The 54,585-nt window shown below is 68.2% G+C and carries 48 protein-coding genes; 17 read left to right on the forward strand and 31 right to left on the reverse strand.

Annotated features, from left to right (window positions below; genetic code table 11):
* The 3 genes from ACFDTC_RS05030 to ACFDTC_RS05040 form a co-directional block, all read right to left on the reverse strand.
* A partial coding sequence (locus ACFDTC_RS05030; protein ID WP_375257780.1) for a tripartite tricarboxylate transporter permease occupies positions 1 to 290 on the reverse strand: 290 nt, incomplete at its 3' end.
* A gap of 21 nt (positions 291 to 311) precedes the next feature.
* The gene (locus ACFDTC_RS05035) at positions 312 to 749 is read right to left on the reverse strand and encodes a tripartite tricarboxylate transporter TctB family protein (protein WP_375257781.1); all 438 of its coding nucleotides are present in this window, start codon (positions 747 to 749) and stop codon (positions 312 to 314) included.
* The gene (locus ACFDTC_RS05040; RefSeq protein WP_375257782.1) at positions 746 to 1,720 is read right to left on the reverse strand and encodes a Bug family tripartite tricarboxylate transporter substrate binding protein; all 975 of its coding nucleotides are present in this window, start codon (positions 1,718 to 1,720) and stop codon (positions 746 to 748) included. Before ACFDTC_RS05040 ends, ACFDTC_RS05035 begins: the two co-directional genes overlap by 4 nt.
* A gap of 205 nt (positions 1,721 to 1,925) precedes the next feature.
* On the opposite strand from ACFDTC_RS05040, the gene ACFDTC_RS05045 reads away from it, so the two are divergent.
* Together ACFDTC_RS05045 and ACFDTC_RS05050 are read left to right on the forward strand one after the other, a co-directional pair.
* On the forward strand, positions 1,926 to 2,894 hold the full coding sequence (locus ACFDTC_RS05045; protein ID WP_375257783.1) for a hydroxymethylglutaryl-CoA lyase: 969 nt from the start codon (positions 1,926 to 1,928) through the stop codon (positions 2,892 to 2,894).
* Positions 2,891 to 4,102 carry a CaiB/BaiF CoA transferase family protein gene (locus ACFDTC_RS05050; RefSeq protein ID WP_375257784.1) on the forward strand — a complete coding sequence of 404 codons (1,212 nt, stop codon included), beginning with the start codon at positions 2,891 to 2,893 and terminating at the stop codon, positions 4,100 to 4,102. Before ACFDTC_RS05045 ends, ACFDTC_RS05050 begins: the two co-directional genes overlap by 4 nt.
* Positions 4,103 to 4,115: 13 nt before the next feature.
* Here ACFDTC_RS05050 and ACFDTC_RS05055 read toward each other — a convergent pair whose 3' ends face one another.
* The 7 genes from ACFDTC_RS05055 to ACFDTC_RS05085 all read right to left on the reverse strand — a co-directional run bounded on the left by ACFDTC_RS05055 (position 4,116) and on the right by ACFDTC_RS05085 (position 11,202).
* On the reverse strand, positions 4,116 to 4,811 hold the full coding sequence (locus ACFDTC_RS05055) for an orotate phosphoribosyltransferase (protein ID WP_375257785.1): 696 nt from the start codon (positions 4,809 to 4,811) through the stop codon (positions 4,116 to 4,118).
* Positions 4,812 to 4,901: 90 nt separating this feature from the next.
* Positions 4,902 to 5,858 (reverse strand): YeiH family protein, encoded by a 957-nt coding sequence (locus tag ACFDTC_RS05060; protein WP_375257786.1) that lies wholly within the window; start codon positions 5,856 to 5,858, stop codon positions 4,902 to 4,904.
* A gap of 45 nt (positions 5,859 to 5,903) precedes the next feature.
* A complete protein-coding gene (locus ACFDTC_RS05065) occupies positions 5,904 to 6,902 on the reverse strand; it encodes a D-cysteine desulfhydrase (RefSeq protein WP_375257787.1) in 999 nt (332 codons plus the stop codon).
* A 226-nt stretch (positions 6,903 to 7,128) separates the two neighbouring features.
* Positions 7,129 to 8,748, reverse strand: a complete 1,620-nt coding sequence (locus ACFDTC_RS05070) for an AMP-binding protein (protein WP_375257826.1) — start codon at positions 8,746 to 8,748, stop codon at positions 7,129 to 7,131.
* A 38-nt stretch (positions 8,749 to 8,786) separates the two neighbouring features.
* Positions 8,787 to 9,944 (reverse strand): acyl-CoA dehydrogenase family protein, encoded by a 1,158-nt coding sequence (locus ACFDTC_RS05075; RefSeq protein WP_375257788.1) that lies wholly within the window; start codon positions 9,942 to 9,944, stop codon positions 8,787 to 8,789.
* A complete protein-coding gene (locus tag ACFDTC_RS05080) occupies positions 9,944 to 10,735 on the reverse strand; it encodes an enoyl-CoA hydratase family protein (protein WP_375257789.1) in 792 nt (263 codons plus the stop codon). Before ACFDTC_RS05080 ends, ACFDTC_RS05075 begins: the two co-directional genes overlap by 1 nt.
* Complete coding sequence (locus tag ACFDTC_RS05085) at positions 10,735 to 11,202, reverse strand: MarR family winged helix-turn-helix transcriptional regulator (RefSeq protein WP_375257790.1); 468 nt, start codon at positions 11,200 to 11,202, stop codon at positions 10,735 to 10,737. Before ACFDTC_RS05085 ends, ACFDTC_RS05080 begins: the two co-directional genes overlap by 1 nt.
* Before the next feature lie 358 nt (positions 11,203 to 11,560).
* Here ACFDTC_RS05085 and ACFDTC_RS05090 point away from each other — a divergent pair, with 358 nt between their 5' ends.
* From ACFDTC_RS05090 to ACFDTC_RS05120, 7 genes are all read left to right on the forward strand, one after another.
* Positions 11,561 to 12,745 (forward strand): ABC transporter substrate-binding protein, encoded by a 1,185-nt coding sequence (locus ACFDTC_RS05090; RefSeq protein ID WP_375257791.1) that lies wholly within the window; start codon positions 11,561 to 11,563, stop codon positions 12,743 to 12,745.
* A 41-nt stretch (positions 12,746 to 12,786) separates the two neighbouring features.
* Positions 12,787 to 13,704 carry a branched-chain amino acid ABC transporter permease gene (locus ACFDTC_RS05095; RefSeq protein WP_375257792.1) on the forward strand — a complete coding sequence of 306 codons (918 nt, stop codon included), beginning with the start codon at positions 12,787 to 12,789 and terminating at the stop codon, positions 13,702 to 13,704.
* On the forward strand, positions 13,701 to 14,687 hold the full coding sequence (locus ACFDTC_RS05100; RefSeq protein WP_375257793.1) for a branched-chain amino acid ABC transporter permease: 987 nt from the start codon (positions 13,701 to 13,703) through the stop codon (positions 14,685 to 14,687). Before ACFDTC_RS05095 ends, ACFDTC_RS05100 begins: the two co-directional genes overlap by 4 nt.
* Entirely contained in the window at positions 14,684 to 15,439 is a 756-nt protein-coding gene (locus ACFDTC_RS05105; RefSeq protein ID WP_375257794.1) for an ABC transporter ATP-binding protein, read from the forward strand. Before ACFDTC_RS05100 ends, ACFDTC_RS05105 begins: the two co-directional genes overlap by 4 nt.
* 85 nt (positions 15,440 to 15,524) lie before the next feature.
* Positions 15,525 to 16,211, forward strand: a complete 687-nt coding sequence (locus ACFDTC_RS05110) for an ABC transporter ATP-binding protein (RefSeq protein ID WP_375257795.1) — start codon at positions 15,525 to 15,527, stop codon at positions 16,209 to 16,211.
* 18 nt (positions 16,212 to 16,229) lie between these two features.
* Positions 16,230 to 16,676, forward strand: a complete 447-nt coding sequence (locus ACFDTC_RS05115) for a cupin domain-containing protein (protein WP_375257827.1) — start codon at positions 16,230 to 16,232, stop codon at positions 16,674 to 16,676.
* A 4-nt stretch (positions 16,677 to 16,680) separates the two neighbouring features.
* Positions 16,681 to 17,913 carry a flavin-dependent oxidoreductase gene (locus ACFDTC_RS05120; protein WP_375257796.1) on the forward strand — a complete coding sequence of 411 codons (1,233 nt, stop codon included), beginning with the start codon at positions 16,681 to 16,683 and terminating at the stop codon, positions 17,911 to 17,913.
* Here the strand turns inward: ACFDTC_RS05120 and ACFDTC_RS05125 are convergent.
* Together ACFDTC_RS05125 and ACFDTC_RS05130 are read right to left on the reverse strand one after the other, a co-directional pair.
* Complete coding sequence (locus ACFDTC_RS05125) at positions 17,910 to 18,659, reverse strand: SDR family NAD(P)-dependent oxidoreductase (protein WP_375257797.1); 750 nt, start codon at positions 18,657 to 18,659, stop codon at positions 17,910 to 17,912. The genes ACFDTC_RS05120 and ACFDTC_RS05125 overlap by 4 nt on opposite strands.
* Positions 18,656 to 20,944, reverse strand: a complete 2,289-nt coding sequence (locus ACFDTC_RS05130; RefSeq protein WP_375257798.1) for a bifunctional salicylyl-CoA 5-hydroxylase/oxidoreductase — start codon at positions 20,942 to 20,944, stop codon at positions 18,656 to 18,658. Before ACFDTC_RS05130 ends, ACFDTC_RS05125 begins: the two co-directional genes overlap by 4 nt.
* Positions 20,945 to 21,091: 147 nt before the next feature.
* Between ACFDTC_RS05130 and ACFDTC_RS05135 the strand changes: the two genes are divergently transcribed.
* Positions 21,092 to 21,514 (forward strand): acyl-CoA thioesterase, encoded by a 423-nt coding sequence (locus ACFDTC_RS05135; RefSeq protein ID WP_375257799.1) that lies wholly within the window; start codon positions 21,092 to 21,094, stop codon positions 21,512 to 21,514.
* Positions 21,511 to 21,906: a RidA family protein gene (locus ACFDTC_RS05140; protein WP_375257800.1), complete on the forward strand. Its 396-nt coding sequence runs from the start codon at positions 21,511 to 21,513 to the stop codon at positions 21,904 to 21,906. Before ACFDTC_RS05135 ends, ACFDTC_RS05140 begins: the two co-directional genes overlap by 4 nt.
* A 10-nt stretch (positions 21,907 to 21,916) precedes the next feature.
* On the opposite strand, the gene ACFDTC_RS05145 is transcribed toward ACFDTC_RS05140, so the two are convergent.
* The 6 genes from ACFDTC_RS05145 to ACFDTC_RS05170 form a co-directional block, all read right to left on the reverse strand.
* Positions 21,917 to 24,319 (reverse strand): putative bifunctional diguanylate cyclase/phosphodiesterase, encoded by a 2,403-nt coding sequence (locus ACFDTC_RS05145; RefSeq protein ID WP_375257801.1) that lies wholly within the window; start codon positions 24,317 to 24,319, stop codon positions 21,917 to 21,919.
* A gap of 205 nt (positions 24,320 to 24,524) precedes the next feature.
* Complete coding sequence (gene cynS / locus ACFDTC_RS05150) at positions 24,525 to 24,995, reverse strand: cyanase (protein WP_375257802.1); 471 nt, start codon at positions 24,993 to 24,995, stop codon at positions 24,525 to 24,527.
* A 36-nt stretch (positions 24,996 to 25,031) separates the two neighbouring features.
* Positions 25,032 to 25,538, reverse strand: coding sequence for a DUF1348 family protein (locus ACFDTC_RS05155; protein ID WP_375257803.1), 507 nt, complete (start codon positions 25,536 to 25,538; stop codon positions 25,032 to 25,034).
* The gene (locus tag ACFDTC_RS05160) at positions 25,531 to 26,454 is read right to left on the reverse strand and encodes an ABC transporter ATP-binding protein (RefSeq protein ID WP_375257804.1); all 924 of its coding nucleotides are present in this window, start codon (positions 26,452 to 26,454) and stop codon (positions 25,531 to 25,533) included. The genes ACFDTC_RS05155 and ACFDTC_RS05160 overlap by 8 nt, the downstream gene beginning before the upstream one ends.
* An 11-nt stretch (positions 26,455 to 26,465) precedes the next feature.
* Positions 26,466 to 27,305: a nitrate ABC transporter permease gene (gene ntrB, locus ACFDTC_RS05165; protein ID WP_375257805.1), complete on the reverse strand. Its 840-nt coding sequence runs from the start codon at positions 27,303 to 27,305 to the stop codon at positions 26,466 to 26,468.
* 3 nt (positions 27,306 to 27,308) lie between these two features.
* Positions 27,309 to 28,688: a CmpA/NrtA family ABC transporter substrate-binding protein gene (locus ACFDTC_RS05170; RefSeq protein ID WP_375257806.1), complete on the reverse strand. Its 1,380-nt coding sequence runs from the start codon at positions 28,686 to 28,688 to the stop codon at positions 27,309 to 27,311.
* A gap of 200 nt (positions 28,689 to 28,888) precedes the next feature.
* On the opposite strand from ACFDTC_RS05170, the gene ACFDTC_RS05175 reads away from it, so the two are divergent.
* A complete protein-coding gene (locus ACFDTC_RS05175) occupies positions 28,889 to 30,745 on the forward strand; it encodes a sigma 54-interacting transcriptional regulator (protein ID WP_375257807.1) in 1,857 nt (618 codons plus the stop codon).
* 10 nt (positions 30,746 to 30,755) lie between these two features.
* Here ACFDTC_RS05175 and ACFDTC_RS05180 read toward each other — a convergent pair whose 3' ends face one another.
* A complete protein-coding gene (locus tag ACFDTC_RS05180; RefSeq protein ID WP_375257808.1) occupies positions 30,756 to 32,648 on the reverse strand; it encodes an ATP-binding protein in 1,893 nt (630 codons plus the stop codon).
* 283 nt (positions 32,649 to 32,931) lie between these two features.
* On the opposite strand from ACFDTC_RS05180, the gene ACFDTC_RS05185 reads away from it, so the two are divergent.
* The 3 genes from ACFDTC_RS05185 to ACFDTC_RS05195 all read left to right on the forward strand — a co-directional run bounded on the left by ACFDTC_RS05185 (position 32,932) and on the right by ACFDTC_RS05195 (position 37,310).
* Positions 32,932 to 35,223 carry an Orn/Lys/Arg decarboxylase N-terminal domain-containing protein gene (locus ACFDTC_RS05185; protein WP_375257809.1) on the forward strand — a complete coding sequence of 764 codons (2,292 nt, stop codon included), beginning with the start codon at positions 32,932 to 32,934 and terminating at the stop codon, positions 35,221 to 35,223.
* Positions 35,186 to 35,875 carry a c-type cytochrome gene (locus tag ACFDTC_RS05190; protein WP_375257810.1) on the forward strand — a complete coding sequence of 230 codons (690 nt, stop codon included), beginning with the start codon at positions 35,186 to 35,188 and terminating at the stop codon, positions 35,873 to 35,875. Before ACFDTC_RS05185 ends, ACFDTC_RS05190 begins: the two co-directional genes overlap by 38 nt.
* 133 nt (positions 35,876 to 36,008) lie before the next feature.
* Positions 36,009 to 37,310, forward strand: coding sequence for a PQQ-dependent sugar dehydrogenase (locus ACFDTC_RS05195; RefSeq protein WP_375257811.1), 1,302 nt, complete (start codon positions 36,009 to 36,011; stop codon positions 37,308 to 37,310).
* A 114-nt stretch (positions 37,311 to 37,424) separates the two neighbouring features.
* Here the strand turns inward: ACFDTC_RS05195 and ACFDTC_RS05200 are convergent, their stop codons facing one another.
* The 12 genes from ACFDTC_RS05200 to ACFDTC_RS05255 form a co-directional block, all read right to left on the reverse strand.
* Positions 37,425 to 38,942 carry a class I adenylate-forming enzyme family protein gene (locus tag ACFDTC_RS05200; RefSeq protein ID WP_375257812.1) on the reverse strand — a complete coding sequence of 506 codons (1,518 nt, stop codon included), beginning with the start codon at positions 38,940 to 38,942 and terminating at the stop codon, positions 37,425 to 37,427.
* An 18-nt stretch (positions 38,943 to 38,960) separates the two neighbouring features.
* Entirely contained in the window at positions 38,961 to 39,950 is a 990-nt protein-coding gene (locus tag ACFDTC_RS05205) for an NAD(P)H-dependent flavin oxidoreductase (protein WP_375257813.1), read from the reverse strand.
* Positions 39,947 to 40,372: a PaaI family thioesterase gene (locus tag ACFDTC_RS05210; RefSeq protein ID WP_375257814.1), complete on the reverse strand. Its 426-nt coding sequence runs from the start codon at positions 40,370 to 40,372 to the stop codon at positions 39,947 to 39,949. The genes ACFDTC_RS05205 and ACFDTC_RS05210 overlap by 4 nt, the downstream gene beginning before the upstream one ends.
* Complete coding sequence (locus ACFDTC_RS05215; RefSeq protein WP_375257815.1) at positions 40,372 to 41,496, reverse strand: acyl-CoA dehydrogenase family protein; 1,125 nt, start codon at positions 41,494 to 41,496, stop codon at positions 40,372 to 40,374. Before ACFDTC_RS05215 ends, ACFDTC_RS05210 begins: the two co-directional genes overlap by 1 nt.
* A 1-nt stretch (position 41,497) precedes the next feature.
* Positions 41,498 to 42,694, reverse strand: coding sequence for an acyl-CoA dehydrogenase family protein (locus tag ACFDTC_RS05220; RefSeq protein WP_375257816.1), 1,197 nt, complete (start codon positions 42,692 to 42,694; stop codon positions 41,498 to 41,500).
* A 60-nt stretch (positions 42,695 to 42,754) separates the two neighbouring features.
* A complete protein-coding gene (locus ACFDTC_RS05225) occupies positions 42,755 to 43,930 on the reverse strand; it encodes an acetyl-CoA C-acyltransferase (protein ID WP_375257817.1) in 1,176 nt (391 codons plus the stop codon).
* A gap of 9 nt (positions 43,931 to 43,939) precedes the next feature.
* The gene (locus ACFDTC_RS05230; protein ID WP_375257818.1) at positions 43,940 to 46,030 is read right to left on the reverse strand and encodes a 3-hydroxyacyl-CoA dehydrogenase NAD-binding domain-containing protein; all 2,091 of its coding nucleotides are present in this window, start codon (positions 46,028 to 46,030) and stop codon (positions 43,940 to 43,942) included.
* 70 nt (positions 46,031 to 46,100) lie between these two features.
* The gene (locus ACFDTC_RS05235) at positions 46,101 to 46,910 is read right to left on the reverse strand and encodes an IclR family transcriptional regulator (protein WP_375257819.1); all 810 of its coding nucleotides are present in this window, start codon (positions 46,908 to 46,910) and stop codon (positions 46,101 to 46,103) included.
* Positions 46,911 to 46,917: 7 nt separating this feature from the next.
* Positions 46,918 to 48,255, reverse strand: coding sequence for a TRAP transporter large permease (locus ACFDTC_RS05240; RefSeq protein WP_375257820.1), 1,338 nt, complete (start codon positions 48,253 to 48,255; stop codon positions 46,918 to 46,920).
* 1 nt (position 48,256) lies between these two features.
* On the reverse strand, positions 48,257 to 48,760 hold the full coding sequence (locus ACFDTC_RS05245) for a TRAP transporter small permease (protein WP_375257821.1): 504 nt from the start codon (positions 48,758 to 48,760) through the stop codon (positions 48,257 to 48,259).
* Between the two features lie 71 nt (positions 48,761 to 48,831).
* The gene (locus tag ACFDTC_RS05250) at positions 48,832 to 49,884 is read right to left on the reverse strand and encodes a C4-dicarboxylate TRAP transporter substrate-binding protein (protein ID WP_375257822.1); all 1,053 of its coding nucleotides are present in this window, start codon (positions 49,882 to 49,884) and stop codon (positions 48,832 to 48,834) included.
* 170 nt (positions 49,885 to 50,054) lie between these two features.
* On the reverse strand, positions 50,055 to 50,948 hold the full coding sequence (locus ACFDTC_RS05255) for a hypothetical protein (protein WP_375257823.1): 894 nt from the start codon (positions 50,946 to 50,948) through the stop codon (positions 50,055 to 50,057).
* Between the two features lie 159 nt (positions 50,949 to 51,107).
* On the opposite strand from ACFDTC_RS05255, the gene ACFDTC_RS05260 reads away from it, so the two are divergent.
* Positions 51,108 to 52,154 (forward strand): methyltransferase, encoded by a 1,047-nt coding sequence (locus tag ACFDTC_RS05260; protein ID WP_375257824.1) that lies wholly within the window; start codon positions 51,108 to 51,110, stop codon positions 52,152 to 52,154.
* A gap of 162 nt (positions 52,155 to 52,316) precedes the next feature.
* Positions 52,317 to 54,572, forward strand: a complete 2,256-nt coding sequence (locus ACFDTC_RS05265; protein ID WP_375257825.1) for a PAS domain-containing protein — start codon at positions 52,317 to 52,319, stop codon at positions 54,570 to 54,572.
* Positions 54,573 to 54,585: the final 13 nt, after the last annotated feature.

Raw genomic sequence — 54,585 nt, forward strand, 5'->3', positions numbered from 1 at the left:
AGCGTCGTCATGATCGCCGGCTCGTCGCCGGGAATGTTGAGCAGGATCGAGCTGATCCGCCCGCCGTACATGCAGCCGAAATAGACCGCGCACAGCAGGATCATCGACGAGGTCGGATCGAAACCGAAGGCGAAGGTCAGCGGGATCAGCACCGCCACCCCGTTCACCGGCCCGAGCCCCGGCAGGGCGCCCAGCAGCGTTCCGATGAAGCAGCCCATCAGCAGAAGCCCGAGGTTGAGCGGCATCAGCGCGACGGCGAAGCCGTGGCCCAGTAGCGACAGGATTTCCATGCAAGGTCCCCTCGCCCTTCGTCAGTCCGCGACGAAGAGCTCTCCGAGAAAGTCGAGCGGCAGGCTCAGCACCTGATCGAACAGCGCCCAGAGCGCCGGCGCCATGATCGCGCCCAGAAGCACCGCGCGCCAGGGCGAGCCTCCGAGGATGATGCCGATGAGCGCCACCAGCGCGAAGGTCGCCAGCGGAAAGCCGATCGGCTCCAGCGCGATCGTGTAGCCCACGAGCACGGCCAGGGCGGCGATCTGCCGCCACATCCGCTGCGGGGCAGGCCAATCGACCTGCCCCGTGGGGAACACCACCAGCGACGCGGCCAGGATCATCATCGGAACGCCGACGATGACCGGGAACACCGTCGGCCCCAGCACGTCGCCGAAGGTGATGGCGTAGTTCCCCGCCTGCCAGGTGTAGAGCGCCGCGATCACGAAGATCACGACGCCCATGACCCTTACGCTCATTCGATCACGCCGATATCGCGCGAGATGTCCTCCATGATATCGGCCTGCTCACGCACGAAGGTCTCGAACTCGTCGCCACCGCGCCAGATCGGCACGAGGCCCGAATTGGTCGCCGCGGTCTGCCACTCTTCCGAGTTGTAGAGCGTCTCGAGCTTCTCGACCCAAGCCGCGTAGTCTTCGTCAGACACGTCGCCGCCGGTGTAGAGGCCGCGCCAGTTGTAGCCGGTCACGTCGATGCCCTGCGACTTCGCTGTCGGGATCTCGGGGAAGGCCGGGATCGGATCGTCGCTCAGCGCGGCGAGGATGCGGATATCGCCGGATTCCACGAAGCCCGCGATCTCGCCGAGGTCGGTCGAGACCACGTCGATCTGGCCGCCCATCATCTGCGTCACGGCGTCGGTGCCGCCGTCGAACTGCACCCAGCGGATGTCCGACAGCTCCTCGACGCCCGCCGCGTCGGCGACCATCAGAAGACGGATGTGGTCCCAGCCGCCCGCGCCGGACGAGCCTGCCGTGACCAGCGAGGTCGGATCCTCGGCCATGGCGGCGTTCAGTTCCTCGAGGCTCTGGATCGGGCTGTCGTCGTCCACCGCGATCACGCCCACGTCGGCGCCCAGCATGGCGAGGTAGCGCATCGTGTCGAGCGGGGCGGGATAGCGGCCCTGGGCGATCTGCGTCACACCCACGGTCGAGGTCGCCACGATCAGGTCCGCATCGTCGGCACGTTCGGCCGCGACCATTGCGAAGGCCACAGCGCCCACGCCGCCGGCCATGTTGGTGACCTGCACGTTGCCGTCCACCAGGTCGAGCTCGGTCAGGATGCGTCCGATCGTGCGGCAGGTGAAATCCCAGCCGCCACCGGGATCCGACGGCGCGATGCATTCGGTGGCCGAGGCCGGCGCAGCGGTGAACGTCGCGGCGGCGACCATGGCGGCGCCCAGCTTGGCGGTCATGAATGTGCGAAAGATCATGGGTTTCTCCTCCCAGTAAAGCCCGAGATGCAGGGAAGGGCATCCGCGCGATTTTTGCAAGAGACCATCCCGGTCAACGGCTCGGATCGGGGGGCGATCCGAGTGATCCTCCGCCTACGAACCGTGGGGTGCCGCCGCCCCTTGTCCTCGCGTTTTCCGGCGGGGCAGTATGCCGGCGAAAAGAGACCCGAGGAGGACACCGCCCATGGCCGCCACCGCCGCACCGACTGCCCCCGTGCCCGAAGGCGCGCACATCACCGTCTGCGAGGTCGGACCGCGCGACGGGTTCCAGAGCGAGAAGAGCTTCATCCCGACCGAGCGGAAGATCGAGATCGCCAATGCGCTGTTCGCGTCGGGTCTCAGGCACATGCAAGTGACGTCCTTCGTCAGCCCGCGCGCGGTGCCGCAGCTGGCCGACGCCGAGCAGGTCCTGGCCGGGATCGATCGCCCCGAGGGCGCCTTCGTCACCGCGCTGGTGCCGAACCTGCGCGGGGCCGAACGGGCGGCCGGTTGCGCGCTGGACGCGGTGCACACGGTGGTTTCGGCCTCGGAGACGCACAACCTCAAGAACGTTAACCGCCCCATCGCGCAGTCGCTGGCCGAGTTCGAGGCCGTGTTCGACCGCCTCCGGAAAGCCGGAATTGGCATCGAGGGCGGAATCGCCACTGCCTTCGGCTGTCCGTTCGAGGGCGTGGTCCCCTCCGAGCAGGTCGGCCGCATCGCGAAGCGGTACCAGGACCTCGGGGCGGACAGCGTCTCGCTCGGCGACACGACCGGCATGGCGACGCCGCTGACCGTGCGCGCCGCGATCCGCGCGATCCGCGAGGCGGCGCCGGGCCTCGAGATCCACCTGCATTTCCACAACACGCGCGGCGTCGGCCTCGCCTGCGTCATGACGGGCCTCGCCGAGGGCGTGACGCATTACGACGCGGCCGTGGGCGGTCTGGGCGGCTGCCCCTTCGCCGCCGGCGCCACCGGCAACATCTGCACCGAGGACCTGGTCTACCTGCTGCAGGAAAGTGGCTACGCCACCGGCGTCGACCTCGAGGCGCTGATCGGTGCAGGCCTGCTGACCCAGCAGGTGATCGGCCGCCCGCTGCCCGGACAGGTGATCAAGGCCGGCCCCCGGTTGAAGCGTTACGACCCCGCCCTGACCGCGACGGCGGCAGGATGACCGGCCTTCCACTTTCCGGCGTGCGCGTCGTCGACCTGACGCGCGTGCTGTCCGGCCCATTTTGCGCGATGCTGCTGGGCGATCTCGGCGCTGAGGTGATCAAGATCGAGACGCCCGGCGGCGACCCGGTGCGCAAGCAGGGCCATGTCCAGCAGGGTCTGTCGTGGTACTTCGCCGGATTCAACCGGAACAAGAAGTCGGTGGAATTGGACCTGCGCGCGCCCGAGGGCATCGAGGTGCTGGAACGGCTGCTGGCCGACGCGGACATCCTGACCGAGAATTTCCGCCCCGGCATCCTCGACCGCATGGGCCTGACCGAGGCGCGCCTGCACGAGATCAATCCAAACCTGATCGTCGTCAGCGTGAACGGCTACGGCAGCACCGGCCCCTATGCAGACCGGCCGGCCTTCGACTTCATCGCGCAGGCCATGTCGGGCTACATGGCGACCAACGGCACGCCCGAGACCGGGCCCCTGCGCACCGCGCCGCCGATCACCGACCTGGTCGCGGGGCTCTACGCCTCGCTCGGCGCGGTGGCGGCCCTGCGCGGGCGAGAGAACGGCGGCCCCGCGCAGCGCGTCGAAGCATCGATGATGATGTCCATGATGTCGATGCTGGCGTACCTGTCATCGGGCGCACTCGCCACCGGCCGGGATCCGGTGCCCAGCGGCAACGACCATCCCATCGCCTCGCCCTACGGGCTGTTCCGCGCCTCGGACGGCCAGATCGCCGTCGCGCCGTCGAACGACACCTTCGTGCGGCGTTTCCTGGCCGAGGTCGGGCTGGAGCATCTTCTGTCCGACCCGCGGTTCGTGGACAACGAGAGCCGCCTGCGCCACCGTGCCGAGCTGAACGCGCTGATCGACGCGGCGATGGCGGACGGCACACAGGACGAATGGATCGACCGTCTCAACCGCGCCGGTGTGCCCTCGGGCCGCGTGCAGTCGATGACCGAGGCGCTGGCCGATCCGCAGGTCGCGGCGCAGGAGATGGTCCTGCGCGTCCTGCACGAAGGGCACGGCGAGGTCGGCATGACCGGCTTTCCGATCAAGCTGTCGAAAACGCCACTGCATGTCCGGCACCCCGCGCCCGACCTGGGCGCCGACGGGATCGCGACGTTGCGCGCGGCGGGGCTGTCACAGCAGCAGATCGACGCCCTGATCGAGAAGGGCGTGCTCGGCCCCGGCAAACGGGCCGAACACACGTGACGATGCTGCGGGCTTAGGACGCGATGACCGTCGCGCCGCCGTTCCGACCGGACCATTCCAAGGGCGCGTGCAGGAACTTCTCGACCTCTCCCAGCGTGCCGGCGTCGAAATGGCCGCTGCGCTTGGCCTCTTCCAGCACGTCCCACCACGTCGCCAGCGTGTGCAGGCGGATGCCGTGCGACGACAGCGTGGCGCGCGTGTCCGGGAAGATGTCGTAGAAGAAGATCACCATCGTGTCCGACACCTCGGCGCCGGCGTTGCGGATCGCCTCGCAGAAGCGGATCTTGCTGCCGCCATCGGTGGTCAGGTCCTCGACCAGCAGCGTGCGCGCGCCCTCGGGCAGATGCCCCTCGATCTGCGCGTCGCGGCCGAAGCCCTTGGGCTTCTTGCGCACGTATTGCATCGGCAGGCCCAGCCGCTCGGCGATCCAGGCGGCGAAGGGAATGCCGGCGGTCTCGCCCCCCGCGACCGCGTCGATCCGCTCGAACCCGATGTCGCGCAGGATCTTCGAGGCCGCAAAGTCCATCAGCGTGGAGCGGATGCGCGGATACGAGATCAGCTTGCGGCAGTCGATGTAGACCGGGCTGGCCAGCCCCGAGGTCAGCTTGAACGGCTCGTCGGGCCTGAAGTGGATCGCGTCGATCTCCATCAGGGCGCGGGCGGTCAGCGACGCCATCAGCGCGTCGTCGGGAAAGGAGGTGGTGAGCATCGCGGCATCCGGTATCGTGAAGGCGCGATCGCCTTAGCACGCGACCCGCGGCTTCAATAGCCCAAACCGACACCGCGCGCGCCCGTGCCGTTACCCCAGGCCGATCCCGGTCACGAAGCCCAGCGCCAGCCCCAGCAGGAACAGCGTGTCGATCAGCAGGATCGCGGCATAGCGCGGATCGACGCGCGCGATGGCCGCCAGGCTGGTCTTCACCCCCAGCGCCGAGATCGCGATCACAAGGCACCAGCGCGACACGTCCGAGACGACCGCGATCACCGGCGCGGGCACCACGCCCAGGTTCGCCAGCACGGCGAGGCCGAGGAACATCACCAGGAACCACGGGATGCCCACCCGCTGGCTTTGCGCGCCGCGGAAGCTCAGCATCACCAGCATCACCACGACCGGCAGCAGCGCCACGCGCAGCATCTTGACGAAGGTCGCCTGCAGCCCGGCCTCTTCGCTGACCGAGTAGCCGGCGCCGACCACCTGAGCCACGTCGTGGATCGTCGTGCCGATCAGAAAGGCGCTTTCGGCGTCGCTCAGGCCCAGCCAGCGGAACAGCAGCGGGTATGTGACCATCGCCACGGTCGACAGGGTGGTGACGCCGATCACCACCAGCAGCGTGTCCTGCGCGCGGTCGGCCCGCTTCGGCAGGACCGAGGCGATGGCCAGCGCCGCCGAGGCGCCGCAGATCGCCACCGATCCGCCCGCCAGCAGGCCGAAGGCGAGGCGCCGGCCGAACAGGAACGACAGCAGGGCGCCGCAGGCCAGTGTCGCCATGACCAGCCCGACCACGGCGAGCGCCGGGACGAGGCCCAGCGCCTGCACGTCCTCGACCGCGAGGCGCAGGCCCAGCAGACCGACGCCGAGGCGCAGCAGCGTGGACGAGGCGAACTCGATTCCGCGTCCGCAGGACGGGCTTTCGGCGAGGAAGTGGAAGGCCATGCCGATCAGCAGCGCGAACAGCATCACCGGCGCGCCGTAGCTTTGGCCGAGGAAGGTCGCCGCGGCGGCGATCATGCCCGCCAGAAGCAGGCCACGCAGCATGTCCGGGCTCAGCGCGTCCCTCGCCTTTTCGACCCGCCCGCTCACCTAGCGCGCGAGCGCCCGGTCGTAGCCGAACAGCGCGGCGGAGCCACCGGTATGGATGAAGACGATCCGGTCCTCGGCCGTGAAGTGACCCTTGCGCACGAGGTCGATCAGGCCAGCGGCGCCCTTGGCGGAATAGACCGGGTCCAGCAGGATGCCCTCGAGCTCGGCGAACATGCGGATCGCCTCGATCCCGCCCGCGGTCGGGATGCCGTAGCCCTCACCCACGTAGTCGGTGTTGGCCACCACGTCGTCGCGCGAGACCACGCCGTGGCAGCCAAGTTTCTCGGCCGTCGCGACGGCGAGGTTGAAGACGTTCTCTTCCTGCTTGGCTTTGGGCGCGCGCACGCCGATTCCCAGCAGGGGGATGCCCGCGTTGGTGGCCTTGAGGCCGGTGACGAGCCCCGCCTGCGTGCCGGCGCTGCCGGTGGCATGCAAGATGTGGGACACGTTCAGCGCGCGGTCGTTGAGCTGGCCCAGCAGCTCGAAGGCGCAGTTGACGTAGCCCAGCGCGCCGGTGGGGTTCGAGCCGCCGCCGGGGATGGTGTAGACGCGGCGACCCTCGGCCTCGAGCCGCTCGGCCACGGCCTCCATCTCGGCGTTCATGTCGGCGCCGCCGGGGCGTTTCTCGGTCGTGGCGCCGTGCAGGTGGTCCAGCAGAACGTTGCCGTTGCCGTTGTAGTTCGGATCCTCGGAGCCGGTCCGGTCCTCGAGCAGCAGGTGGCAGTCGATCCCCAGCTTGGCGGCGAACGCGGCGGTCTGGCGGGCGTGGTTCGACTGGGTCGCGCCCTGGGTGATGACCATGTCGGCGCCGGCGAGCTCGGCCTCGGCCATCAGGAATTCCAGCTTACGGGTCTTGTTGCCGCCGGTCGACAGCCCCGTGCAATCGTCCCGCTTGATCCAGATCTCGGGGCCGCCGAGTTCGGCGCTCAGCCGGTCGAGGCGTTCGAGCGGCGTCGGCAGGTGGGCGAGGAAACGGCGGGGGAAGCGGGCGAGGTTCATCGGCGGTCTCCGGTCTGTGATCGGCCCTTGCCTAGCGCGGCGGGCGATGGAAGGCGAGGCGGTTTCGGCCGTCCGGGCCGGGGCGCCTGCGCGGGCAGAACCTGGACGGATTCAGGTGTCCCATGATGGGACATCAAGGCACCCTATAGAAATCAATGGCTTGCAGAGACGGATTCATCTCATCTTAACCGTTGACCCCGGCGACCCTGCCCGTGCGGAGTGGCCCTCAGGCGTCGGACTTGAGGCGGAACCGCTGGATCTTGCCGGTCTCGGTCTTGGGCAGCGCATCGACGAAGCGGACGGCGCGGGGATACTTGAAGGGCGCGATGGTGGCCTTCACGTGGTCCTGCAGCGCCTTGACCATCTCGGGGCCGGTGGCATGGCCTTCGGCCAGCACCACGTGCGCCTCGACGATCGCGCCGCGTTCCTCGTCGGGCTTGCCGACCACGGCGCATTCGGCGACGGCGTCATGCGCCAGCAGCGCGGCCTCGACCTCGGGGCCGGCGATGTTGTAGCCGGACGAGATGATCATGTCGTCGTTGCGCGCGGCGAAGTGCAGGTAGCCGTCCTCGTCCATGGAAAACGCGTCGCCGGTGATGTTCCAGCCGTCGAGGACATAGTCGGTCTGCCGCTCGTCGGCGAGGTAGCGGCACCCGGTGGGCCCGCGCACGGCCAGGCGCCCGACGGTGCCGCGCGGCACCTCCTGCCCGTCCTCGCCCACGATCTTCGCCTGGTAGCCGCCGACGGGCTTGCCCGTGCAGGCCGGCCGGTGGTCGTCGAAGCGGTTGGTGATGAAGATGTGCAGCATCTCGGTCGCGCCGATGCCGTCGAGCATCGGCTTGCCGGTCTTGGCGATCCATTCGTCGTAGACCGGCGCGGGCAGGGTCTCGCCGGCCGAGACGGCGGCGCGCAGGGACGACAGGTCGGCGCCCTCGTCCATCGCGCGCAGCATCACCCGGTAGGCGGTGGGCGCGGTGAAGGCGACGGTGGCGCGATAGGTCTCGATGATCTCGATCATGTTCGGCGGCGAGGCCTTTTCCAGCAGTGTAGCGGCCGCGCCGAAGCGCAGCGGGAACACCGCAAGGCCGCCCAGACCGAAGGTGAAGGCCAGCGGCGGCGAGCCCACGAAGATGTCGTCGGGGGTGACGGCCAGCACCTCGCGCGCATAGCCGTCGGCGATGGCCAGGATGTCGCGGTGGAAATGCATCGTCGCCTTGGGCGAGCCGGTCGTGCCGCTGGTGAAGCCCAGCAGCGCCACGTCGTCGCGGCCGGTGGGCACGGCGTCGAACCTGACCGATTTTTCCAGCGCGAGGCGGTCGAGCTCGGCGTCGTGGTTGGAGGTGCCGTCGAAGCCCACGACCTTCGTGAGGTACGCCGACTCCTTGGCGCAGGTCGCCATCTCGTCCATCAGGCGCGTGTCGCACAGCGCGAACTGGATCTGCGCCTTGTCGACGATCTTGCCCAGCTCGCCCGCGCGCAGCATGGGCATGGTGTTGACCACGACCGCGCCCGCCTTGGTCGCCGCCAGCCACGCCGCGACCATCGCGGGGTTGTTGGCCGAGCGGATCAGCACACGGTTGCCGGCCTTCACGCCGATATCCTCGACCAGCGCGTGGGCCAGACGGTTGGTCCAGTCGGCCAGTTCCTTGTAGGTCCGCCGGCGGCCGTTGCCGATCAGGGCGGTGCGGTCGCCGTGACCTGCCTCGACCAGCCGGTCGGTCAGCTCGACGCCGACGTTGAGACGGTCGGGATAGTCGAAGCCGTCGAGCAGGAAGTCGGGCCACTGGTCGACCGGCGGCAGGTTGTCCCGGGTGAAGCTGTCGGTGTGGGCCGAAGGCCCCAGCACGTCGTTCGCGGTCGTCATGGCCTGTTCCCCTGCTTCTGTCAGCGCGTGGCGGCGTCCAGCGTCTGGCGCGCGATGATGACCTTCTGCACGTCCGAGGCGCCTTCGTAGATCCTCAGCGCGCGGATCTCGCGGTAGAGCCGCTCGACGATGTGGCCCGAGCGGACGCCGTCGCCGCCGTGCAATTGCACCGCCGCGTCGATGACCTTCTGCGCCTCGTCGGTAGCGTAAAGCTTGGCCATCGCGGCCTCGCGGCTGACGCGGGGCGCGCCGCTGTCCTTGGCCCAGGCGGCGCGGTAGACCAGCAGCGCGGCCGCGTCGACGCGCAGCGCCATGTCCGACACGTGGCCCTGGACCAGCTGCAGGTCGGAAAGCGGCCTGCCCTGCACCTGGCGGTCGGTGACGCGGGCCAGCGCCTCGTCCAGCGCGCGGCGGGCGAAGCCGAGGGCGGCGGCGGCGACGGTGGTGCGGAACACGTCGAGCACCGACATGGCGATCTTGAAGCCCTGCCCCGGCTGCCCGATCAGCGCGTCCTTGGGCAGGCGCGCGCCGTCGAAGCGCAGGGTCGCCAGCGGATGCGGCGCGATCGTGTCGAGGCGTTCGGCGATGTGCAGCCCCGGCGTGTCGGCGGGCACGACGAAGGCCGACAGGCCCTTGGCGCCGGGCCCCTCGCCGGTGCGGGCGAAAAGTGTGTAGACGTCGGCGATACCACCGTTGCTGATCCAGGTCTTCTCGCCGTCGAGCACCCAGGACTCGCCGTCGTCGCGCGCGGTCATGGTCGAGTTCGCCACGTCCGAGCCGGATTGCGGCTCGGTCAGCGCGAAGGCCGAGATCGCCTTGCCGGTGCGGGTGAGCGGCAGCCATTTGGCGCGCTGGGCGTCCGAGCCGAAGAGCGACAGCGCCCCGGTGCCCAGGCCCTGCATGGCGAAGGCGAAATCCGCCAGCCCGTCGTGCCGCGCCAGCGTCTCGCGGCTCAGGCACAGGGTGCGCACGTCGAGCGGCTGCGGGTCGGCGGGGTCCGCCGCGGTGGGCATCAGCCAACCGTCGGCGCCCAGCCGTGCGACCAGATCGCGGCAGGCGGCGTCGGTGTCGTGGTGGTCGATGGCGCCGAGGGTGCCCGCCCAGGCGTCGAGCGCCTGCGCGTGGTCGCGGTGGCGCGGCTCGAGGAACGGCCAGTCGAGATAGGAGGTGTCGGCCATCAATCGCCCTCGAACACGGGTTTTTCCTTGGCGACGAAGGCGTTGTAGGCGCGGGTGAAGTCCTGCGTCTGCATGCAGAGCGCCTGCGCCTGCGCCTCGGCCTCGATCGCCATGTCGAGCGACATCGACCATTCCTGGTTCAGCATGGTCTTGGTCATCATGTGGCCGAAGGTCGGCCCGGCGACGAGGCGGCGGGCCATTTCCTGCGCTTCGGCATCCAGCGCGTCGGGGGCGATCACGCGGTTCCAGAAGCCCCAGGCGGCGCCTTCGTCGGCGCTCATCGAGCGGCCGGTATAGAGCAGCTCGGCGGCGCGGCCCTGGCCGATGATGCGCGGCAGCATCGCGCAGGCGCCCATGTCGCAGCCGGCGAGGCCCACGCGTGTGAACAGAAAGGCGGTCTTGGTCGCGGGCGTGGCGAGGCGCAGGTCGGACGCCATCGCGATGATCGCGCCCGCGCCGACGCAGACGCCGTCGGCCGCGGCGATGATCGGCACGCCGCAATTGATCATCGCCTTCACGAGGTCGCCGGTCATGCGGGTGAAGGCCAGAAGCTCCTTCATCGACATCTTCGTCAGTGGGCCGATGATGTCGTGCACGTCCCCGCCCGAGCAGAAGTTGCCGCCGTTCGAGCCGAAGACCACCGCCTTGACGCCGTCGTCGTAGGGGCGCGCGCGGAACCAGTCGCGCAGCTCGGCATAGCTGTCGAAGGTCAGCGGGTTCTTGCGGTCGGGCCGGTCCAGCCGCAGCGTCGCGATCCCGTCCTCGATGTCGCAGCGGAAATGCGTGGGCATCAGGCTTCCTCTTCTTGCGTGGTGACGGCGTCGAAGCGGGTGGCCAGCGCCTCGGCCTCGGCCTCGGTGAAATCGTCGAGCAGCGCGTCGATCCAGGCGGCGTGGGCGGCGGCCTGGCGGGCGAACTCGGCCCGGCCGTCGGGGGTGAGCCGCACCAGCGAGGCGCGCCGGTCGCCGGGCATGCGCACGCGCACCACGTGCCCGTCCTCGACCAGCCGGTCGACGATGCCGGTCACGTTGCCGTTCGACACCCGCAGCACGCCCGACAGCGCCGACATCTTCAGCCCCTCGTCGTAGCGCGCGAGCGCCGCCATCACGTCGAAGCGCGGCAGCGTGGTCGCGAACTCGGTCCGCAGGCGGTCGCGCAGCACGGCCTCGACCCGGCGGGTGCTTTTGAGCAGGCGCAACCACAGGCGAAGGCGGGCCTTCGACGAGGCGGACAGTTCGGGGCCGGGTCCGGAATCCATGTGTTGTGGTCTCCTGCCTGTGGCGCCCGACGCGGGCGTTCGCCGGCCTCCGCGGGCCGGCATCGCTCAACGCTAGGCAGCGCCAAAATTTGTTTCAAGCAAAAAATGTTTTGGCTTGAAGCATCGCCCGGAACCGGCCGCCTCACCCGCGCCCGACAGGCCCGAACATCCTGCGGTTGCAGGGCATTCGCGGCGCCGGCGCCCTCTGCTCAAGCCATCGGCAGAAAACGCTTGCGTCACGCCGCCAAAGGATTTCCGCTGCAGAAATGGCTTGCACGGCAGAATGCTTCAAGCCTTAAATATTCAAGCCACAAATATCCGCCCCGTCCAAGAGGCGCGGACTCACAGGGAGACCACCATGACCAAGACACCGCTTCTGGCCGGCACGCTGCTGACGCTGGCCGCCGCCCCCGCCCTGGCGCAGGACGTGCCGCCCGCGGCGCAGGACGACGTGCTGAAGATCGGCCTGATCTACACGCTGTCCGGCCCCGCCGCGGCGCTGGGAGAGCAGGCGCGCGACGGCTTCATGCTGGCCGCCGAGCAGATGGGCGACATCGGCGGGATGGAGACCGAGATCATCACCGTCGACGACGAGCAGCGCCCCGACCTGGCCGCCGACCGCGCCCGCGAACTGGTGCAGCGCGAAGAGGTCGATTTCGTCGTCGGGCCGATCTTCTCGAACATCCTGGTGGCGATCCACCAGCCGGTGACCGAGACCGGCACGATCCTGATCTCGACCAACGCGGGCACCTCGAACTTCGCCGGGGCCGAGTGCCACCCGAACTTCTTCGTGACGTCCTATCAGAACGACCAGAACCACGAGGTGATGGGCGCCTACGCACAGCAGCAGGGCTATCAGAACGTGTTCCTGATGGCGCCGAACTACCAGGCCGGGCAGGACAGCCTTGCGGGCTTCAAGAACTCGTACACCGGCGGCGTCGCGGGCGAGGTGTTCACCGAGCTCGGCCAGCTCGACTTCAGCTCGGAGCTGGCACAGATCGCGGCGTTCCAGCCCGACGCGCTGTTCACCTTCATGCCCGGCGGCATGGGCGTGAACCTGGTCAAGCAGTACGACCAGGCTGGGCTGAGCAGCATCCCGTTCCTGTCGGCCTTCACCGTGGACGAAACCACCCTGCCCGCCACGCAGGACGCGGCCGTGGGCCTGCTGGGCGGCCAGAACTGGGCGCCGGATCTCGACAACGAGGCCAACGCCGCCTTCGTCGAGGCCTTCATCGAGAAGTACGACTACGTGCCCGGCACCTACGCCATGCAGGCCTACGACGCGGCGCAGCTGATCCAGTCGGCGGTGCAGAAGCTGGACGGCGACCTCACCGACCGCGACGCGCTGCGCGCCGCGCTGAAGGAGGCCGATTTTGACAGCCCGCGCGGCGACTTCTCGTTCGGGGTGAACAACTACCCGGTGCAGGACTTCTACCTGGTCGAGGCGGTCAAGCGCGACGACGGCCGCTATGCCACCTCGATCCGCGAGAAGATCTTCGACGACTACGTCGATACCTACGCCGAACTCTGCGACATGCAGTGAGCGCGACCTGACGACACCCTGACCGGCGGGAGACCACGGCCATGATGAACCTGTTCGTGCTGCAACTGCTCAACGGCGTGCAGCTGGGCGTGCTGCTGTTCCTGATCGCGGCGGGCCTGACGCTGGTCTTCGGGATCATGGACGTGGTCAACCTGGCCCACGGGGTGCTGTACATGGTGGGGGCGTATTTCGTCGCCACGTTCGCGGCCCTCACCGGAAGCTTCTGGTGGGGGCTGCTGCTGATGCTGCCGGCGGCGGTGGCGGTGGGGCTGATCCTGGAATACGTCGTGATCCGAAGGCTTTACACCCGCTCGCACCTGGACCAGGTGCTGGCGACCTTCGGGCTGGTGATGATCGTCAACGAGACGGTCAAGATCGTCTGGGGCGTGTCGCCGCTGTCGGTGCCGCTGCCCGAGATCCTGTCCGGCTCGGTCCCGCTGATGGACCCGCTGCGCTACCCGGTCTACCGCATCGCGATCATCGTCGCGGGCCTTGCGGTGGCGGCGGGCCTGTTCGTGACGATCAACCACACGCGCATCGGCATGCTGCTGCGCGCGGGGGCGACGAACCGGGCGATGGTGTCGGCGCTGGGGATCGACATCGGCAAGCTCTTCGCCATCGTCTTCACGCTGGGCGCGGTGCTGGCGTGCCTCGCCGGTGCGCTGGTCGCACCCATCCTGTCGGTCGACACCGGCATGGGCGAAAGCGTGCTGATCCTGACCTTCGTGGTGGTGGTGATCGGCGGCATCGGGTCGATCAAGGGCGCGTTCCTGGGCGCGATCCTGGTCGCGGTCGTGGACACGCTGGGCGGCGTCTTCGGCCCGATCCTTTTGCGCGCGGTGCTGGATCCGGCCGCCGCGGGCCAGACGGGCCGCATGCTGGCGCCGATGCTGGTCTACATCCTGATGGCCGCGATCCTCTTCGCCAAACCCGCGGGCCTGTTCGGAGGCCGCGCATGACCGACGCCGCGATCTCCGCCCCCGCCCGCACGCCGGCACTGGCGCCACGCCTGAAGGCCGCGCTGGTGCTGTTCACGCTGTTCGCGCTGTTCCCGCCCGTGGTGACCGCGCTGGACGACCCGTTCCTGATCCTGATCGGCACGCGCATCCTGGCCTACGCGATCGCCGCGATGGCGCTGGACCTGATCCTGGGCTACGGCGCGATGGTCAGCTTCGGCCACGCCGCCTACCTCGGCTTCGGCACCTATGCCGTTGCGATCCTGTCGAGCTACGGGGTCCACGACATCCTGCTGCAGACAGCCGCCGCGATCGCGGTCTCGGCCGTCTTCGCCTTCGTCACGGGCGCGATCTCGCTGCGCACGCGGGGGGTGTATTTCATCATGATCACGCTGGCCTTCGGGCAGATGGCGTTCTTCTTCTTCATATCGCTCTCGGCCTATGGCGGCGACGACGGCTACGGGTTGCGGCAACGCTCGACCCTGTTCGGCTCGGACGTGCTGGAAAACGACTTCGTGCTCTACTACGCGACGCTGGTGGTGCTGATCGGGCTCTTCGCGCTGTGCCACCGCATCGTCGGCTCGCGCTTCGGCCGGGTGCTGACCGGCATCCGCGAGAACGCGACGCGGATGGAAGCGATCGGCTATTCGCCCTTCCGCTACCAGCTGACGGCCTTCGTGATCTCGGGCTGCATGACGTCGGTGGCGGGCGTCTTCCTGGCCAACCAGGCCGAGTTCGTCTCGCCCGCCTTCATGTCCTGGCACCGCTCGGGCGAGCTGATCGTGATGGTCGTCCTGGGCGGCATCGGCACGCTGGCGGGCGCCATCGGCGGCGCGGTCGCGGCCCTGCTGCTCGAGGAGTTCCTGGGCGCGCTGACCGAGCATTGGCGGCTGTGGTTCGGCCTGTTCCTGGTGCTGATGGTGCTGTTCTCGCCGCGCGGCATCACCGGGCTGATCCAGCAGATCCAGGCGGGGCGCGCACGATGAGCCGGCTGGTGGTCGAGAACCTCGACAAGAGCTTCGGCGCCCTGACGGTGACCGACAAGGTCTCGCTGTCGGTCGAGCCGGGCGAGCTGCACGCCATCATCGGCCCGAACGGCGCGGGCAAGACCACGCTGGTGGCGCAGCTGTCGGGGCAGCTCGCGCCCGATGCGGGGCGGATCATGCTGGACGGCCGCGACATCACCCGCTCGACCATGCCCGACCGCGTGCGGATGGGCCTCGCGCGCAGCTTCCAGATCACGCAGATCCTGCCCGGCTTCACCGTCCTGGACAACGTGGCGCTGGCCGTGCAGGCGCGGCAGGGGTCGAGTTTCCGTTTCTTCGGCAACGTCGCGCGCGAGACCGCGCTGAACGACGCCGCCATGGCCGCGCTGACCGAGGCCGGGATCGAGGACCGCGCGCGCGTCACCGCGTCGGAACTGAGCCACGGCGAGCACCGGCGGCTGGAACTGGCGATGGCGCTGGCCACCGGCCCGTCGACCCTGCTGCTGGACGAACCGCTCGCCGGCGTGGGCGGCGAGGAATCCGACGCCTTCGTCGCGCGCCTGCGGGCCATGAAGGGCCGCTTCACCATGCTGCTGATCGAGCACGACATGGACGCGGTCTTCGCGCTGGCCGACCGCGTCTCGGTCTTGGTCTACGGGCAGATCATCGCCACCGGCACGCCGGACGAGGTCCGCGCCGACCCGGCCGTGCGCACCGCCTACCTGGGCGAGGAAGAGGAGACGCCGGCATGAGCCAGCCCGCCGCTTCATCTTGGCACGAATACTGCCGCCAAAGGCCTCTTTCCGCGGCCGGATGCCACGCCGAAGGGACGCGCCCATGCTGAGGGTCGAGGGTCTCGAGGCGGCCTACGGCCACAGCCGCATCCTGTTCGGCATCGACCTGCACGTGGGCGAAGGCGAATGCGTCACGCTGCTGGGCCGCAACGGGATGGGCAAGACCACCACGGTCAAGTCGATCTTCGGCATGCTCAAGCCGCGCGCCGGGCATGTCAGCGTCGGCGGCATCGACCTGACCGGCGCCGATCCGCACAGGGTCGCGCAGGCGGGCCTGGGCCTTGTTCCCGAGGGCCGGCAGGTCTTTCCGACCCTCACGACCGAGGAGAACCTGCGCGCCACCGCCCGGCCCGGCAAGTGGACGCTGGAGAAGGTCTACGAGTTGTTCCCCCGCCTCAAGGAACGCCGCCGCAACATGGGCACGCAGCTGTCGGGCGGCGAGCAGCAGATGCTGGCGATCGGGCGCGCGCTGATGACCAACCCGCGGCTGGTGGTGCTGGACGAGGCGACCGAGGGGCTGGCCCCGCTGATCCGCGCCGACATCTGGGCCTGCCTCACGCGCCTCAAGTCCGAGGGCGAGGCGATCCTGGTGATCGACAAGAACGTCGACGCGCTGACGAAATTCGCCGACCGCCACGTGGTGGTCGAGAAGGGCCGCGTCGTCTGGACCGGCACCACGGCCGACATCCTCGCCACGCCCGAGGTCAAGAACCGCTTCCTGCACGTCTGAAAGGACACGCCCATGACCATGATACCCGGTGTCACCCGCTCCAATTCGGGGATCGACGACATCAGCTGGAACATCCTCGGCCAGACCTACGTGCCGAAGCAGAAATCCGAGAACTCGATGGCGTGGCATGCCACGCTGCCCAAGGGCACCTTCGTGCCGCCGCACATCCACCCCACGCAGGACGAGTTCATCTACGTCCTCGACGGCCGGTTCGACCTGCTGCTGAACGGGGTCGAGACCCATGCCGAGCCGGGCGACCTGATCCGCCTGCCGATGGGCATCCCGCACGGGATCTTCAACAAGACCGACACGACGATCAAATGCCTGTTCTGGGTCGCGCCGACCCGGCGCCTCTACGATCTGTTCTGGGCGCTGCACAACCTCGGGCCGCAGGCGAACCCCGCCGACGTGGTCGCCGTCTCGGCCGAGCACGAGGTCGATTTCCTGCCCCCGCCCGAGGCATAAGCGCATGCGGGTGATCATCGCGGGCGCCGGGATCGGCGGCCTGACCACAGCGCTGATGCTGCACGCCCGCGGGATACCCTGCGTGCTCTACGAATCCGCGCGCGAGGTGCGCGAGGTCGGCGTGGGCATCAACGTGCTGCCGCACGCGATCCGCGAACTGGCCACGCTGGGCCTGCTGCCGGCGCTCGACAAGGTTGGCGTGCGGACGCGGACGCTGAGCTACCTGACCAAGCAGGGGCAGGAAGTCTGGTCCGAGCTGCGCGGCACACATGCCGGCCACGACGTGCCGCAATTCTCGATCCACCGGGGCCGGCTGCAGAAGGTGATCTTCGACGCGGCGGTCGACCGGCTGGGCAACGACGCGATCCGCACCGGCCGGCGCCTTGCGGGCTTCGTGCAGGACGACTCCGGCGTGACGGCGCATTTCGCCGACAGCGTCGAGGGCGCGGCCGGGCAGACGGATCGCGGCGACGTGCTGATCTGCGCCGACGGCATCCATTCGGCGGGGCGGCGCGTGTTCTATCCCGACGAGGGCGCGCCGTCCTGGCAGGGCGTCGTCATGTGGCGCGGCGCGGCCGAGTGGCCGGTCTGGCGCGACGGCGAGAGCATGGCGATCGGCGGGGGCCTCGGCGGCAAGTTCGTGCTGTACCCGATCGCGCCGGCGCAGGGGAAGCGCCAGCTGATGAACTGGGTGGTCAACGTCCGGATCAAGGACCCGGCCGTGTCGACGCCGCCGCCCGACAGCTGGTCGCGGCAGGCGCCGCTGTCGAAGGTGCTGCCGCACGCGCTGCGCTTCTCGGTGCCGGGGGTGGACATCGCCGGCCTCGTGCGCGCCGCGCCCGCGATCTATGAATACCCGATGGCCGACCGCGATCCCCTGCCCCGCTGGACCTTCGGCCGGATCACGCTGCTGGGCGACGCGGCGCACCCGATGTACCCGGTCGGGTCGAACGGGGCGAGCCAGGCGATGCTGGACGCAAGGTGCCTGGCCGACGCGCTTGCGCGGTGCGAGCATCCGCGCGCGGCGCTGTGGGAATACGAGAAGGAGCGCCTGCCCAAGACCGCCGAGATCGTGCGCACCAACCGCCTCGGCGGGCCCGAGCGCGTGATCGACGAGGTCGAGAAACGCGCGCCCGCGGGCTTCAGGGACGTGAACGACGTGCTGAGCCACGAGCATCGGCGCGCCATCGTGGGCGGCTATGCCTCGATGGCGGGGTTCTCGAAGGTGAAGACCTAGACCTCGCCGCCGGCGATGCCGATGGCCTGCCCGGTGATCCCTTCGGAGCCCGGCCCGCAGAGCCAGAGCATCGCCGCGCGCACCTCTTCGGGGCGGATCAGGCGGCGCTGGGGGCTCATCTTCTCGATGCTAGCGCGGGCGTCCTCGGGGCTCATCCCGGTCTTCTCGGCGATGTTGGCGACCGAGCGGTCGGTCATCTCGGTATCGAGGAAGCCGGGGCAGAGCGCGTTCACGGTGATGCCCGTGCGCGCCATCTCGAGCGCGGCGGATTTCACCATGCCGATCACGCCGTGCTTGGCCGCGGCGTAGGCGGACACGTAGGGATAACCCTTGAGGCCCGCGGTCGAGGCAACCGCGATCAGGCGGCCCCACTCGGCGCCCTTCAGTTGCGCCGCGCCCTCGCGCAGGGTCAGGAAGGCGCCCGTCAGGTTCACGTCGATCATGTGCCGCCAGGTCGGAAGGTCGGTGCGCGCGAACGGCGCGCTGGCCGAGGCGCCGGCATTGGCGACGACGATCTCGCACGGGCCGGTGAAGTCGAACATGGCGCGCACGCTGGTCTCGTCGGTGACGTCGCATTCGACCGCGTGCAGGTTGTCGTGCGTCTTCGCCAGATCGTGCAGCGGCTCGGCCCGGCGGCCGGCGATCCAGGTGCACGCGCCGGCATCGGCCAGCCCGCGCGCCAGGTCGGCGCCGAGGCCCGTGCCGCCGCCGGTGACCAGCGCGGTCTTGCCGGTGAGGTCCGTCATACGCTGATCCCCATGCCCTGACCGCGTTCGGCCAACCGCCGCATCTGGTCGCGGCCCGGCAGGTACGGGAGCGGCCAGCCGCTGTCCTCGTCGCCCAGCGCGGCGGCGGCGTGCAGCGTCCAGTACGGATCGGCCAGGTGCGGCCGCGCGAGGCAGACCAGGTCGGCGCGGCCCGCCATGAGGATCGAGTTCACGTGGTCGGGCTCGAAGATGTTGCCGACGGCCATCGTGGGGATGCCGCGTTCGTTGCGGATGCGGTCCGAGAACGGCGTCTGGAACATGCGGCCGTAGACGGGGCGCGCCTCGACGCTGGTCTGGCCGGCCGAGACGTCGACGATGTCGACGCCCGCCTCGCGGAAGAGGCTCGCGATCTCGACGGCTTCCTCGCCGCCCACGCCGCGGTCGCCGACCCAGTCGGTTGCCGAGATGCGCACGCTCATGGGCTTGGCCTCGGGCCAGGCGGCGCGCATGGCGCGGAACACCTCGAGCGGGTAGCGCATGCGGTTCTCGAGGCTGCCGCCGTATTCGTCCGTCCGGTGGTTCGAGATGGGCGAGATGAAGGACGACAGCAGGTAGCCGTGCGCCGCGTGCAACTCGATCATGTCGAAGCCGGCGCGCGCGGCCATCTCGGTGGCGGCGACGAACAGGTCGCGCACCATGTCCATGTCGGCGCGGTCCATCTCTTTCGGCGGCTGGTGGCCTTCGTCCCACGGGATGGGCGAGGCCGACAGCGTCGGCCAGTTGCCGGCCTTCAGCGGGGCGTCCATCGTCTCCCACCCCAGCTGGGTCGAGCCCTTGCGCCCCGAATGGCCGATCTGCATGCAGAGCTTGGCGTCGGTCTCGGCGTGCACGAAATCGCACAGGCGCGTCCACGCCGCCTCGTGCTCGGGCGCGTAGAGGCCGGGGCAGCCGGGGGTGATGCGACCCTCGGCCGAGACGCAGGTCATCTCGACATAGACGAGGCCCGCGCCACCCTTGGCGCGCTCGGCGTAGTGCACGAAATGCCAATCGGTGGGGCAGCCGTCGACGGCCTTGTACTGCGCCATGGGCGAGACGACGACGCGGTTCTTCAGCCGCATGTCGCGCAACTGGAACGGCGCGAACATCGGCGCGCGGTGCACGCCGTTCGCGCCGGCCTGGGCCTGGAACCATTCCTCGGCCTCGCGCAGCCATTGGGCGTCGCGCAGGCGCAGGTTCTCGTGGCTGATGCGCTGGCTGCGGGTCAGCAGAGAATAGTTGAACTGCACCGGGTCGAGATGCAGGTAGCGCTCGACATCCTCGAACCACTCGGTCGAGTTGCGGGCCGCCGATTGCAGGCGCAGCACGTCGGTGCGCCGCTCTTCCTGGTAGCGGGTGAAGGCGGATTCGAGGGTGGCCTCCTTGGTCACGAGGTCGGCCAGCGCGATGGCGGATTCCAGCGCCAGCTTGGTGCCCGAGCCGATCGAGAAATGCGCCGTGGCCGAGGCGTCGCCCAGCAGCACGACGTTCTCGTGGTGCCATTTCTCGCACAGCACGCGATTGAAGTTCAGCCAGGCCGAGCCGCGCAGGTGCTTCATGTTCGAGATCAGCGAATGACCGCCCAGGTCGTCGGCGAAGATCGCCTCGCATTTCGCGATCATCTCGTCCTGGCCCATCTTGTCGAAGCCGAGGCCGCGCCACGTGTCCTCGGCGCATTCCACGATGAAGGTCGCGGTGTCGGCGTCGAACTGGTAGGCATGCGCCCAGATCCAGCCGGCGTCGGTCCTGCGGAAGATGAAGGTGAAGGCGTCGTCGAACTTGGCGTGCGTGCCCAGCCAGACGAACTTGCACGCGCGGGTGTCGATCTCGGGCTTGAAGGCGTGTTCGAACCGCTTGCGGGTCTTCGAGTTGATGCCGTCGGCCGCGACCACCAGGTCGTTGTCGCGCATCAGAGCGTCGATGTCGTCGACCTCGGTCTCGAACCGCAGGATCACGCCCAGCTCGCGCGCGCGCTCCTGCAGCAGCAGCAGCATCTGGCGCCGGCCTAGGCCGCAGAAGCCGTGACCCGTCGAGGTGATGGCGACGTCTTCCTTCACCACCTTGATGTCGTCCCAGTAGGCGAAATGCCCGCGGATCGCCTCGGCGCTCTTGGGGTCGTTGGCGGCGAGGTTGTCCAGCGTCTCGTCGGACAGGACCACGCCCCAGCCGAAGGTGTCGTCGGGGCGGTTGCGCTCGATCACCGTGACGTGGGCGTCGGGCTCGCGCAGCTTGAGGCTGATCGCGAAATAGAGCCCCGCTGGGCCGCCACCAAGACAGACGGTCTTCATCGCTGATCCTCCTATACCGGCATCGAGATAGGACCATTCCACCAAGCGACAATCGTTTCAAGCCTAAAGCTTTAGGCTTGAAACGATTGCCCGGCTGGTCAAGGATGCCCGGACCCCGCGCGCGCCGCGCCCCGCAGGAGAGCCGCCATGGCCGCATTCACGCACCGGACCGACGTGATGTTCCAGCATTGCGACCCCGCGGGCATCGTCTTCTACCCGCGCTATTTCGAGATGATCAACGCCGTGGTCGAGGTGTTCTTCGATCGCGCGCTTGACTGGTCCTTCGCGACGCTGCACGGAACCGAACGCATGGGCGTGCCGATGGGGCGCATCGCGGCGGACTTCCACGCGGCCTCCCGGCTGGGCGACGTGCTGGACTGGACGCTGACGATCGACCGTCTCGGCCGCGCGAGCGCCGATATCGAGATCACCGGCACCTGCGGCGACGAGCCACGGCTGAGCGTGCGCGGCACGCTGGTGCTGGTCGACCTGGACCGAATGAAATCCCGTCCGTGGCCCGAGGAGCGGCGCGCGGGCCTGGAACGCTACTTGAAGGAGACCACCGCTTGAGCACGATCACCATCCACCCCGAGGGCTGGACGCCCGCCAAGGGCTACGCCAACGGGATCGTCGCCGAGGGCCGCGTGCTGTTCGTCGGCGGACAGATCGGCTGGAATGCCGAGCAGGTCTTCGAAAGCCACGATTTTATCGGCCAGATGAAGCAGGCGCTGCGCAACATCGTGACGGTGGTCGAGACCGCCGGCGGCAGCGTCGCCGACATCGCGCGGCTGACCTGGTACGTGACCGACAAGGCCGAGTACCTCGCCAACCAGGCCGACGTGGGCGCGGCGTATCGCGAGGTGATGGGCTACCATTTCCCGGCGATGACGATGGTGGTGGTCGTGGGCCTGGTCGAGGACGACGCGAAGGTCGAGATCGAGGCGACCGCCGTCCTGCCCTGATCGGCGCGCCTTACGGCCGCCTGAGGGTGGCCGCGGTGCGCGCCTTGAGCGACAGGCGCCCGGGCGCCGCGGCAAGGCGGGCCAGCGTCGCGCGGTCGTCGGGGCTGGCCATCGTGGCCGAGGCCAGGAAGTGGCGCAGCTCGTCCTCGGGCATCGGGCGCGAGAAGTGGAAGCCTTGCAGCACGTCGCAGCCGATGCGGCGCAGGATCTCGGCGTGCTCGGCGGTCTCTACCCCTTCGGCCACGACCGACAGGTCGAGCGAATGCGCAAGGCCCACGATCGCGCGGACGGTGCCCATGCTGCGCTCGGACGTCATGGCGCGGCCGGCCAGCGCGCGGTCGAGCTTGACCGTTTCGGGTGCTATCTCGAACAACCCGTTGATCGAGGCGTGGTCCGAGCCAAAATCGTCGATCTCGATCCGGAAGCCGCGTTCCCGCAGCGCGTCGAGCACGTAGATCAGCGGTGCGCCGTGCTGTTCGACCGACACCGTCTCGAGCACCTCGAAGGCGATCCGGCGCGGATCGGGGAAGTCGATGACGTCGAGCGTCGACAGGAAGTCCGGCGCAAGCAGCCGGCCCGTCGAGGCGTTGAACGACACCGACGGCAGCACGCAGCCCGCCGCGTCCAGACGGGCGATGGCGGCGAGCCCGGCCTCGAACACCGCGCGGTCGACGGCGGCCTCCTGTCCCAGCTGGCGGGCGACGGGCAGGAACTGGTCGGGCGTGATGGGCCCGAAGCGCGGGTGGTTCCAGCGCACGAGCACCTCGACCCCGACGACGGCGCCGGTCAGCGCGTCGTGCTGGGTCTGGAAGAACGGCACTAGGTCGCCCTGCGCCAGCGCGGCCGGCAGCGCGTCCGCCACCAGACGCGTGCGCGAGGCGTCGTGCTTCATGGCACGGTCGAAGATGGCGATCTGGCCGCGGCCGTCCGCCTTGGCGCTGTAGAGCGCCACGTCCGCGTCGCGCAGCATGTCGGCGGGTTCGTCGTGATCCGGGTCGGGCGCGGCGATGCCGAAGCTGGCGCCGTACTGGCACAGCCGTCCCTCGAACAGGATCGGCTTGAGGATCTCGGCCAGCAGACGCTCGGCGATCCGGGCCGCGTCCTGGATGTGCATGTCGGCGGGGCACAGCACCACGAATTCGTCGCCGCCGATCCGGGCGGGGAAGCAGTCGGGGGCGAGGCGTTCGTTCAGGATGCCCGCCACGTGGCGCAGCACGTGATCGCCAGCCGCGTGACCGAGGACGTCGTTGACCGACTTGAAGCGGTCGAGGTCGATGCGGATGATCGGACCGATCTCCTCATCGGACTTGGCACCGAGGATCTGGTCGAAGTGACGCCGGTTCGGCAGCCCGGTCAGCGCGTCGGTCAGGGCCGTGCGCGCGATCTCGGCATTGGCCGATTGCAGACGGTTGACGTAGTGGGACTGACGCCGCTCGGCCATGACGTAGTCGGTGACGTCGGCGCGGGTGACGATGGTGTCGCCGAACTCGGTCTTGCGGTGACGCACGCGCATGTAGCGGCCGCTGCCGGTGAACAGCACGACGCCCTGTTCCTCGAACTCCAGCGTACTGAGCGAGTCGGCGATGAACGCGTCCGCGTCCGAGGGATCGACGTCGGGGTAATGCCCCTTCTGGATCGCGTCCTTCATGATCGCGCCGATATGCTTGCCGGGCTGGACGAAGGCCGGATCGGGGTGCACGGATTCGGCGTAGGCCCGGTTGCACAGCACCAGCTGCCAGTGACGGTCGAACAGGCCCATGCCCTCGCCCGGGGATTCCAGCGCCAGCTTCAGCCGGCTGGACAGGGCCGCGAATTCGCGCTTGGTCCGCTTCTCGTCCTGCCAGTGCGACACGAACTGCCGCATCAGGATCGCAAAGACGATCCAGGCCGCCGTGCCGGTGGCGAAGGTCACGACCAGCACGGTGCGGTGCAGGATCGTCTCGACCTCGTCGATCATCGGCTGGAACACGCCCGAATTGCGGCGCATGTCCTCGAGCTCTCCCAGGATCTGGAGGCGGTGCGCGTAGGCCGAGTCCGGGCCTTCGCCGGACCGGTTCTCGTCCAGTTCCCGCTGGACCTGGTCGAGATGCTCGAGAAGCTTCCCGCTGGTTTCGAGCCCCGACGTGCAGGCGGACACGACGTTGCCCTCGCCGACCGAATTGGCGAGCGTCCGCTCGAGCAGGCTGAGGTTGTGGATGCACCACTCTGCCTCGGCGCGGGCGGCGCTGACCTGCGCGCGCACCTCGTTCAGGCTGTCCTCGCGGAACACGGTCACCGACCGCGTGATGTCGATCGCCTGCTGCGTGGCCTGGAAATGGATGAAATTCCGGGCGCGGTATTCGCTGGACAGCGTCAGGTAATGGTAGCCGATGAACGCCGCCATCATCAGGCCGGCGATCAGTAGACCGAACACCACGAATAGCCGGCGAATGTACATGTGCGCCTTGGTCTGACTGCCCCCAGCGCACACGGTAACCGCCCACCCATCAACGAGACGTTAACAAATCCGCAACTTTTTCTGAGACGGCGCGGGGCCGCGCGTGAAAAAGGCCCCCGCGGGGGCCTGTTCCTGTCCGGCGGCGGCGGGGCGGCGGCAAAGTCGGCCGCCCCGCACGCGATTACCAGCTGTTGTAGCCCAGGTACTTGCCGGACATCTCGATCTTGACGCGGTCGCCCTTGGGGTTCTCGACGCGGCTGATCTTCATGTCGAAGTCGATCGCGGACATGATGCCGTCGCCGAACTTCTCGTGGATCAGCGCCTTGATCGTGGGGCCGTAGACGCCGACGATCTCGTAGAGGCGGTAGATGCACGGATCGGTCGGCACGGCCTGCTCCCACATCTTGGTGGGGCTTTCCTCGAGCACGCCGGCCGCTTCCTGCGGCAGGCCCATGACCGACACCAGCGCCTTGGCCTTGTCGGCGGGCATGGCGTTCATGCCCATGCAGGCCGAGTGCGTCCAGACCGGCGACATGTCGATCTTCTCGGCGATCTGCTCCCACGTCATGCCCGCCTGCTTCTTGGCGGACAGGATCATCGCGGTGACGTCTTCCTTGCTCATCATCTGCGGCACCTCGTAGGTATCCTTCATGGTATCCTCCTCTTGAGTGATGGTGGTTGGCGCGCCCTAGAGACCGAGCGCGGTGAGGCCTGGGTGATCAGCGGGGCGCGGCCCCTGGGGCCAGTGAAACAGCCGCTCCGCCTCGGCGATGGGAACGTCGTTGATCGAGGCGTGGCGCACGGCCATGAACCCGGCCTCGTCGAATTCCCAGTTCTCGTTGCCGTAGGCGCGGAACCACTGGCCGGATTCGTCGTGCCATTCGTAGGCGAAGCGCACGGCGATGCGGTTGCCGGCATGCGCCCAGATCTCCTTGATCAGGCGATAGCCGTTTTCCCGCGCCCATTTCCGCGACAGGAACGCCTCGACCTCGGCCCGGCCGTTCAGGAATTCCGACCGGTTCCGCCAGCGCGTGTCCGGCGTGTAGGCCAGTGCCACGCGGGCCGGGTCGCGGCTGTTCCAGGCATCCTCGGCCATGCGGACCTTGCGCACCGCGTCCTCGTGCGAGAACGGCGGCACGGGCGGCCGCGGCGCCGCTTGCGCGGGGGCCTCGGGTGCGGCGACGGTGTCAGTCATTGACCGCGCGCAGGCGCGGCGTGCGCGCCCCCTCGGGTTCGGCGTCAGCCGTCGCCTTCGCCTGGTGGCCGTTCTCGAAGCGGACCGTCTCGGGCGACTGGGTCTGCCCGTCCGAGGGCTGGCCCGAAAGTTCCTTGGACCGCTTGCCGAGGAACTGCACCAGGTGATTGCGGATTGCGTAGTAGTTCGGATCCTCGACGATCGTGGTCCGCTCGCGCGGGCGGGGGATGTTGATCTCGACCGATTCCGCCACGCGGGCCATCGGGCCGTTGGTCATCAGCAGGATGCGATCGGCGAGCAGGACCGCCTCGTCGATGTCGTGGGTGATCATGAACACGGTCTGCTCGGTCCCGCCCCAGATCTTCAGCAGCTCTTCCTGGATCGTGCCCCGGGTCAGCGCGTCGAGCGCGCCGAAGGGTTCGTCGAGCAACAGCAGCTTGGGGTGGTTGGCGAAGGCCCGCGCGATCGACACGCGCTGGCGCATGCCGCCCGACAGCTGGCTGGGCTTGCGGTAGACCACGTCGCCCTCGAGCCCCACCATGGCGAGGTATTCGCGGGCATGCGCCTCGACCTTGGTCTTGGACCAGTCGGGGTAGCGCGCCTTGACGCCGAAGGTCACGTTCTTCAGCGCCGACAGCCACGGCAGCAGCGAATAGTTCTGGAACACCACGCCGCGGTCCAGCGACGGGCCGGACACCTCGTAGCCGTCCATCTTGACTACGCCGGACGTGGGCTCGGCCAGCCCGGCGAGGATGTTCATGATGGTCGACTTGCCGCAGCCCGAGTGGCCCAGGATGCAGACGAACTCGCCCTTCTCGATCCCGAAGCTCGCGTTCTCGAACACGGTGAGCGTGCCGCCCTGCCCGTCCGGGAACTGCTGCGTCATGCGCTCGATGGAAAGGAATGGTTTCGACATGGGGGAACTCCTTATTCCGCGTAGGCGACAGCGCGCTGGAGCAGGCCGAAGGCCGAGTCCAGGATCATGCCGACGACGCCGATCATGAGGATCGAAAAGATGACGGAGGTCAGGTCGAGGTTGTTCCACTCGTTCCAGACGTAGTAGCCGATGCCGGTGCCACCGACGAGCATCTCGGCCGCGACGATCACGAGCCAGGCGATGCCGATCGAGATCCGCATGCCGGTGATGATCGTCGGCGCGGCGGCCGGCAGGATCACCGTGAACGCGGTCTTGAGCGGCCCGAGTTCATGCGTGCGGGCGACGTTCACCCAGTCCTCGCGCACGCCGGCCACGCCGAAGGCGGTGTTCAGCAGCATCGGCCAGATCGAGCATATGAAGATCACGAAGATCGCGCTCGCCTCGGAATCCTGGATGATGAACAGCGCCAGGGGCATCCACGCCAGCGGCGAGATCGGCCGCAGCACCTGGATGTACGGGTTGAGCGCGCGGTAGGCGATCGGCGACATGCCGATCAGGAAGCCCAGCGGGATCGCGATCAGCGCGGCCAGGAAGTAGCCGGTCAGAACGCGGTAGATCGAATAGCCGATCTGGATGCCGATGCCCTTGTCGTTCGGTCCCGCGTCGTAGAACGGATCCGACAGCTGCTCCCACGCCTTGGCGAGCACGTCCGAGGGCGGGGGCACGCCTGCGCGTTCCTGCCCGAGGCCCATGAGACGCTCGTATTCGGTGAGATCCTCCGCGGCCTTCTGCGCCGGGATGGCGGCCTCCCAGATCAGGAGGCCGACCACCAGCAGGACGATCGACAGGATCGCGGCACGCTGGTTGAGGGAAAGGTTCAGGGCGGGCATGGCTCAGCCCTTCCCGATCGCGAAGCTGGAGACGTAGGCCTCGGGCTCGGCCGGATCGAAGGTCTTGCCCATGATCGTGTGCGACTTGTAGGTCACGTCCGGCGCGTCGTACCCCAGATCCTCCATCACCTTCTTGGCGTCGGCGGCGAGGTAAACCTGCTCGGCCACCGCGCGGTAGTCGACGTCGCCCTCGATATAGCCCCAGCGCTTCATCTGGGTCAGGATCCAGACGCCCATCGAGTGCCACGGGAAGGGGTCGAAATCGATCCGGTCGGGCACCTGCTTCACCTCGCCCAGGCCGTCGGCATAGGTGCCTGTCAGCACCTGCTCGATCACCGGGACCGGCTGGTTGAGATAGTTCGTGGGCGCGATCGCCTCGGAGATTTCCTTGCGGTTCTCGGGGTTCGAGGCGTATTGCGTCGCGTCGATGATCGACTTCAGCAGCGCGCCGTAGGTGTTCGGCAGCTCACTGGCGAAGCTGGCGGGGGCGGCGAAGGCGCAGCAGGGGTGCCCTTCCCAGATTTCCTTGGTGAGGATGTGGATGAAGCCGATGCCTTCCCAGACCGCGCGCTGGTTGAACGGGTCCGGCGACAGGTAGCCGTCGAGGTTGCCGGCGCGCAGGTTGGCGACCATCTCGGGCGGCGGGACGACGCGGATCTGGATGTCGACGTCGGGGTCCAGCCCGAACTCGGCCACGTAGTAACGCAGCAGGAAGTTGTGCATCGAGTATTCGAACGGCACGCCGAAGGTGAAGCCCTTCCACTGCGACGGGTCGCGCTTGTCCATGTGCTCGTTCGACAGAACGATCGCCTGGCCGTTGATGTTCTCGACGGCGGGCATGATGTACGGCTCGGCCACCGAGCCCGCGCCCAGCGTCATCGCCAGCGGCATCGGCGTCAGCATGTGCGACGCGTCGTATTCGCCCGACAGCGACTTGTCGCGGGCCACGGCCCAGCCGGCGGTCTTGATGACCTGCGCGTTGAGCCCGTAGCGTTCGTAGAAGCCCATCGGCTGCGCCATGATGATCGGCGTCGCGCAGGTGATCGGCACGAAGCCGATGTTGAGATCGCTCTTCTCGGGCGTGCCGAGGTTGTCGAGGATCGCCGCCTTGGCCGCATCCATCGGGAACACCGAGGCCAGCGCCGCGGCCACGGTGCCGCCGCCCATCATGCCCATGAAGGACCGGCGCGAGACGTCGCTGTGGCCGAACATCGACCGCACGACCGCGCTTTCGACGGCGCGCTCGAGGATGTCGTCCGAGCTCATCTGCGTGGTCTGGTGCGCGTGGCCCGAATGACTGGAGCAACTGTCGCAGCCGCAATCGGCACCGTGCCGCAGGTCGGTCTTTTCGGAATATGGATCGCCAAGGCTCTTGGTGGTCATGGTGTTGCCCTCATCGCTTTGCCCTTCAAGCTTGCGACAACCGGTGGGCTGCCGAGAACACGGCGCCTCAAATTTGGGCGCGATTTAAAATCGTTCCTTTACAAAGGATTAATGCGAGCGGCGGACAGAAAATATTGCTGTTTTTCGTAATTCACGATTTTTCGTTTCGGGAGCCGCTAGGCGGTCGTTAACCTGACGGCATGCATGACGGCGCCCTTCAGCACGATTCCCTGCTTTCGGCGCTGCCGCAGGCCGCGGTGCTCGTCGACCTGCGCGCGGACCGGATCGAGGAGATCAATCGCGCCGCCGCGCGGCTGCTGTCGGTCGACCCGGCGGACCCGCCCGCCTTCTCGCGCCTGGTCGGGCGCGCGATGCCCGACTTCCTCGTCTTCCTGCAGGAGATCGAGCATCGCTCCGAGGCCTGGACGCGCACGGTGCGCATGACCGACGCAAAGGGCGCCGCGCTGCAGCTGGAACTGCGCGCACGGCTGGTATCGGACCGGCCCGGGTTGCTGATGCTGGTCCTGCTGGACCTGTCGGAACTGGCCCGTCGCGCCGAGATCGCTGAGGCGAGCGCGCTGCAACGCGCGGGTCTGGGCGAATGGAAGCGCGCGCAGACCTTCTTTGCCGAGCTCGAGCGCGGCAACCAGCTGATCCTGAACGCCGCCGGCGAAGGCATCTACGGCGTGAACGCCCAGGGCCAGGCGACCTTCGTCAACCGCGCCGCGCAGGAGATGCTGGGATGGACGTCCGAGGACCTGATGGGCGAGAATATCCATTCGAAGATCCATCACCACCACCTGTCCGGCGACGTCTACCCGGCGCATGACTGCCCGATCTACCGCTCGTTCCGGTTCGAGCAGGTGCACCGGATCGAGGACGAGGTGTTCTGGCGCAAGGACGGCAAGCCGATCCGCGTCGAATACGTCTCGACTCCGATCTACGACCAGAAGGTGCTGGTTGGCGCGGTGGTGATCTTTCGCGACATCACCGAGCGCAAGGAGAACGAGCGCAAGCTGCGCGAGGCGCTGGACGAGGTCGCCGCCCTGCGCGACCGGCTGGAGCAGGAAAATGCCTACCTGCAGGAGACCATCACCAGCGAGCGCGCGCATCACGACATCGTCGGCACCTCGCCCATCATCCGGCAGCTGGTGCGCAAGATCGAGCTTGTGGCCGAGACCGACGCGACCGTGCTGATCACCGGCGAGACGGGCACCGGCAAGGCGCTGGTCGCCACCGCGATCCACAAGGACAGCGCGCGGCGCAAGCGGCCGCTCATCCACTTCAAGTGTGGCTCGATAGCGCCCGACGCGGTCGAGGCGGAGCTTTTCGGCCAGATGCGCGGCGCCTTCGTGGGCGCGTTGCGCGACCGGCCCGGGCGGCTGGAGCTGGCGCATGGCGGCACGCTGTTCCTCGACGACGTCGAGGAGCTGGCCCCCGAGGTGCAGGGACGCCTGCTGCAGACCCTGACCGATGGCGCGGTGACGCGGCTGGGCGACACGCGGGCGCGCAGCCTGGACCTGCGGGTGATCGCCGCCACCACCACCGACCCCGAGCGCGCCGTCGCGCAGGGGCGCCTGCGCGAGGACCTGCTGCTGCATCTCAGCGTCTTCCCGATCCCCTGCCGGCCGCTGCGCGAGCGGCGCGAGGACATTCCCGCGCTGGCGGCGCACCTGCTGGATATCGCGTGCCGCAGGCTCAACCGCCCGCTGCCGGTCATCACAGAAGGCACCATGCGCGCGATGGTCGAGTACGACTGGCCCGGCAACGTGCGCGAGCTGCGCAACGTGGTGGAACGCGGCGCCATCGTGTCGCGCGGCGGCAAGCTGGTGATCGAACTCGGGTCCGAGGCGACGCGCGCGCAGCCCGCCGAGGGGTTCCGCCCCGAGGCCGAGATGCAGCAGCTGATCCGCGACAACCTGCTGGCCTGCCTGCACGAGACCGGCGGCCGCGTGTCCGGTCCGGCCGGTGCGGCGGAGCTGCTGGGTCTGCCGGCGACGACGGTCTATTCGCGCATGCGCAAGTTCGGGATCGACCGCACAGCCGTGGCGTCCTGAGGGGGCCGCGTCAGCCGATGTCCAGCGCCGCGAGCGCCGCGGCGAATTGTTCCTTCGACACGGGCTTCATCATCGTCACGCCTTCGGCCACGGCGTTCTCGGCGTCTTCGCCGGCTTCGTTCATCGGGTAGCCCGACACGAAGATCACCGGTGTGCCCGGGCGCAGCGCCACCACCCGTCGCGCGAGATCCCGCCCCCGGATCGCGCCGGGCATGACCAGGTCGGTGATGACCACATCGATCGTCGCGTCGGCCTGGAACAGGCGCAGCGCCTCGGCCCCGCTCAGCGCCGGCGTGACGGAGCAGCCGATCTTTTCCAGCTGGCCGCGGGCGGCGCGCAGCACCGCCGGATCGTCCTCGACCAGAAGCACGTGGTAGCTTCTGTCGAGCGATGCGGTCGCCGGCGTCTCGATCGGCAGCGCCTGGCCGTCCGAGACCGGAAAGTACAGCCGAAACACGCTGCCCAACCCCTGGGTCGAGCTGAGGTCGATGCACCCGCCCAGCTGATGCATGTAGCTTTGCACCAGCGACAGCCCCAGGCCGGCGCCCTTGTCGACGGGCTTGGTGGTGAAATACGGCTCGAAGATCTTCTCGAAGTAGTCCGGGGCGATGCCCTCGCCGGTGTCGGCGACCTCGACCACCACGAAGCGCCCGCCCTTTGGCAGGCCGGGCACCTCGGTCGGGCTGCCGGGCAGCTGCACGATCTTGGCGGATACGGTCAGCGCACCGCCCTCGGGCATGGCGTCGCGCGCGTTCAGCGCGAGGTTCAGGATCATGTCTTCGACCTGGGACTTGTCGGCCCAGACCGGCCCCGGTGCCCCGTCCAGCCGCAGGTCGATCGTGACGGTTTCCGGGAAGGTCCGGCGCATCATGCCGACCACGCCCCTCAGCAGGGCGACCATGTCCAGCGCGCTCGGCTCGAGGATCGCGCGGCGGCCGTAGACCAGCAGCGTCCGCGTCAGGTTCCGGCTGCGCTCGATCGCCTCGTGGATGTCGCGGAACATCTCGGCGCGCAGGTCGGGGTCGGCCTCGGTCTCGGCCAGTTCGAGGTTGCCCAGCATGACGGCGAGCGAGTTGTTGAAGTCGTGCGCGACGCCGCCCACCAGTTGCCCGAGCGAGTCGAGCTTGCGCGAATGGAACAGCGCCTCCTCGGCCTCCTTCTCGCGCGTCATGTCGATGCTGAAGCCGCCGACCATCGTCTCGCCGGTCGAGGGTTCCTGCACCGGGAACTTCGAGGCGCGGATGATGCGGTATTCGCCCGTGCGCGCCTTGATCCGGCCGGTCCAGGTGATCGGGTTGCCGCTGCGCACGACTTCGGCGTCGTGGGCCTGCACCCGTTCGTAGGCGTCGGGATCGAAGAAATCGCGCGCGTTGGACCTGGCCAGATCCTCGCGCGACAGGCCCCACCACTCCGCCGCCAGGCGGTTGCCGTAGACGTTCCGGCCGTCCAGCGTCTTGATGTAGGCCGAGGCCGGGCAGTTCTCGAAGAACTCGTTGAACAGCCGCTCGCTACGGTCCAGCGCCTCGCGCAGGTCGACCTCTCCGGCGATGGATTGCAGGAACCCGGCGACGCCCGAGACGCAGTCGGCGCCGGAGGTCCGCAGAGCGGTCGCGTTGAACGACAGGTAGGCTTCGTCCGCATTGCGCAGGCGCAGCGTCGCGGTCATGACCTGATCCGACGAAGCGCCGGCTTCGAGGGCGTCGATGAAGGCGTTCCGGTCCGCCGGGTGCACCAGCGCGTGCGCGTCCGGCTCTGCGGTGTGGCCCAGCATCTGCAGCACCTCGTCGGACCACGTCAGCGCACCGGTTTCCGCTACCCAGTGAAACAGCCCGGCGCTCGAGCTTTGCATCAGCGTCAGCAACTGGTCACGGTCGAGCATGTCGCCGGCGTTCAGGCTAGGCATGGCGCTGTCCCCCCGGCGTGCCGCGAAGGCCGCTCACGCGCCCTGACCGTTTGCCGATCCAGATGGTCTGGCGTGTCCTCATATCGGCAGACTATCGCTCACGTTGATCGGAACAATGGAAAAAATGTACCTTACGAAAGGTAAATTGCGTTCCGGCAACAGGAACTGCGCGTCCAAGCGGCAGCCGGCGAATTCGCGATCTCGTGCGCAGGTGGCCATTGCACCCGCCGGCGATCTGCGGCCATCACTGGGGGCGCAGGCCGCTCGCACGCAGGAGAAGACCATGAAGTTTCGTTTCCCCATCGTCATCATCGACGAGGATTTCCGCTCGGAGAACTCGTCCGGGCTGGGCATCCGCGCTATGGCCGACGCGATCGAACGCGAAGGCTTCGAGGTGCTGGGGGTGACCAGTTACGGCGACCTGTCGCTGTTCGCGCAGCAGCAGTCGCGCGCCAGCGCCTTCGTGCTGTCGATCGACGACGAGGAGTTCAGCCCAGGCCCCGACCTCGACCCCGCCGTGGTCAACCTGCGCAACTTCATCCAGGAGGTGCGGCGCAAGAACGAGGACGTGCCGATCTACGTCTACGGCGAGACCAAGACCAGCCGCCACCTGCCCAACGACATCCTGCGCGAGCTGCACGGCTTCATCCACATGTTCGAGGACACGCCCGATTTCGTCGCGCGCCACATCATCCGCGAGGCCAAGGGCTACCTCGAGGGGATCCAGCCGCCGTTCTTCAAGGCGCTGCTCGATTACGCCGAGGACGGGTCCTATTCGTGGCACTGCCCCGGCCATTCCGGCGGCGTGGCGTTCCTGAAAAGCCCGGTGGGGCAGATGTACCACCAGTTCTACGGCGAGAACATGCTGCGCGCCGACGTCTGCAACTCGGTCACCGAACTGGGCCAGCTGCTGGACCACGACGGCGCCATCGGCGCGTCCGAGCGCAACGCCGCGCGGATCTTCAACGCCGATCACTGCTTCTTCGTGACGAACGGCACCTCGACCAGCAACAAGATGGTCTGGCACCACTCGGTCGCGCCGGGCGACGTGGTGGTGGTGGACCGCAACTGCCACAAGTCGATCCTGCACAGCATCATCATGACCGGCGCGGTGCCCGTGTTCCTCAAGCCCACGCGCAACCACCACGGCATCATCGGCCCGATCCCGCAATCCGAGTTCGAGATCGGCTCGATCCGCGAGAAGATCCGCGCCAATCCGCTTCTGTCGGAGGTGGACGCCGACACCGTGCAGCCGCGCATCCTGACGCTCACGCAGTCGACCTATGACGGTGTGCTCTACAACACCGACACGATCAAGGCGCAGCTCGACGGCCATATCGACAGCCTGCACTTCGACGAGGCGTGGCTGCCCCACGCGGCGTTCCATCCGTTCTACGGCGGCTACCACGCGATGGGCCGCAAGCGCGAGCGCCCGCGCAAGTCCATCACCTACGCGACCCAGTCGATCCACAAGCTGCTGGCCGGGATCAGCCAGGCCAGCCACGTGCTGGTGCAGGACAGCCAAGAGCACAAGCTGGACCGCCACCTGTTCAACGAATCCTACCTGATGCACAGTTCGACCAGCCCGCAATACAGCATCATCGCCAGCTGCGACGTGGCCGCCGCGATGATGGAGCCACCGGGCGGCACCGCGCTGGTCGAGGAAAGCCTGGCCGAGGCGATGGATTTCCGCCGCGCCATGCGCAAGGTCGACGAGGAGTTCGGCGACGACGACTGGTGGTTCCAGGTCTGGGGTCCCGAGTCGATGGCCGAGGAAGGCATCGGCGAGACCGACGATTGGGTGCTGGGCAAGTCCGACGCCGACTTCGCCCAGGGCAAGGGCAGCGCCGACACCTGGCACGGCTTCGGAGAGATCGCGCCCGGCTTCAACATGCTGGACCCGATCAAGTCGACGATCATCACGCCGGGGCTGAACCTCGACGGGCGGTTCGAGGACACCGGCATTCCCGCGTCGATCGTCACCAAGTTCCTGACCGAACACGGCGTGGTGGTCGAGAAGACCGGGCTCTACAGCTTCTTCATCATGTTCACGATCGGCATCACCAAGGGCCGCTGGAACACGATGCTGACCGCGCTGCAGCAGTTCAAGGACGACTACGCCAAGAACCAGCCCATGTGGCGGACCATGCCGCAGTTCAGCGCCAAGCATCCGCGCTACGAAAGCATCGGCCTGCGCGACCTGTGCCAGCACGTGCACACGCTCTACAAGAAGTACGACGTGGCGCGCCTGTCAACGGACATCTATCTCGGCGACCACACCCCCGCGATGAAGCCCAGCGACGCCTTCGCCCACATCGCCCAGCGCAAGACCCAGCGCGTGCCGATCGACCAGCTCGAGGGGCGCATCACCACCAGCTTGGTCACGCCCTACCCGCCGGGCATCCCGCTGCTGATCCCGGGCGAGGTCTTCAACCGCAAGATCGTCGAGTATCTCGACTTCAACCGCACCTTCACCAAGGAATGCCCCGGCTTCGAGATCGACATCCACGGCCTGGTGCAGGAGGTCGACGAGGACGGTGTGGTCCAGTATTTCGCAGACTGCGTCGCGATTTAGGTCCGAGACGACGGAACCCTTTGGTTATCGGCGGAGTTTCAACCGGCCACATAATGCCGGCCCGTCGCGCAGCCCCGTCCCGGGGCCGCGGCGGGACCCGGAAACGAAACGGGCGGGGGAGATCCGAATGAAGTCAGCGATACTTGGGGCGGCCGTCGTACTCGGCCTTGCCGCGACGGCGCACGCCGATGAAGTCACCATCTCGGTCACGGGGGACTCGGTCACCGTGACGGACCAGAGCGGCGCGGTCGTCGCCGAAGGCGGGGCGACCATCGTCATCGACGGCGACGGCGAGATCGTGGTCTCGAGCGAAGACGGCGCGGCATCTGAAAGCACCGACAAAGCGGCAACCGACGGCACCGACGCCGCGCAGGGCGCCAGCGGCGCGATCCCGGCCTCGGCCGACGTCGCGGCGGGCGAAGAGGCCTACCAGGCCGTCTGCCGCAACTGCCACGGACCAAAGGCTCAGGGGATCGCCAGCTATCCGCGGCTGTCGGACAAGGACTACGCCTACATCGTCGACCGGCTGGAAACCTACCGCGAAGGCGAGCGCGTCGGCCCGAACTCGATGCTGATGATCCCGCACGCCCGACCGCTTGCGGACGAAGACATCGTCAACCTTGCGGCGTATATCACCACCGCGTTTGACTGATCCGAACACGGCGCGGCATTTCCGTTACGGCTTGCCGAAGCGGAAATGCGTTAATACGCTGTGCCTATCCGGGTCGTCATGCGTCCTCTGGATAGCGTGACCGCCCGGGCAACAAGCCCTCAGGGAGGACACCATGAACAACCCATTCCGCAGACCATCCACGGCGTACCTGCTGCCGCTTCTGGCGGGCGCGGCGTTCGCCGCGTCGCCGGCGCTGGCGCAGTCCGGCATGAATACCACCAGCCTCGAACACGAGGTCGTCCTGTCTGATTTGGACAGCCCGTGGGACATGGCGTTCCTCGACGACGGCACGATGTTCTTCACCGAGAAGTGCGAGGGCCTGTCGGTCCGCATGCCCGACGGTTCGGTCAACGCGCTTCTGGGCATGGGCGAGACCGAGGGCTACCCCTCGAACGCCGATGACCTGTTCTGCGAAGGCCAGGCCGGCATGCAGGGCGTCGCGGTCGACCCGAACTTCGAGGAGAACCGCCGCATCTACGTCTACGCGACGTCGAACATGTCCGACCCGCACACCAACCGGCTGATGCGCCTCGAGGTGAACGAGGACTTTACCGAAGTGTCGAACCGGACCGACATCGTCGACGACGTGCCCTACAAGATGGAAGCATCCGACCACCCGTTCGGCGGCCCCGGCGCGCATAACGGCGGCCGCGTGCGCTTCGGCCCCGACGGCGCGCTGTGGCTGACCACCGGCGACAACCACAACCCCGAGATCCCTCAGAGCCCGACGATGATGGGCTCGAAGGTTCTTCGCATGGACACCGACGGCAACGCCCATCCGGAGAACAACCCGCCCGAGGGTTTCGACCAGCGGACCTACACCTACGGGCACCGCAACGTGCAGGGCATCGCCTTCCATCCGGAAACCGGCGACGCCATCGTGGTCGAGCACGGGCCGTGGCACTCGGACGAGACGACCGTTCTGCAGAACGGCGGCAACGCCGGCTGGGACCCGCGTGACAACATGGCCGGCCGCGGCGACTGCCCCGACGGCTATTGCGGCTACATGCCCAACCAGAACGAGGGCATGAACCGGTTCGAGCGGGCGGCCTTCATGCCGATGACCGACTTCGAGACCTATCCCGACGCCATGCCCCCGATCTGGGAAAACAACGGCTGGTCGCAGGGCAGTTCCTCGGCCGCCTTCCTCGAAGGCGAGCAGTGGGGCGACTGGAACGGCGACATGGTCGTCGGCATCATGGGCATCGGCTTCGGCGGCACGCCGATCGGCCAGCGCATCGACGTCATGGACCTGATGGTCGAGGACGGCGAGGTGTCGGTCAACGACGTGACCGAGATGACGCTGCCGATGGAATCGGCCCGCTTCCGGTCGCTGGTCCTCGGCCCCGACGGCAGCCTCTATGCCGCGGTCGACGAAGGCGCGATCCACAAGCTGACCCCGGGCGGCGAATAATCCGCCCCGCCGCGCCGCCTTCGGGCGGCGCGGCATCCCGGCCCCCGGCCGGATGCGCATCTGCTCGATCGAGACGAAACTCCATGCGCCGGGCATCGTCCGGCGCGTCGTCGTTCAGGCCGGCGCGTCGAGCCTGTCGGCGAAGGTCGCGAGCAGCCTGTGCTTCAGGATCTTGCCCGTCGCCGCCGCGGGCAACGCATCGACCATCACGATACGCGACGGACGCTTGTAGCCCGACAGCCGCGTCGCCACGAAGGCACGCAGCGTTTCGGGGTCGACCGCACCCGGCGCGGTCGGCACGCAGAAGGCCAGCACCTCCTCGTCGCCGCCGGCCTTGCGGCCGATGACGGCCGATTGCACCACGCAGGGATGGTCGTTCAGCGCCGCCTCGACCTCGGGCGGGTAGACGTTGAAGCCGCCGCGGATGATCAGCTCCTTCGACCGGCCCACGATGTGCAGCCGCCCCTCGGCGTCGATCCGGCCCAGGTCGCCGGTGCGCATGAAGCCCTCGGGCGTGATCGCCTGCGCGGTCGCCTCGGGGTTGCGGTAATAGCCCTTCATGATGTGCGGGCCGCGGGTCAGCACCTCGCCCACGCCGGGTTCGTTGCCGACGCTTTCGTCCAGCGTCACCTCGACCCCAGGCAGCGGCGGGCCGACGGAAATGTCGGGGTCGCCGATCGCGTTGCGCGTGCCGCTGACCCCGGCGGTGGTCTCGGTCATGCCGTAGCCGTTCTGCAGCGGCAGGCCGTAGAAGCCTTCGGCCTTGCGCTTCCACGCCGGGTCGAGCGGCGCGGCCCCCGACGAGACGTAGCGCAGCCGGTCCGAGCCGAGCGTCTCGTGCCCGTGCTTGGCGGCGTAGGCCATGAGCACGGCGTGCATCTGCGGCACCGCCGGCACCACCGTCGCGCCGCGCTTGAGCGCGTCGTACAGCCCCTCGGCCGAGAACCTCGTGGTTAGTTCCACCGTGCATCCCGTCAGCGCCGAGGCCATGAGCATCGAGGCGAGGCCGAACACGTGCGTCATCGGCAGCACGCCGTAGACGTGATCCTCGGGCACCAGCTTCCGCAGATCGCGGGAGGCGGTGGCGGCGAAGATCAGGTTGCCGTGCGTCAGCATCACGCCCTTCGGGTCGCCCGTGGTGCCGGTCGTGTAGAGGATCACGGCGACCTGCCCCTGCCCCGCCTCGACCGGCTCTGCCGCGCCGGCGGAGCCTTCGGCCATACGCAGAGCGCCGAACCCGGTCGCGACGGGTTGTGCATCCGCGTCATCGGCGTGCTGGGCTGCTTCTTGCGAGACATGCGCGGTGAACAGGATCCGCTTGGGCTGCGCATGGTCGCGGATGCGCGCGATCTCGGCCGCGGACATGCGCGCGTTCACCGGCACCGCCCAAGCGTCGAGCGTCGAGCACGCCATGACCAGCACCGCCACCGCGAAGCAATTCTCGGCCACGATCAGCACGCGGTCACCCGCGCCCACGCCTTGCGTCGCCAGAAGCTGCGCGGCCTCGTCGATGCGCGCGGCGTAGCCCGCCCAATCGACGCGCGTGCCGTCGCCGTCGATCACGGCGACGGCATCAGGGCGGGTTTCGGCATGGGCTTCGACCATCCGGTGGATGCGGGTGAAGTCGGTCATCGGTCTCCTCCTGCCCCGTCAGGGGCGCAGCCGGGCCAGCGCGATCAGCGCTTCGGCCTCCAGCGTCTTTGCAATTTCGGCGAAGCTCTCGGAGCGCTCGAGCAGCCCCAGCGCCTGCCCGGCCGAGAGCATGCCCCTCGAGACGTCGCCGGTCCGGTAAGCCTCGCGGCCGATCTTTCCGGCGACATGCGGCATCAGCGCGTCGATGCCGATATCGGGGTTCTCGCGTTCCAGCCGCGCGACGGTCTCGGTCGTTTCGTTCCTCAGCGTGCGGATGGTGTTTCGCACGCTCTGCATGGTCAGCGCGGTATCACGCTCTCCCGCCGCCACCAGCGCGTCCTTGTAGCCCTGGTGCGCGGGCAGTTCCGCCGCGGCGAGGAACCGCGTGCCCATGACCACGCCCGCAGCCCCGCAGGCCAGCGCGGCGACGATCTGCGCGCCGGTGCCCACGCCACCGCCGATCAGCCAAGGGATCGTCAGGCAGCGTTCGGCGAGGCCCAGGTTCACCATCGATCCGATCAGGTCCATGCCAGGATGCCCACCGCATTCCGCGCCCACGATCGCCACCATGTCCACGCCGACGCTCTGCGCCTTTTCCGCGTACCGCACGGACGGCACCTTGTGGAGGATCGTGACGCCGGCCTCTTTCAGCAGCGGAACGTAAGGCTCGGGGTTGCGGCCCGAGGTCTCGACCACCTCGATGCCCTCGTCGATGATCAGGCGAAACACGTCCTCGGTCTTCTCGCCCGGCACCAGCTTGGGCAGCATCGAGACGTTGACGCCGAAGGGCCGCCCCTCGGCCATTTCGCGGCAGCGCGCGATCTCGGCCTTCAGGTCGGCCGGTTCGGGGAAGCTCGCGGCCGTGATGAACGGCAGGAAACCAGCGCGCGCTGCGGCGGCGCAATACTCGGCATCCGCCAGCCACATCAGCCTGCCCGCCAGGACCGGCAAGCGCAGGCCGAACCGCTCGGTCAGAGGCGTGTGCAAGGCGCGGTCGGCCGGTGTCACGCATCGCCCCCGTGTTCCAGCTTCTCGCGCGGGACGCGCTTGAACACGCCGGTGGCGGTGGCGATCAGGCGGCCGTTGTCCGCCTCGAGCCGCGCCTCGATGAACAGCAGCGACTTGCCGCCACCGGTGACGCGGCCGGTGGCGGTCAGGCGCTGGCCCACATGCGCGGGTCCGACGAAGTTCGTGGCCATCGAGATCGTCAGGAACGGAGAGCGCCCCGTCGCGTCCACCGTCAGGCTGCCCGTCGCGCCCATCGCGTTGTCGAGCATCAGCGCCGCGATCCCTCCGTGCAGAACGCCGTGCCGGTTGGCATGGGCCTCGGTCATGGTGAGCATGCAGCGCGCGCAGCCATCCCCGCCCTCGACATCGAGCACGTAGCCAAGCGTGCGCTGCGCGCCGGTCTCGTTCTCGATCAGCGCCATCAGGCCGCCGACAGCCGGATGAAGCGTTCCAGGTGGTGGTCGGTGTCGCCGAAACGATGATCGACCATCACCAGACGCTTGGCGAAATGCCCCAGCGCGTATTCCTGCGTCATACCGATGCCGCCATGCATCTGGATCGCCTCCTCGGCCACCAGCCGACCGGCGCGGCCGATCAGGTTCTTAGCGGCGCTCACGTGCCGCTCGCGGGTCACGCGGTCGGATTCCAGATGGCCGGCGAGGTTGATGACGGCCGAGCGCGCCTGCTCGATCTCGATCAGCACGTCGGCCATGCGGTGCTGCAGCGCCTGGAACTTGCCGATCGGCTTGCCGAACTGCTTGCGGCTTTGCAGGTAGTCGACGGTCAGCGCGCGGCAGGTCTCCATCAGCCCCAGCGCCTCGGCGCAGGCGGCGCAGGTGGCGCGCGCGTTGGCGCGCTCCAGCGCGTCCCAAGCCCCGCCCTCGGGGCCGATCAGCGCCTCGGCCGGCACGGTCACGTCGAACGACACTTCCCCGGCGCGGCCGCCGCCGTTCATGGCGTAGTCTCGGATCTCGACGCCCTCGCCCGGCTCGACGAAGAAGACCGAGATGCCGTCGGTGTCGGACGGGTCACCCCCCGTACGGGCGGTGACGACGAAGCCTTCGGCGACGCCGGCGAAGCCCACGACGGATTTCTGTCCGGTGATCTTCCAGCCGTCGCCTGCGCGCACGGCCTTGGTCTCGACGTGCTCCAGATCGTAGCGGGCGCCGGGTTCGGTATGGGCGAAGGCGAGGATCTGACCGCCGATGATGTCCTCGATCCGCTCGGCTTGCGCCTCACCGCCCAGTTCGGCCAGCAGGCCGCCGGCCAGCACGCCGCTCTCGATCAGCGGTTCGAACACGCCGGCGCGGCCGATTTCCTCGAACACGACCGACAGGTCGAACCCGGCGCCGCCGAAGCCGCCCTGCTCTTCGGTGAAGAGCGCGCCGATCACGCCCATCTCGGCCAGGCCCTGCCAGAGCGTGTCGGAATGGCCTGTCTCGCTGTCAGTCGCCTCGATCAGCGCCTCGGGCGAGATGGTGTCGGACAGGTAGCGCCGCAGGCTGTCCTGCAGCATCTGGCGTTCTTCGGTGAGTTGAAAGTTCATCTCAAAGCTCCAGGATCGCCTTGCTGATGATCTGGCGCTGCACCTCGTTGGAGCCGCCATAGATCGAAAGCTTGCGGTTGTTGAAATAGGCCTGCGTGGCGGGCATCGCGTAGTCCGGCCCCACGGGCGGCACGTTCGAACCCTCGTCCAGTGCCTCGGACACGAAGGGCATGGCGTAGGGGCCCGCGGCCTGGCGCGTGAGCGCGTTGATCTCCTGCCGGATCACGGTGCCCTTGATCTTGAGCATCGAGCTTTCCGCCCCCGGCGCCTGCCCGGCCGCCGCGGCGGCAATGGTGCGCAGGTTGGTCGTGGCCATGGCCATCAGGTCGATCTCGACCTGCGCCATCTTGGCGGCGAAGAACGGATTCTGGATCAGCGGCTTGCCGCCCGAGTGCTCGAGCCCCGCGATGCGGCGCAGGTTTTCCAGCCCGGCGCGGGCGAAGCCGACGCCCGCGATGTTCGTGCGCTCGTGCGTCAGCAGGTACTTCGCGTAGGTCCAGCCCTTGTTCTCCTCGCCCACGAGATTTTCCACGGGGACCTTCACGTCCGACAGCCAGACCTCGTTCACCTCGGCCTCGCCGTCGATCAGCACGATGGGCCGAACCTCGACGCCAGGGCTGTTCATGTCGATCAGCAGGAAGCTGATCCCCTCCTGCGGCTTGCCCTCTTTCGACGTGCGCACGAGGCAGAAGATCCAGTTCGCGTACTGGCCGAGCGTGGTCCAGGTCTTCTGACCGTTGACGACGTAGTGGTCGCCCTCGCGCACCGCAATCGTCTTGACGGACGCCAGATCCGACCCTGCCCCCGGCTCGGAGTAGCCCTGGCACCACCAGTCGTCGCCGTTGAGGATGCGCGGCAGGTAGTATTCCTGCTGCGCCTGACTGCCGAACTTCATCAGCACCGGGCCGAGCATGTTGAGGCCGAACGGCACGATGCGCGGCGCGTGCGCGGCGGTGGTCTCTTCCTCGAAGATGTGGCGCTGCACGGCGTCCCAGCCGGTGCCGCCGTGTTCCACCGGCCAGTTGACGCCCAGCCAGCCCTTTTCGTTGAGGATGGCATGCCATTCCTCGTAATCCTGCTTGGTCAGGCGCTTGCCGCCGGCGACCTTGTCGGACAGGCGATTGGGCAGCTTGTCGGCCAGGAAGGCGCGGACTTCGTCGCGGAACGCCTTCTGTTCATCGGTATAGGTGAGATCCATCGGTCTCTCCTTTCAAGTTGCAGGGGCGGAAAGGATGCCCCGCCCGGTGAGGCCAGCGCCTCAGAAGATTTCGAACAGGCCCGCGGCACCCTGGCCGCCGCCGATGCACATGGTCACGACGCCCAGCTTTGCGCCGCGGCGGTGTCCCTCGATCAGCAGATGGCCGGCCATGCGCGCGCCGGTCATCCCGAACGGGTGGCCCACCGCGATCGAGCCGCCGTCGACGTTGAGCCTGTCGTTGTCGATGCCGAGCTTGTCGCGGCAGTAGAGCAGCTGGCTGGCGAAGGCCTCGTTCAGCTCCCACAGGTCGATGTCATCGACGCTGAGACCCGCGCGCTCAAGCAGGCGCGGCACGGCGTAGACCGGGCCGATGCCCATCTCGTCAGGCTCGCACCCTGCAACCGCGAAGCCGCGGAAGCGGCCCAGCGGCGTCAGGCCGGCGCGCTCGGCCTCTTTGGCGTCCATCATCACCAGCGCCGCGGCGCCGTCGGAAAGCTGCGAGGCATTGCCGGCGGTGATGTACTTGCCTTCGCCGCGCACGGGCTTAAGCCCCTGCAGCGCCTCGAGCGTGGTGGACGGCCGGTTGCATTCGTCCATGTCGATGGTCGCCACGACCTCGGCGGTCTCGCCGGTGGCCTTGTTGGTGACCTTTTTCACTACGTCCATCGGCACGATCTCGGCATCGAAGCGCCCGGCATCTTGCGCGGCGGCGGTGCGCATTTGGGACTGGTAGCCCAGCTCGTCCTGCGCCTCGCGGCTGATGCCGTAACGCTCGGCCACGATGTCGGCGGTGTCGATCATCGGCAGGTAGAGGTCGGGCTTGTGCTCCATGATCCACGGGTTGGGCGACTCGTCGGGCGGCGGCTGCACGCCCGAGATCGACTCGATCCCGCCGACCAGCACGGCCTTGGCGCCCTCGGCCGCGATCATGTGGCCGCCCATCGCGACCGCCTGCAGGCCGGACGCGCAGAAGCGGTTCACGGTCGTGCCGGCGATATCGACCGGCAGGCCCGCGCGGATGATCGCCTGGCGTGCGATGTTGCGGCCGGTAGTGCCTTGCGGATAGCCGCAGCCCCAGATCGAATCCTCGATCATCTTGGGGTCGATGCCCGCACGCTCGACAGCGTGCTTGGTGACGTGGCCGGCCATGTCGGCGCCGTGGGTGATGTTGAAGCTGCCGCGCCCAGCCTTGCCGATGGCGGTGCGGGCGACTGAGACGATGACGGGATCGGACATGGGACCTCCTCAGCCGTTCAGGCTGGCAAATTTCTTGTTGTCGGATGCGAGCCGCCACAGCAGCGGCGCGGGCTGCCAGAAGAAGGCGTCTTCCTCGGCGTAGCGTTCGATATCGGCCAGCAGTTCGGTCAGGCCGACGGTGTCGGCCCAGTGCATCGGTCCGCCGCGCCAGCGCGGGAAGCCGTAGCCGTAGAGGAAGGTCACGTCGACATCGAGCGGGCGTTGCGCGATGCCTTCCTCGACCACGCGAGCGGCCTCGTTCACCATCGCGGCCATGTAGCGGCGCTGGATCTCCTCATCGCTGAAGTCGCGGGGGGTGATACCCTGCTCCTCGCGCGCCTTGGCGACGAGCGCCTCGACCTCGGGGTCCTCCTGCCCGCCGCGCTGGCCTTCGGCGTAGATGTAGTAGCCCCGCCCGGTCTTCTGCCCGAGCCGTCCGAGGTGGTAGAGTTCGTCCGCCCAGGTCGGGACGATGTCGCGCGGGTCACGCGTCGCGGCCTTGCGCTGGCGGGTGGCGTAGCCGATGTCGAGCCCGGCAAGGTCGCCCATCTCGTAAGGACCCATCGGCCAGCCGAAGGCTTTGACCGCGCGGTCCACCTGGTAGGGCGAGGCGCCCGCCAGCACCATGCGGTCCGCGCTCGCGCGGTAGGCCGACAGGATGCGGTTGCCGATGAAGCCGTCGCAGACGCCCGCGCGCACGGCGGTCTTGCCCATCGTCTTGGCCAGCGCGAAGGCGGTGGCGGTCACGTCATTCGCGGTGTCGTCGGCGACGACAACCTCGAGCAGCTTCATCACGTGCGCGGGGCTGAAGAAGTGCAGCCCGATCACGTCCGAAGGGCGAGACGTGCTGCGCGCGATGTCGTTCACGTCGAGATAGCTGGTGTTGGTCGCCAGCACCGCGCCGGGCTTCATCACCCGGTCGAGTTCGGCGAAGACCTGTTTCTTGACCTCCATGTCCTCGAACACCGCCTCGATGGCCAGGTCGGTGCCGCTGAGCGCGTAGTAGTCGGTCGCGGTTCGGAAGGCGTCGTTGAGGATCGCGTCGCGCTGAGCCTCGGACAGCTTGCCGCGCTTGACCGCACCGTCGAGGTTCTTCGCGATGGTCGCGGCGGCCTTCTCGGCCGAGGCGTCGTCGCGTTCGACGAGCGTCACGTCGAGGCCCCGCGTCAGCGCCGCCGTGGCGATCCCCGCGCCCATGGTGCCGCCGCCGATCACGCCGATCTTGCGGACCTCGCGCGGGGCGACGCCCTCGATCTCCGAAAGCTTCGCGGTCTTGCGTTCGATGAAGAAGGCGTGGATCAGGCCGGCGCGCTGCGGCGTATCCATCATCTCGTTGAAGATGCGGCGTTCCTCGGCCAGGCCCGGCTCGATCTCCAGCCGCGTGGCGGCTTCGACCGCGTCGATGGACGCCAGCCGCGAAACTTCACCGCGGTTCTTCTTAGACCAGAGCGCCCGCGCTTCCTCGAACGCCTGCGCATCGTGCTGCGGGCAGGCAAGCTTGCCCACGGGGCGCGGGGCGGCGTCGGTCTCGATCAGCTCCTTTGCGTAGGCCAGACCCGCCTCGCGCGGATCGCCCTCGGCCAGCCTGTCGGCCAGCCCGATCTCGACGGCGCGTTCGGCCGACACGGTACCGCCCGCGGGAATGACCTCGAGCGCGGCCTTGACACCGGTCACGCGCGGCATCCGCTGCGTGCCGCCGGCGCCCGGGATGATGCCGAGGTTGACTTCGGGCAGGCCCAGCTTGGCGCCCTTGATGGCGAGACGATAGTGGCAGCCCAGCGCGACCTCGAGCCCGCCGCCCAACGCCGCGCCCTGGATCGCGCAGACGACGGGCTTGGGCGAGGATTCCATCCGGCCGATGATCTCGGGCAGCCACGGATCCTTCGGCGGCTTGCCGAATTCCGAGATGTCGGCGCCGCCGAGGAACAGCTTGCCCGCACCCAGGATCAGCGCCGCCTTGGCGTCGTCGTCGGCCTCGAACCGCGCAATCGCGTCGCTCAGGCCGACGCGAACGGCATGGCCCAGCGCGTTCACCGGCGGGTTGTCTATGGTGATGACGGCCACGCCGTCGGTCAGTTCGTAGCGGACCTTGTCTGTCACATCGCCCTCGTTTTCCTGTGCGGGATCGCGCCCGCGTTTGCCTGTGGCGGGCATCTCGCCCGCGCCGGGGTCAGTCGCGGAAGATCGTGCCGCCGCCCTGCCCCATGATGCGTTCCAGTTCTTGCACGGCGGCGTTCAGCCGCGGCCCCACCTGGTCGCGCATCCGCTCGACGGTGAGATCCTCGGGCATGGCGCCGCAGGTGAAGATCACCGGCTCGGACAGGTCGCGCGACTGGAAGGGGCGCGCCACCGCGTGGATCGACGGCGCGAAGTAGCTGGCCGGGTCGTGGATCACGAAGCCGCGTCCCATCAGCTGGCTCCAGGCCTCGCGCCGCGTCTCGGCCGCCGCGACGGGGTCGGCGCCGGCCAGCAGAACGGTGCGATGAAAGGCTTCTTCGGATTGCGTCGCCAGCAGCGCCCGACCCGAGCTGGACCCCATAACCGGCACGCGGTGGCCGGCCTCGAGCCACAGCGAGGACACGCCGCGCGGCCGCCACGTCTTGACGATCAGCAGCTTGGCCTGGTCGCGTACCAGCAGCAGCGACAGCGTGCCGGTCTCGTCCGCGGTGCGCTGCATGATCGGCCCGGCCAGGTCCACGAAGCTGATCGAGGCGGCGGCGACGCTTCCCAACGCCAGCAGCGCGGGGCCGGGCCGGTAGCGGTCGGCGCGGCCCGAATGGGTCAGGTACCCGAGCTGGTGCAGCGTCCAGCTGAGCCGTGACACCGTCGACTTGGGCAGGCCGGTGCGCTCGGCGATCTCGCCATTGCCCAAGCCGTCGTCGCTGGCGCGGAAGGCGCGCAGTACCGCCAGCCCGCGCGCCAGAGTTGTGGCAAAACGGCGGTCGGCTTCGGGCGTGGTGTAGGGGACGTGTTCGTTCATCGCGGCCTCACATCGACGATGGTATCAGCAGCGACAGGATCGGGAAGGCCATGATGAGGACCAGCACGATCACGTCGATGGTCAGGAACCGCATGATCCCCGAAAAGATGCGATCGATCGGCACCTCTTTCCCGACCACGCCGGCGATGACGAAGACGTTGAGGCCCACCGGTGGCGTGATCAGCCCGATCTCGAGCAGCTTGATGACCACGACGCCGAACCAGATCAGGTCCCAGCCGTAACTTTCGACCAGCGGCACCATCAGAGGCAGGGTCAGGACCATGATCCCGATCGGGTCGAGGAACATGCCCAGCACCAGGTAGATCACCGCGATCGCCAGCAGCAGCACGACGACCGACAGGTTCGCGTCGCTGACGAAGCCGACGATGTCCGAGGCGACGCCGGTCAGCGCGATGAAGGCGACGAAGATCTTGGCGCCGGCCGCGATGATGAAGATCGAGGTGGTCTGGATCACCGTCTCGCGCAGGCTCTCCCACAGGCCGGCGAAGGTCAGCTTGCGCTGCGCGAAACCGATCAGCACGGCGGCGGACACGCAGACGGCCGCGGCCTCGGTCGCGGTGAAGATGCCGCCGTAAATGCCGCCCACGATGATGACGAACAGCGCCACGGCGGGCCAGGCCTCGGCCGCGGCACGGAACCGTTCGCGGGTGCTGATCGTGCCGGTATAGGCGGGCGCGGCCTCGGGCTCGCGCCAGACCCAGATGTAGATGACCAGCAGGAAGCCCAGCAGCGACAGGATGCCGGGGATGATGCCGGCCAGGAACAGCGCCGAGATCGAGGTTTCGGTAAAGATGCCGTAGATGATGAACAGGACCGAGGGCGGGATCAGGCTGCCCAGCGTGCCGCCCGCCGCGACCGATGCGGTCGCCAGGCGCTTGTCGTAGCCCATGCGCAGCATCTCGGGGCTGCAGATCCGGCCCATCGTGGATGCGCAGGCGATGGACGAACCGGTGATGGCGGAGAACCCGCCGCAGCCCAGGACGGAGGCCATGGCAACCCCGCCCGGCACCGCTGCCAGCCAGACGCGCGCGGCATGGTAGATCTTGGTCGTGATGTCCGCGCGGTAGGCGATATGGCCCAGCGCCACGAACAGCGGGATCATCGACAGGTCGTAGGAATGGATCAGGTCGAACGAGTTCGAGAAGACGAGGCTCGCGGTCGGCGTCAGCGCGCGCTCGGGCATGAAGGTCCCGGTGCGCAGCGCGAAGATCGCGAAGGTGCCCAGCGTGGCGACACCCGCCAGCGCGAAGGCGATGGGCACGCGCAGGCCCAGCAGCAGGATGACCGCGGCGAAGGCGATCAGGCCGATCAGCGTACCGTCCATGTCAGCCCCCGTGCCCGGTCTCGGCCAGCGCCTCGCCCCGGCGCAGCGCGCCGACGTCGTGCCAGACCATGATCGCCAGCCGCAGCCAGCAGAAACTCACGCCGATCAGGAAGATCACCCGCCCCGGCCATTTCGGCAGGTTCAGGTCGCCGAAGAAGTAGCCGCCGGATTCGATGGTGTGCGCGACCTCGCGCCAGCCGGCCCAGATCAGCGGCGCCAGCGCCAGCAGGCCGAAGACCGACCCGAAGATCACCAGACCGTCCCGCACGCGCGGCGGCATGCGGTTCGACACGAACTCGACCACGATGTGCGACCGCGACGCGGTGGTGGCGGCGAGCGGTAGGATTACGGCGGCGACCATCAACTCGCTGACCATGACGATCGCGTCCGGCACGCCCGAGTTGAACACCGCGCGCAGGATCACCGTCGCGGTGATGAGAAAGCCGAGGCCCAACACCGAGATGATGGACAGATCGACCAGCAGGCGCTCGATACGGCGCAGCATGGCTTACCTCGATTGTCGGAAACGTGTGGGATCGGCCGCGCCCGGGGCGCGGCCGCGAAGCCGGCGGGGCGTCAGCCCTGCTCGCGCTCCCAGGGGTAGCCCTGCGTGTCGCGCTCTTCGGTGTACTTGGCCAGAAGCGCCTTGTACTCTTCGAGGATCGCGGCACCGTCGAGGCCCATGTCCGACACCTGCTCGACCCATTCGTCGATGTACTTCTGGCCGGCCTCGACCAGCTTGGCGCGCTCTTCGTCGGGCAGCTCGATGATCTCGACGCCCGCCTCGCGCATGGTCTCGATCGCCGCCTCGTTGTCGGCGGTGATCAGCCGGCCCAGTTCGTCCGACATGGAGGCGCCGGCATCCAGCAGGATCTGCTGCTTTTCCTCATCCAGACGGTCGAACGCCTGCTTGTTCATGAAGACGCCCAGCGCGCCGGTCTGGCCCCAGTTCAGCAGCGTGTAGCTGTCGATGACTTCCTGCTGCTTCAGCGCCGCGGTCGCGTAGCTGTAGGTCTGCGAGCAGTCCAGCAGGCCGGTGTCGAGGCCCTGGTAGGCGTCATAGATCGACATCGGCACGAGGTTGGCGCCGAAATCCCCGAACGTGTCGCCATAGGCGCCGACGCCACGGATCTTGAGGCCCTCGATGTCCTCGACGGTGCGGATGGCGGCGTCCTTGCAGCCGATATGAACGGCCGAGGTGGTGAAGGTGCCCAGGTAGACCAGATTCTGTGCCGCCAGCTGTTCGGCGATCTGCTCGTTGGTGCGCATGATCTCGTCGGTGGCCTTCATGCCGACCCACGCGTCCGAGCTTTCCAGCGGCATGTCGGCGATCCGGTAGGGCGCCATTTCCTGCGGGAAGTAGACCGCGATGATGGTGCCCATGTCGGCCACGCCGTCGGCGATGCCCGAAAGCGCCGCGCCGGCCTTGAACAGGGCGCCGCCCCACTGGATGTCCAGCGACATCTCGCCGCCCGACTTCTCCTCGACCTGCTCGGCGAAGAAGTTGAGCGAATCGCCGCGCGCGCCGCGGTTCGGGCCGGCCTCGCCGACGAAGAATTCCTGAGCGCCGGCGCTGGCCGCGCCGAACATCAGCGCGCCGGTCAGCGCCGCTTTCATCGTGATGGTCATGGGGTCCTCCTCCCAATTTCACTATGCGGAATTTAATTCCACCTTATGGAACATGGCGTGGCGCCCGCCGTCAAGCCCCCGCCGGCGGGTCCGCCGCCCAAGCGCGGTATCGCGTTGATCGGGAATGACAGTTTATTTTGGGGCGCCGACCGCTGAAGACCGCCACGGCCTTAGCGGCGCAGCGTCACCGGCCCCAGCGGGTGCATGATCTCTGCGGTGCGCCAGACCCCGTCGCCGCCCTGCTCCAGCGTCATCACGCTCTGGAACGACGGCAGCGCCAGCAATTGCCCCGTCAGCACGTGCGTCCGGTACAGGCCCTGGATCCGGCGCGTGCACAGCCGGCGGGCGCGCTTGACCAGGCGCACCAGGTCGGTGACCTCGTGCATGCGGAAATCCGTCATCACCCGGTCGTAATCCGCCCGCAGCGCCTCGCGGTCGCGGATGACGAGCGTTCCATCGGCGTTCTGCAGGAACAGCGGCAAGCGGACGGAATCGGACAGCAGGGCGAAGTCGCCTTGCAGGAACGCCCGGGTGATGCGGTCGAGCGCGTCGGAGAAGATGGCGGCCACCTCGGCGTGGTCCTCGTCGGCGCCCGGCATCGTCTCGAAACCATTGCCGAACGGGCCGTCGCCGATCGCGTAATGCGACCGCGAAAGCCGCCAGTGCCCGTCCTCGCGCGTCAGCCGCGACAGGCCAGAATGCGGCGGGCGGGCCAGCGTGGCGCGCTTGAACAGGCGCGTGACGTGCGTGCGCATCACGCGGCTGGGGCCGTCGGGGATCACTGCTCCGATGGTGCCTTCGACGCGGGTCACGCCGAGGTCGCGCCACTCGGCAGCGACCTGTCGAAACGCGCCTTCCATCGCCTCGCGCGTCTCGAACCGCTGCAACCCCTTGGAGGTCGCCGTGACCAGCGGCAGCCGGACATGCTCGAGGAACGCGTTGAAATCCTCCGAGAGGACCGCGTCGGCCACCAGGACCATGTTGCGCTGCGCGGCGCTTTCCGCCTCTGGATCCAATCCCGCACCGGGGAAGTCCCGTCGGGCGGGGTTGGAGGGTACACTCATGACAAACCTGCGAACACCGAAGCGACAAAACGCGAAAAAGATCGCACGCTGATGCCCTTCGGGCAAGCGCGGGACCGGCGTTCGGCGGAGCACCGCTGTTGCGCCGGGGGGCCTAGTGGCTAAGTTCGAATGGAAGAAGAACCACGGACAGGAGCCGACATGCGCCTCGACATGACCCCGCCGCGCGGCGGCAAACCCGTTGAAAGCGCCGAGGAGCTGTCGGCCATCGCGTTCAGCTTCATGGCCTCGAAGGCGCTTTTCGCCGGTCTGCATGTCGACCTGTTCACCGCGCTGGCCGACGGCCCCATGTCGGCCGAGGATCTGGCCCACGCTACGGACGTTCCGGCGAACCGGATCGTGATCCTGACCACGGCGCTGACAGCGATCGGACTTCTGACGCAAACCGACGATGGCCTGCTGGCCAACGCGCCGGCGGCCGAAGCCTTCCTGTCGCGCAAGTCGAAGCACGATTTTGGCGACTACCTGCGCTACCAGATCGACCGTCAGATGTATCCGTTCCTGCTGCAGCTCAACGCCGTGATGAAGGACGAGCTGCCGGACGAGGCGATCGCCTCTTACCACCACTGGATGGCGGACGAGACGCAGGCCGCGATCTACTCGGAATCCCAGCATGCGGGTTCGCTCGGCCCCGGGCGGTCGCTGGCGCGGATGGTCGACCTGTCGGCGGCCCGCAGCCTGCTGGACGTCGGCGGCGGCACCGGTGCGATGACCATCAGCCTGTGCAATGCGTATCCCGACCTTCACGCGACGATCATCGACTTTCCCAACGTGGCCGAGATCGGATGGCGCTTCGTGACCGAGGCCGGGCTGGTCGACCGCGTGCGCTACATTCCCGGCAACGCGATCGAGGCGGCCTGGCCCGGCAGCCAGGACGCGATCCTGATGTCGTACCTGATGAGCGGCGTACCCGGCAACGCGGTCGGCCCGCTTCTGGACAAGGCCTTCGCCGCGCTGGCCCCGGGCGGCACGCTGATCGTGCACGACTTCATGGTCGAGGACGACCGCGAAGGCCCGGCCCTCGCGGCGCTGTGGCAGCTTCAGCACATGGCCTTCACCCCCGAGGCGCGGTCGCTGTCCGTGGGCTGGCTGACCCGCCGCGGCCAACAGGCCGGATTCGACGTGCGCCCGGGCGAGGCGCTGATCCCGGCTATGACGAAAGTTGTCGTGATGCGGAAACCGGATTGAGGAAACCGCCGCGCCAAGCCGTGCGTTGGCAGGGACATAGCGGTTTCTCGCGCATCGGGCCATGAATGTCGCGCATTTGAGCGGTAGACCTTGAACCGGTGCGCCGGATGCCTTGATCTTGACCAAGGCTCCGACGTCCATGGCCTGAACACAGGAGTTGCATTGCCCATCTCTGATCCCGAGCGCACGGACATCCAGCTTCTCGAACTCGCCAGCGAAGTCAGCCGGACGGGCGCGTGGTACTACGACATCCTGAACGACCGCGTGACCTGGAGCAGGGTGACGCGGCAGCTGTTCGAGCAGGACGAGGATGTGGAGATCGACCTCGACACCGCGCTGGCTTTCTACAGACCGGAAAGTCGCAAGCGCCTGACCGACGCGGTCGAGCGCTGCATAAGCGACGGCACGTCCTTCGACCTCAACCTCGAGGTCGAGACGCCCGGGCGCGGCACCTTCGTCGCGCGCTCGGTTGGTCGTGCGCAGCGCGACGAGACCGGCCGCATCGTCGGAATGGCGGGCTCATTCCAGGACATCACCGCCATGGTCCGCGCCGAGCAGCGGCGCGAGGCGGCCGAGGCCGAGCTGGAATTCGTCATGCGCACCATGTCCGACGGGTTCTTCCTGCTGGACAAGGAATGGCGCTTCAGCTTCGTCAACGCGGCCTCGCAGCAATTGCTCCAGCGCCAGCCAGCAGAGTTGATCGGGCGCAACGTGTGGGCGGAATTTCCTGACGCCCTCGGCACCAGCTTCGAAAGCAATTACCGCTTGGTCCGCGAAACCGGTCAAAGCAGCAGCTTCGTCGAGTATTTCGAGCCGCTGCAGACCTGGTTCGAGGTCAACGCCCACCCTGCGCAGATGGGCGTGGCCGTGCATTTCCGCGATATCACCGCACGCGTCGCCGAACGCGAACAGCTGCAGCTGTTCCTGACCGCGGTCGAGCACCAGCCGGTCGGCGTGATGATCGTGCCGCTGGACGGCACCGCGCCGCTTTTGGACCAGCCGATCGGCTACGCGAACGAGGCTATGACGCAGTCGTCGCGTCGCACGCGCCGTCAATTGTCCGGGCTGACGCTGCGCGCGCTGCTGGGCGATGCCGCCGATGCCGATGCGGCCGCCCGCTTCGCCTCGGCAATCGAACGCGGACAGACCGCGCGCGAAAGCTTCAAGACACGCACCCCGGCAGGCAAGAACCAGGTCTACGACGCCACGGGTGCACCGATAATCGGCGCGACCGGCTCGGTCAGCCACGCGGTCGTCATCATGGATGACGTGACCGAGCGCCGTCAGGCCGAGGCCGAGGTGCGCCGCACCGAGCGGCTGGCGCTGCTGGGCCAGTTGGCGGGCGGGGTCAGCCACGATTTCAACAACCTGCTGGCCGTCATCATGGGCAACATCGAGCTCATGGGCCTGACGCGCGACCCGGCCGAAGCCGAACAGTTGCGTACCGAGGCCGTCGATGCGGTGCTGCGCGGCAAGACGCTGAACGAAAGCCTGCTCGCCTTCGCCGGCCGCGCCACGATCGAGCCGCGGACCGAGGACCTGGGCGAGTTCATCGGCGCGCTGCAGCCGCTGCTGCGCCGCACCCTGCCGTCGAACATCGAACTGATCGTCGATTCCCGCCCCGGGCTGCCGCCGGTCGTGCTCGACCGGGCGATGGCGGAAAGCTGCGTGCTCAACCTGGTGATCAACGCGCGCGAGGCGCTTCCCGAAGGCGGCCGGATCGAGATCGCGGTCGAGGACCGCACCGCCCGCCACGGATTCGAGGACACGATGCAGCGCTGGACGGTGCTGGTGGTCCGCGACAACGGTAAGGGCATCCCCGCTGAACTGCACGAGGCGGTGTTCGACCCGTTCTTCACAACCCGCGGCGTCGGCGAAGGATCGGGCCTGGGACTCAGTCGCGTGCGCGGTTACGTGGAACAGACCGGCGGATTCGTCACGCTGGAAAGCGCGGTCGGCAAGGGCACGGCCGTGTCGCTGTACTTTCCCATCGCCACGGTCGACGACCGCGCCCCGATGTCGAAGCGCCAGACGTCAAACGCGCCGCTGCCGCGCCCGCGCGGCCGCGTCCTGCTGGTCGACGACACCAAGGCCGTCGCGCGCGTATCCTCGCGCCTTCTGGAATCGCTGGGGTATGAGGTGCGCGTTGCCCATAACGGCGACGAGGCGACCGCCCTGTTCGACCGCGAAGGCCCGTTCGAGTACCTGCTGACCGACATCGTCATGCCGGGCGAGGCCGGCAACGCACTGGCCGCGCGCCTGCGCAAGCGCGCGCCACGCCTCGGCGTGATCCTGATGTCGGGATACCCGCAGCGGGCGGAATTCTCGTCGATGCTGGACGACCGGACGATCTTTCTGGACAAGCCCGTGTCGCGCGACCGGCTGGCCGATGCGCTTCAATCGCTCAACGCCGGCTGATCGGATCGTGTCG

This window comes from Citreimonas sp. (assembly GCF_042096055.1).
Classification (GTDB): domain Bacteria; phylum Pseudomonadota; class Alphaproteobacteria; order Rhodobacterales; family Rhodobacteraceae; genus Citreimonas.

Coding starts and splice junctions, on each gene's coding strand:
- ACFDTC_RS05200 (WP_375257812.1), bottom strand. CDS start 38,942: ATGACCGACTTCACCCGCATCCACCGGATGGTCGAAGCCCATGCCGAA.
- ACFDTC_RS05215 (WP_375257815.1), bottom strand. CDS start 41,496: ATGAACTTTCAACTCACCGAAGAACGCCAGATGCTGCAGGACAGCCTG.
- ACFDTC_RS05090 (WP_375257791.1), top strand. CDS start 11,561: ATGACCAAGACACCGCTTCTGGCCGGCACGCTGCTGACGCTGGCCGCC.
- ACFDTC_RS05185 (WP_375257809.1), top strand. CDS start 32,932: ATGAAGTTTCGTTTCCCCATCGTCATCATCGACGAGGATTTCCGCTCG.
- ACFDTC_RS05135 (WP_375257799.1), top strand. CDS start 21,092: ATGGCCGCATTCACGCACCGGACCGACGTGATGTTCCAGCATTGCGAC.
- ACFDTC_RS05195 (WP_375257811.1), top strand. CDS start 36,009: ATGAACAACCCATTCCGCAGACCATCCACGGCGTACCTGCTGCCGCTT.
- ACFDTC_RS05075 (WP_375257788.1), bottom strand. CDS start 9,944: ATGGCCGACACCTCCTATCTCGACTGGCCGTTCCTCGAGCCGCGCCAC.
- ACFDTC_RS05110 (WP_375257795.1), top strand. CDS start 15,525: ATGCTGAGGGTCGAGGGTCTCGAGGCGGCCTACGGCCACAGCCGCATC.
- ACFDTC_RS05125 (WP_375257797.1), bottom strand. CDS start 18,659: ATGACGGACCTCACCGGCAAGACCGCGCTGGTCACCGGCGGCGGCACG.
- ACFDTC_RS05035 (WP_375257781.1), bottom strand. CDS start 749: ATGAGCGTAAGGGTCATGGGCGTCGTGATCTTCGTGATCGCGGCGCTC.
- ACFDTC_RS05260 (WP_375257824.1), top strand. CDS start 51,108: ATGCGCCTCGACATGACCCCGCCGCGCGGCGGCAAACCCGTTGAAAGC.
- ACFDTC_RS05050 (WP_375257784.1), top strand. CDS start 2,891: ATGACCGGCCTTCCACTTTCCGGCGTGCGCGTCGTCGACCTGACGCGC.
- ACFDTC_RS05085 (WP_375257790.1), bottom strand. CDS start 11,202: ATGGATTCCGGACCCGGCCCCGAACTGTCCGCCTCGTCGAAGGCCCGC.
- ntrB (WP_375257805.1), bottom strand. CDS start 27,305: ATGCCCGCCCTGAACCTTTCCCTCAACCAGCGTGCCGCGATCCTGTCG.
- ACFDTC_RS05240 (WP_375257820.1), bottom strand. CDS start 48,255: ATGGACGGTACGCTGATCGGCCTGATCGCCTTCGCCGCGGTCATCCTG.
- cynS (WP_375257802.1), bottom strand. CDS start 24,995: ATGAAGGATACCTACGAGGTGCCGCAGATGATGAGCAAGGAAGACGTC.
- ACFDTC_RS05210 (WP_375257814.1), bottom strand. CDS start 40,372: ATGGCGCTGATCGAGAACGAGACCGGCGCGCAGCGCACGCTTGGCTAC.
- ACFDTC_RS05245 (WP_375257821.1), bottom strand. CDS start 48,760: ATGCTGCGCCGTATCGAGCGCCTGCTGGTCGATCTGTCCATCATCTCG.
- ACFDTC_RS05235 (WP_375257819.1), bottom strand. CDS start 46,910: ATGAACGAACACGTCCCCTACACCACGCCCGAAGCCGACCGCCGTTTT.
- ACFDTC_RS05105 (WP_375257794.1), top strand. CDS start 14,684: ATGAGCCGGCTGGTGGTCGAGAACCTCGACAAGAGCTTCGGCGCCCTG.
- ACFDTC_RS05225 (WP_375257817.1), bottom strand. CDS start 43,930: ATGTCCGATCCCGTCATCGTCTCAGTCGCCCGCACCGCCATCGGCAAG.
- ACFDTC_RS05250 (WP_375257822.1), bottom strand. CDS start 49,884: ATGACCATCACGATGAAAGCGGCGCTGACCGGCGCGCTGATGTTCGGC.
- ACFDTC_RS05170 (WP_375257806.1), bottom strand. CDS start 28,688: ATGACCACCAAGAGCCTTGGCGATCCATATTCCGAAAAGACCGACCTG.
- ACFDTC_RS05100 (WP_375257793.1), top strand. CDS start 13,701: ATGACCGACGCCGCGATCTCCGCCCCCGCCCGCACGCCGGCACTGGCG.
- ACFDTC_RS05155 (WP_375257803.1), bottom strand. CDS start 25,538: ATGACTGACACCGTCGCCGCACCCGAGGCCCCCGCGCAAGCGGCGCCG.
- ACFDTC_RS05095 (WP_375257792.1), top strand. CDS start 12,787: ATGATGAACCTGTTCGTGCTGCAACTGCTCAACGGCGTGCAGCTGGGC.
- ACFDTC_RS05255 (WP_375257823.1), bottom strand. CDS start 50,948: ATGAGTGTACCCTCCAACCCCGCCCGACGGGACTTCCCCGGTGCGGGA.
- ACFDTC_RS05175 (WP_375257807.1), top strand. CDS start 28,889: ATGCATGACGGCGCCCTTCAGCACGATTCCCTGCTTTCGGCGCTGCCG.
- ACFDTC_RS05060 (WP_375257786.1), bottom strand. CDS start 5,858: ATGCTGCGTGGCCTGCTTCTGGCGGGCATGATCGCCGCCGCGGCGACC.
- ACFDTC_RS05080 (WP_375257789.1), bottom strand. CDS start 10,735: ATGCCCACGCATTTCCGCTGCGACATCGAGGACGGGATCGCGACGCTG.
- ACFDTC_RS05115 (WP_375257827.1), top strand. CDS start 16,230: ATGATACCCGGTGTCACCCGCTCCAATTCGGGGATCGACGACATCAGC.
- ACFDTC_RS05220 (WP_375257816.1), bottom strand. CDS start 42,694: ATGGATCTCACCTATACCGATGAACAGAAGGCGTTCCGCGACGAAGTC.
- ACFDTC_RS05130 (WP_375257798.1), bottom strand. CDS start 20,944: ATGAAGACCGTCTGTCTTGGTGGCGGCCCAGCGGGGCTCTATTTCGCG.
- ACFDTC_RS05120 (WP_375257796.1), top strand. CDS start 16,681: ATGCGGGTGATCATCGCGGGCGCCGGGATCGGCGGCCTGACCACAGCG.
- ACFDTC_RS05160 (WP_375257804.1), bottom strand. CDS start 26,454: ATGTCGAAACCATTCCTTTCCATCGAGCGCATGACGCAGCAGTTCCCG.
- ACFDTC_RS05045 (WP_375257783.1), top strand. CDS start 1,926: ATGGCCGCCACCGCCGCACCGACTGCCCCCGTGCCCGAAGGCGCGCAC.
- ACFDTC_RS05065 (WP_375257787.1), bottom strand. CDS start 6,902: ATGAACCTCGCCCGCTTCCCCCGCCGTTTCCTCGCCCACCTGCCGACG.
- ACFDTC_RS05180 (WP_375257808.1), bottom strand. CDS start 32,648: ATGCCTAGCCTGAACGCCGGCGACATGCTCGACCGTGACCAGTTGCTG.
- ACFDTC_RS05055 (WP_375257785.1), bottom strand. CDS start 4,811: ATGCTCACCACCTCCTTTCCCGACGACGCGCTGATGGCGTCGCTGACC.
- ACFDTC_RS05040 (WP_375257782.1), bottom strand. CDS start 1,720: ATGATCTTTCGCACATTCATGACCGCCAAGCTGGGCGCCGCCATGGTC.